This is a genomic window from Mucilaginibacter sp. P2_D11 (assembly GCF_056404435.1).
In genome coordinates this window covers 228,545-286,215 of the sequence record NZ_JBFUEA010000008.1, presented here as the reverse complement: position 1 = coordinate 286,215, position 57,671 = coordinate 228,545, and the positions used below count along the sequence as shown (strand labels likewise).

General features: G+C 46.9%; 41 protein-coding genes (2 of these 41 running past the window's edge). 12 read left to right on the top strand and 29 right to left on the bottom strand.

Features of this window, described 5'->3' with window-relative positions; translation table 11 throughout:
• Window positions 1-664, top strand: the 3' portion of a protein-coding gene (locus AC1DXC_RS14980; protein WP_477459961.1) for a hypothetical protein. 11 nt of this gene lie to the left of the window's left edge; the window shows 664 of its 675 coding nt (coding positions 12-675); its start codon lies off the left edge, out of view; its stop codon occupies window positions 662-664.
• Between the two features lie 62 nt (window positions 665-726).
• Here the strand turns inward: AC1DXC_RS14980 and AC1DXC_RS14975 are convergent, their stop codons facing one another.
• The 5 genes from AC1DXC_RS14975 to AC1DXC_RS14955 all read right to left on the bottom strand — a co-directional run bounded on the left by AC1DXC_RS14975 (window position 727) and on the right by AC1DXC_RS14955 (window position 5,795).
• The gene (locus tag AC1DXC_RS14975; RefSeq protein WP_477459960.1) at window positions 727-1,608 is read right to left on the bottom strand and encodes a universal stress protein; all 882 of its coding nucleotides are present in this window, start codon (window positions 1,606-1,608) and stop codon (window positions 727-729) included.
• Window positions 1,609-1,934: 326 nt separating this feature from the next.
• Window positions 1,935-3,416, bottom strand: a complete 1,482-nt coding sequence (locus tag AC1DXC_RS14970) for a L,D-transpeptidase scaffold domain-containing protein (protein ID WP_477459959.1) — start codon at window positions 3,414-3,416, stop codon at window positions 1,935-1,937.
• A gap of 309 nt (window positions 3,417-3,725) precedes the next feature.
• On the bottom strand, window positions 3,726-4,145 hold the full coding sequence (locus tag AC1DXC_RS14965; RefSeq protein ID WP_477459958.1) for a hypothetical protein: 420 nt from the start codon (window positions 4,143-4,145) through the stop codon (window positions 3,726-3,728).
• 104 nt (window positions 4,146-4,249) lie between these two features.
• Window positions 4,250-4,969, bottom strand: a complete 720-nt coding sequence (locus tag AC1DXC_RS14960) for an LOG family protein (protein ID WP_477459957.1) — start codon at window positions 4,967-4,969, stop codon at window positions 4,250-4,252.
• Between the two features lie 4 nt (window positions 4,970-4,973).
• The gene (locus tag AC1DXC_RS14955; RefSeq protein ID WP_477459956.1) at window positions 4,974-5,795 is read right to left on the bottom strand and encodes a universal stress protein; all 822 of its coding nucleotides are present in this window, start codon (window positions 5,793-5,795) and stop codon (window positions 4,974-4,976) included.
• A 381-nt stretch (window positions 5,796-6,176) separates the two neighbouring features.
• On the opposite strand from AC1DXC_RS14955, the gene AC1DXC_RS14950 reads away from it, so the two are divergent.
• The 4 genes from AC1DXC_RS14950 to hemN all read left to right on the top strand — a co-directional run bounded on the left by AC1DXC_RS14950 (window position 6,177) and on the right by hemN (window position 11,204).
• A complete protein-coding gene (locus AC1DXC_RS14950; protein WP_477459955.1) occupies window positions 6,177-7,367 on the top strand; it encodes a PAS domain-containing sensor histidine kinase in 1,191 nt (396 codons plus the stop codon).
• A complete protein-coding gene (locus AC1DXC_RS14945) occupies window positions 7,360-8,409 on the top strand; it encodes a response regulator (protein WP_477459954.1) in 1,050 nt (349 codons plus the stop codon). The genes AC1DXC_RS14950 and AC1DXC_RS14945 overlap by 8 nt, the downstream gene beginning before the upstream one ends.
• A 79-nt stretch (window positions 8,410-8,488) precedes the next feature.
• A complete protein-coding gene (locus AC1DXC_RS14940) occupies window positions 8,489-9,514 on the top strand; it encodes a 2-hydroxyacid dehydrogenase (RefSeq protein ID WP_477459953.1) in 1,026 nt (341 codons plus the stop codon).
• A gap of 319 nt (window positions 9,515-9,833) precedes the next feature.
• Window positions 9,834-11,204, top strand: a complete 1,371-nt coding sequence (hemN, locus tag AC1DXC_RS14935) for an oxygen-independent coproporphyrinogen III oxidase (RefSeq protein WP_477459952.1) — start codon at window positions 9,834-9,836, stop codon at window positions 11,202-11,204.
• 672 nt (window positions 11,205-11,876) lie between these two features.
• On the opposite strand, the gene adhP is transcribed toward hemN, so the two are convergent.
• The 10 genes from adhP to AC1DXC_RS14885 form a co-directional block, all read right to left on the bottom strand.
• Window positions 11,877-12,911 (bottom strand): alcohol dehydrogenase AdhP, encoded by a 1,035-nt coding sequence (gene adhP, locus AC1DXC_RS14930; protein WP_477459951.1) that lies wholly within the window; start codon window positions 12,909-12,911, stop codon window positions 11,877-11,879.
• A 38-nt stretch (window positions 12,912-12,949) separates the two neighbouring features.
• Window positions 12,950-13,297 carry a hypothetical protein gene (locus tag AC1DXC_RS14925; protein ID WP_477459950.1) on the bottom strand — a complete coding sequence of 116 codons (348 nt, stop codon included), beginning with the start codon at window positions 13,295-13,297 and terminating at the stop codon, window positions 12,950-12,952.
• 101 nt (window positions 13,298-13,398) lie between these two features.
• A complete protein-coding gene (locus AC1DXC_RS14920; RefSeq protein ID WP_477459949.1) occupies window positions 13,399-14,082 on the bottom strand; it encodes a sulfite exporter TauE/SafE family protein in 684 nt (227 codons plus the stop codon).
• Window positions 14,079-14,501, bottom strand: a complete 423-nt coding sequence (locus AC1DXC_RS14915; protein WP_477459948.1) for a FixH family protein — start codon at window positions 14,499-14,501, stop codon at window positions 14,079-14,081. Before AC1DXC_RS14915 ends, AC1DXC_RS14920 begins: the two co-directional genes overlap by 4 nt.
• Window positions 14,502-14,505: 4 nt before the next feature.
• Window positions 14,506-15,882 (bottom strand): cytochrome c oxidase accessory protein CcoG, encoded by a 1,377-nt coding sequence (ccoG, locus tag AC1DXC_RS14910; RefSeq protein WP_477459947.1) that lies wholly within the window; start codon window positions 15,880-15,882, stop codon window positions 14,506-14,508.
• Between the two features lies 1 nt (window position 15,883).
• Window positions 15,884-16,774 carry a cbb3-type cytochrome c oxidase N-terminal domain-containing protein gene (locus AC1DXC_RS14905; RefSeq protein ID WP_477459946.1) on the bottom strand — a complete coding sequence of 297 codons (891 nt, stop codon included), beginning with the start codon at window positions 16,772-16,774 and terminating at the stop codon, window positions 15,884-15,886.
• Between the two features lie 2 nt (window positions 16,775-16,776).
• On the bottom strand, window positions 16,777-16,962 hold the full coding sequence (locus AC1DXC_RS14900; protein WP_477459945.1) for a hypothetical protein: 186 nt from the start codon (window positions 16,960-16,962) through the stop codon (window positions 16,777-16,779).
• 6 nt (window positions 16,963-16,968) lie between these two features.
• A complete protein-coding gene (ccoN, locus tag AC1DXC_RS14895; protein ID WP_477459944.1) occupies window positions 16,969-19,095 on the bottom strand; it encodes a cytochrome-c oxidase, cbb3-type subunit I in 2,127 nt (708 codons plus the stop codon).
• A 291-nt stretch (window positions 19,096-19,386) separates the two neighbouring features.
• Window positions 19,387-19,545, bottom strand: a complete 159-nt coding sequence (gene ccoS, locus AC1DXC_RS14890) for a cbb3-type cytochrome oxidase assembly protein CcoS (RefSeq protein ID WP_477459943.1) — start codon at window positions 19,543-19,545, stop codon at window positions 19,387-19,389.
• Window positions 19,542-21,929: a heavy metal translocating P-type ATPase gene (locus AC1DXC_RS14885; protein WP_477459942.1), complete on the bottom strand. Its 2,388-nt coding sequence runs from the start codon at window positions 21,927-21,929 to the stop codon at window positions 19,542-19,544. Before AC1DXC_RS14885 ends, ccoS begins: the two co-directional genes overlap by 4 nt.
• A gap of 112 nt (window positions 21,930-22,041) precedes the next feature.
• Here AC1DXC_RS14885 and AC1DXC_RS14880 point away from each other — a divergent pair, with 112 nt between their 5' ends.
• Complete coding sequence (locus AC1DXC_RS14880) at window positions 22,042-23,835, top strand: hypothetical protein (RefSeq protein WP_477459941.1); 1,794 nt, start codon at window positions 22,042-22,044, stop codon at window positions 23,833-23,835.
• Window positions 23,836-23,839: 4 nt separating this feature from the next.
• Here the strand turns inward: AC1DXC_RS14880 and AC1DXC_RS14875 are convergent, their stop codons facing one another.
• The 7 genes from AC1DXC_RS14875 to AC1DXC_RS14845 all read right to left on the bottom strand — a co-directional run bounded on the left by AC1DXC_RS14875 (window position 23,840) and on the right by AC1DXC_RS14845 (window position 29,289).
• Window positions 23,840-25,408: a rhamnogalacturonidase gene (locus tag AC1DXC_RS14875; protein ID WP_477459940.1), complete on the bottom strand. Its 1,569-nt coding sequence runs from the start codon at window positions 25,406-25,408 to the stop codon at window positions 23,840-23,842.
• A gap of 222 nt (window positions 25,409-25,630) precedes the next feature.
• Window positions 25,631-26,716, bottom strand: coding sequence for an NAD(P)H-dependent flavin oxidoreductase (locus AC1DXC_RS14870; protein ID WP_477459939.1), 1,086 nt, complete (start codon window positions 26,714-26,716; stop codon window positions 25,631-25,633).
• Window positions 26,717-26,726: 10 nt separating this feature from the next.
• On the bottom strand, window positions 26,727-27,107 hold the full coding sequence (locus AC1DXC_RS14865) for a nuclear transport factor 2 family protein (RefSeq protein WP_477459938.1): 381 nt from the start codon (window positions 27,105-27,107) through the stop codon (window positions 26,727-26,729).
• 18 nt (window positions 27,108-27,125) lie between these two features.
• Complete coding sequence (locus tag AC1DXC_RS14860) at window positions 27,126-27,860, bottom strand: SDR family NAD(P)-dependent oxidoreductase (protein WP_477459937.1); 735 nt, start codon at window positions 27,858-27,860, stop codon at window positions 27,126-27,128.
• Between the two features lie 4 nt (window positions 27,861-27,864).
• Entirely contained in the window at window positions 27,865-28,083 is a 219-nt protein-coding gene (locus tag AC1DXC_RS14855; RefSeq protein WP_477459936.1) for a tautomerase family protein, read from the bottom strand.
• A gap of 4 nt (window positions 28,084-28,087) precedes the next feature.
• Window positions 28,088-28,603, bottom strand: coding sequence for a YceI family protein (locus tag AC1DXC_RS14850; RefSeq protein WP_477459935.1), 516 nt, complete (start codon window positions 28,601-28,603; stop codon window positions 28,088-28,090).
• A 119-nt stretch (window positions 28,604-28,722) separates the two neighbouring features.
• Window positions 28,723-29,289, bottom strand: coding sequence for a Crp/Fnr family transcriptional regulator (locus tag AC1DXC_RS14845; protein WP_477459934.1), 567 nt, complete (start codon window positions 29,287-29,289; stop codon window positions 28,723-28,725).
• Window positions 29,290-29,506: 217 nt separating this feature from the next.
• Between AC1DXC_RS14845 and AC1DXC_RS14840 the strand changes: the two genes are divergently transcribed.
• The 6 genes from AC1DXC_RS14840 (at window position 29,507) to AC1DXC_RS14815 (ending at window position 41,442) form a co-directional block, all read left to right on the top strand.
• On the top strand, window positions 29,507-30,283 hold the full coding sequence (locus AC1DXC_RS14840; RefSeq protein ID WP_477459933.1) for a LytR/AlgR family response regulator transcription factor: 777 nt from the start codon (window positions 29,507-29,509) through the stop codon (window positions 30,281-30,283).
• A gap of 36 nt (window positions 30,284-30,319) precedes the next feature.
• A complete protein-coding gene (locus AC1DXC_RS14835) occupies window positions 30,320-33,283 on the top strand; it encodes a sensor histidine kinase (protein WP_477459932.1) in 2,964 nt (987 codons plus the stop codon).
• Between the two features lie 160 nt (window positions 33,284-33,443).
• On the top strand, window positions 33,444-37,181 hold the full coding sequence (locus AC1DXC_RS14830; protein WP_477459931.1) for a PKD domain-containing protein: 3,738 nt from the start codon (window positions 33,444-33,446) through the stop codon (window positions 37,179-37,181).
• Between the two features lie 42 nt (window positions 37,182-37,223).
• Window positions 37,224-38,963 (top strand): hypothetical protein, encoded by a 1,740-nt coding sequence (locus AC1DXC_RS14825; RefSeq protein WP_477459930.1) that lies wholly within the window; start codon window positions 37,224-37,226, stop codon window positions 38,961-38,963.
• 11 nt (window positions 38,964-38,974) lie between these two features.
• Window positions 38,975-39,874 (top strand): hypothetical protein, encoded by a 900-nt coding sequence (locus AC1DXC_RS14820; RefSeq protein WP_477459929.1) that lies wholly within the window; start codon window positions 38,975-38,977, stop codon window positions 39,872-39,874.
• Window positions 39,871-41,442: an OmpA family protein gene (locus AC1DXC_RS14815; protein WP_477459928.1), complete on the top strand. Its 1,572-nt coding sequence runs from the start codon at window positions 39,871-39,873 to the stop codon at window positions 41,440-41,442. Before AC1DXC_RS14820 ends, AC1DXC_RS14815 begins: the two co-directional genes overlap by 4 nt.
• Window positions 41,443-41,733: 291 nt before the next feature.
• Here the strand turns inward: AC1DXC_RS14815 and AC1DXC_RS14810 are convergent, their stop codons facing one another.
• The 7 genes from AC1DXC_RS14810 to AC1DXC_RS14780 form a co-directional block, all read right to left on the bottom strand.
• Window positions 41,734-47,481 carry a cadherin-like beta sandwich domain-containing protein gene (locus AC1DXC_RS14810; protein ID WP_477459927.1) on the bottom strand — a complete coding sequence of 1,916 codons (5,748 nt, stop codon included), beginning with the start codon at window positions 47,479-47,481 and terminating at the stop codon, window positions 41,734-41,736.
• A gap of 269 nt (window positions 47,482-47,750) precedes the next feature.
• Window positions 47,751-50,810, bottom strand: coding sequence for an efflux RND transporter permease subunit (locus AC1DXC_RS14805; RefSeq protein WP_477459926.1), 3,060 nt, complete (start codon window positions 50,808-50,810; stop codon window positions 47,751-47,753).
• Between the two features lie 4 nt (window positions 50,811-50,814).
• Window positions 50,815-51,867, bottom strand: a complete 1,053-nt coding sequence (locus AC1DXC_RS14800; protein WP_477459925.1) for an efflux RND transporter periplasmic adaptor subunit — start codon at window positions 51,865-51,867, stop codon at window positions 50,815-50,817.
• Window positions 51,868-51,877: 10 nt separating this feature from the next.
• Entirely contained in the window at window positions 51,878-53,239 is a 1,362-nt protein-coding gene (locus tag AC1DXC_RS14795; protein WP_477459924.1) for a TolC family protein, read from the bottom strand.
• 53 nt (window positions 53,240-53,292) lie between these two features.
• Window positions 53,293-53,901 (bottom strand): TetR/AcrR family transcriptional regulator, encoded by a 609-nt coding sequence (locus AC1DXC_RS14790; protein ID WP_477459923.1) that lies wholly within the window; start codon window positions 53,899-53,901, stop codon window positions 53,293-53,295.
• Window positions 53,902-54,696: 795 nt separating this feature from the next.
• Window positions 54,697-56,748 carry a glycoside hydrolase family 3 C-terminal domain-containing protein gene (locus AC1DXC_RS14785; RefSeq protein WP_477459922.1) on the bottom strand — a complete coding sequence of 684 codons (2,052 nt, stop codon included), beginning with the start codon at window positions 56,746-56,748 and terminating at the stop codon, window positions 54,697-54,699.
• Between the two features lie 520 nt (window positions 56,749-57,268).
• On the bottom strand, window positions 57,269-57,671 hold the 3' end of the coding sequence (locus AC1DXC_RS14780; protein ID WP_477459921.1) for a two-component regulator propeller domain-containing protein. Its footprint extends 3,713 nt past the window's final position; 403 of the gene's 4,116 nt are visible here — the last part of the coding sequence; its start codon lies beyond the right edge, outside the window; it ends in the stop codon at window positions 57,269-57,271.

The following is a 57,671-nucleotide window of genomic DNA, read 5'->3' as shown; positions in this document are numbered from 1 at the left end:
CATTTTATGCGGTATATTTTTGGTGTCGTTTTCCAAAGCATTTGCCCAGGCTTCACCCGATTCGCTAATCTCCAGCCTTGTCAACGCTGTTTATTTAGAGCGTGTAAACCCTGCCGCTAAATTTTACTATCTCTATAAAAAAGGTGAGAATCTTGACCTTAATAAAATAGACATCGTTCCTTCTGATTTCTTAAATGAAAAGGAGCTTTTAAAAGATGTCCCCGTTAATGAACTTCTCGTGGCGACTAAGCAAGATACCACATCCATTGATTGGAGTAATTATAATTTAGTTAGTGCAAAATGTGTTCTTAAACCGCCTGTTCGGTATTCGTACAGCGTTAAGATAACCAAAATTGTGCCGTTTAATGCTCCCGATTCTATGGTACAGAGGTTGAGAAATGAAGGAATTATACCTGTTAGATTAAAGAGCTCGATATCGAACAAACAGTACGACAAGCTAACTAAGAAGGCTCTTGAACGCTATGAAAAAGATACCCCAATTGAAAATAAAAACTTTTATTTTTTTTCCAAGCCGGTATTTTCCAAAAACCGGCAATATGCTTTAATCGCCCTCAATGGCAGCGGTCGGGGCTGTCTGTATATATTCAAACTGAGCGAAGGTAAATGGATAAAAGTTTACCAATTTAATTGTTGGGTTGTGTAGTGGCCCTTCCTCCATAAAAGAGGAAGTTGCTATTTAAACTACCGCTGCGATTTATTATTTTGTTAAGCCAGCACGCCTTTAAAACCTTCGGGGAAAACAAGCAAGGGCACATCTACCGCTTTTGCCAGGTGCTGGGTATGGCTGCCGTTTAATAGCCGGGTAAGAAACGGTTGCTGCCGGTGTACCATGGCCAGCATATCCACCTGCCCGTGTTCGGTAAGCCAGGCAAGGCCTTCATTTACCTGGTTATTTTGCACGCCGCGGTAATATATGCGCGGGTAATTTATCTTACAGGTTACATCGCGCAGGAAGCTGTCTACACGGTGCTGCTGTGCTGCCACATCTTCAATCTCGGTATTAACATGGGTTATCAGTATCTCGGCATTGAATACCTGCGCCAAACCCGCCAGCGATTGCAGTATCTCCAAATCCCCCTCGCTCAAATCGGTAGCGAAAGCTATTTTATTGATGCCTTTGAAAGTAGCATGTGCCGGTATAAGCAGTATCGGGAAATTGGCCTTGCTTATCATCTCGCGACTGTTGCTTCCAAAAAAAAGCCGGTTAAAATCTCCCGCGCCAGACATCCCCATGATTACCAAATTGGCCTTATCGGCTGCAACCAACTCTTTCACGTAAGTTACCACCTCGCCTGCATCGCTGCTGTGTTCTATTTTGGGGTAAAAACCGTCCTCCCCGCCTGCGGCTACCTGCTCTTTAGATAAGGTACTGGTCAGGTAATCCAGCTCGGCCTCTGCATCGTTCTTCAGCGTACCGTAATCTTCCAGCGGCCATACCACCTGCCCGGCCATTACGTAATCTGCGGGCACCTTTATCGCATTGCAAAACTTGATGCCTGCTTTTATCTTCTGAGCAACGTGCACGGCGTATTTGGCCGCATTGTACGCGGCGGGCGAGAAATCGGTGGGGATGAGTATTTTTTTCATGATATGCCTGATTTTTTACTGCTACGAATTTTGCCAGAAACCCGCTTTTATAGAATGACTACGGTCATAATTTAATGCTGTTTTTTGTGATGCTCGTCACTAATAGCCATTAAACGCTACGAGCCAAAACCTTAGAAGCTGTCTAAAAATGGTTTATTTTTTCGTAGAGACGCAATATTTTGCGTCTCCCGCCATACAAAACGGATTGGCAGGATGGAATTTGCATAACGGAGACGCAAAATATTGCGTCTCTACAGTCGATTCCGCCCTTGGGAAACAGCCACGGTTAAAACAAGTTATATTTTAGACAGCTTCTTAGATAAACGCTACCGCCTGGTAGCAACTGCTTTATCTGCGCCATAGAGTGCCAGTTCCAGGCTGGCATCCAGACTGTAGATATCTTTGTAGGTAACCACTTCGCCGTTCTTCACTTCGCAGGTAAGGTAGGTTATGGCAATGGGCACCGCCTTTTTCAGGTTGAATATTTTGGTTTGATATGCATTTATTGATTTTTGCATGGCCGCCACTTTATCGGCGCTGCCATCATTCTGCAACAGCGCAGCGGCAAATTTATCGGCAAATTGCACGCGTACGCAACCGAGGCTTAGCGCCCGTTCGGGTTTGCCAAACAGTTTTTGCTCCGGGGTGTCTTGCAGGTATATATCATACACATTGGCAAAACGGAACACCACCACGCCCAGCGCATTATCGCAGCCGGATGATTGCCTGGCGTAATACCTGCCCGGTTTTTGTTTTATTTTAATGAGGTATTCCTTGTTAGGGTGAATGAGCTCGCCATCGTAATTATAAATGGCATAATTATTTGCGGTGAGGTAGTTAATGTCTTTAATAGCCTTTGGGAGCAACTCTTTCGCAAATATTTTTGCGGGCACTTTCAATTCTGGTGCCGTGGTAAAATACTTTATGCGGCTTTGCAGGCTGGGCGTTGGGTTGCCGGCCTTGCCAACAACTACCCTAAAAGTATCAATGGCGCCAGCGCGGTAAAAGTTTAGCTGGTAAGAGGGTATATTTACCTGTACAATATTTAGTGTATCCATATCGGCCCAGCGTAAACGCTCCATATTAATGGCCATTTTGCGTATCAGGGCTTGCGGTGTTTCATAGCAGTCTTCCTGGTACAGTCCGGTCAATAAATGCATTTGGTACTGCAATCGGCTATACCAGGCATTTTTTGGCTGCGCGCTTAATACCACCTCCATCAGGTCGGTGCTTTGCATGGCTTGCTTGAGCAAGGCAACGGCTTTAAAACTGCCTGCTTTATCCAAATCTATTTTTGCTGCGGGATACATGGGGTTCAACTTGCCGTAATGCAGGTGGTTGATAAAGGTTAGTATGGCATCGGTAAGCATAATATCGTAACGGGCCTGGCGGTCGGCCGGCACGGCATTGGGCCGTTCTAAAATATCGTGCAGCGCAGTATATAACAGATCGTTTGGATGGTAAGCTTCGTGCGTAAGCCCAAATTGCAGCACACAATCAATCATAAGCATAGCAGCCCAGGCCTGCTTACCATTGTTGCTGCCGGCAACCCAATTTTCCCTAAAATCCTGCATTTGGTAAAACCTTGCGGTAGAAGCCGGGAAATTCAGGGCCAGTTGGCCACCTGCCAATTGCTTCCTAATCTCTGTAGAAAGGTCTGCATTGCTGTTAATTCTGGTACCGGCCTTGGCACTTATGCCTGTTATCAAAGCAAATAACAGTACTACCCAAAAGAGGCATACTAAAAGGATCGTATTGGCCGTGCTTGCCGGCTTATATTGGGCTGATAAGATTAAATTCTTTTTCATGGTTTTGTGCTTTGTTGTTTTCCATGTCAAAGTTAGGGCTGCCCCCGCTGCGGAATAATGACCTGCGTCATACAATAACATGAGTTGCAGCAAGCCGGGGCGCGGCATCGTCAATGTCATTATTTGAGGAAAAGTGGTAAAGTTAATTTCACGCAAAGGCGCAAAGATTTTTAAGATTTTTACTTTGCGATCTTAGCGGCTTTGCGTGATAAAAAATCTCAAATAATGACTTTGTGGGGCATAGGAAGGGCGCTCATGGGGTGAGACCATGGCGCCCTGCATTATTATTATTTGAGAAAGGGTATTTTTTTAACCGGCCATATAGGCATCTTCCCGCATAACGGTTTCGATGAGGGCAAACAGCTCCTTTTTTACCTGGCGAAATTCCACCAGCAAATTGGCTATTAAACACTCCAGCTCTATTTGCTTGCCTTTAAGCTTATCTATATTCTCCGGCACAAAATCTTCTGCCATCAGTTCCAGTTGCCTGGTTTGCTTCGCGAGCGACTCACCTAACCGGAGTTCATCATCTTGCAGGCATTGTATTTTCTGCATGATTTTGCGGAGGTTTTCAATCCCCGAAAATTCTGCCACTTTTGTAAAATACCTGTCGATCAGTTGCCCGAAAAAGGCCGTTTCTATCTTAAAAAATTCCAGATCGGAGGCCCAATGCTTCGCCACAAGATAATACTGCAACGACCGGGCCGACATAGCGTTTAATGTTTCCATATGCGTTTATAATTGATGTAAATATGCGGCACTGCTAACGATAACAAACTGATGCGGCTCACAAAAAAAGATGATGCAAAGCATATTTGCCCTTGCTAAGCCCCCTACCGCTCAAACAGCCAACGCAAGGGCTTTACCTTCCCTCTCGGCTTCAACTTAAATTGCTTTATGCTTTTTTCCCTTATCAGCGCCACGGCTTCGTCTATATCATCCGTAACTAAAAAGTATTGCATATCGTCATCCCCAATGGTGTGGTTTGCTTTCATTACTTCAATGTGCGCTATCAATTCCTGATGATACTCCCTGCCTAAAACGATGATAGGGAAGTTTTTTATTTTGTGGGTTTGGATAAGCGTAAGGGCTTCAAAGTACTCGTCGAGCGTGCCGTATCCGCCGGGCACTACCACAAAGGCAAAGGAATATTTCACCAGCAACACTTTACGCAAAAAAAAGTGCCGCATATATACCCACCTATCCAGGTAGGGGTTTGGTTTTTGCTCAACCGGCAATTGTATATTGCAGCCCACCGAGTAGCCACCAACATCCCTGGCACCGCGGTTGGCCGCTTCCATTAAGCCAGGGCCACCGCCGGTAATAATGGTAAAACCCAGTTTTGCAAATTCGCCCGCGGCTTTACGCGTTAGTTCATAATACGGGTGGCCCTCACTAAACCTGGCCGAGCCGAACACAGTAATGCAGGGCCCTACAAAGTGCAAAGCCCGCAACCCACGGATAAGGTCTAGCATGGTTTCGATGGTAAATCTTAATTCCTTAAAACGCGACCGCGGCCCTTCCAGGAATTGTATATCGGTGTTCGGGTTCATACGATCAATAAGGAAAAATAATCATGGGGACAGGTATATGCTGTGGCAGGCATTCTTCAATATATTGCCCAAAAATTCCTTCAAAATGGAAACGGTGGTTTACAACCGCCAGCAAATCAGTACGCAGGCCGTTTATCATTATGTCGGTAGCTTTGCCTAAATCCCGTTCATTGGTATTGTTAAAAAGCAGGCGCGGGTAGTGCACACGGTTGTATATTTCGTTGTTAAAAACGCTTAGGGCATAAGCTTCATCCATATGTGGCAGGCCGCGCGCTGATAAGTGATTTACCGAAACAGATGCGTTGAACAATTCTCCCAGCCCGGCCAGGAATTTCACGATCTCAATTCGGCAGTAACGCAGGTCGGCAAGGTAAACCATCCTTTCTAAATCTTTTACCTCCCAGTTTTCGGGCACTAACATTACCGGGCATTTTATCCGGTTCAATAAGTAATTAGTGTTGATAAGATTGCTCCCGGCATCCGCTTGCGTGGCATTACAGCCTTTAATAACCATCCAAATATTGCGGCTATTTATTTCCACGGCTATTTCGCTTTCCTTTTTGCCGGCAACATCCAAATAGCTCAGGTGCGGCAGCTGGTCATCAACCAAATCAAGGGCTATCAAAGGCTGCTCAAAGCTGTCAGCAGCCGTGGCCGAATTACCTGCTACAAGGGCAAATTCCCGCCTTTTTTCGGCTTTCGCCGCCGGCTTACATGTTTGCGCAATAAGTATTTCGCACTTCCTATGGCGCGCTATCAAATTTCCCAGCAGCAGTGCGTTCTCTGCCCCGGCAGCGTTATCGCTTATTACCAAAATTGTTTTCATCGTATTTACAGGCTTTTGATTATTGTAAAGGTGGGGCTTGCACAGGGTGCATAACAATGACCGCCGTCAGTAAAAATTATGGCTATGATCAGTTATTTCGCATCAATGCCATTTACTTAAGCAATCCTGCACTTAAAGCCCCCTCTAAATCTCCCCCGGAAGGGGAGACTTTAGCTTCGTCCTCCTTGATTTTTAAGTCCTCCCTACCGGGGAGGATTTAGGTGGGGCTTAAGTAAACGACATTGTATTTCGCAACCACCCCCCCCTCGCATTTGCAAAAAAATGACGCAGATCACTTTTCAGCAAGGGGTAGCGTTACTTTTTAACCAATATGCAATATTCATATTTGTGACAAGTATCATTTAAGCGTTACTTTACCCTATGGAAAATGCAGCCTTACTAAAAGCTATTATTAACAATGCAATTGACGGCATTATCACCATAGACGAACGGGGCCTGATAGAAACCATAAACCCGGCCGCCTGCAAACTCTTTGGCTACAGCCAGGAAGAGGTGATAGGCAAAAACGTATCCTTCCTGATGCCTCCGCCCGATCGCACCCAGCACGATGATTACTTAAAGCGCTACCAGCATACTAACGTGCCGCACATCATAGGCATAGGCCGCGAGGTAACAGGGCTGCGCAAGGATGGCACGGTGTTCCCATTCCGGCTGGCGGTAAGCGAGGTGAACTACTCGGGCAGGAATAAATACGCCGGCTTCATCCACGACCTGAGCAAGCAAAAGGAAGCGGAGGAGCAGCTGAAAGACTACGCCGCGCACCTGGAAGAACTGGTAGACGAGCGCACGCGCATACTAAAAGATACTGTACTTGCCCTGCAAAACGCCAAGGAAGAGGTGAGCATTTCTCTTGAAAAAGAGAAAGAGTTGGGACAACTAAAGAGCCGTTTCGTATCTATGGCATCACATGAGTTCCGCACACCCCTGAGCGCGGTGCAGCTGTCGGTTTCGCTGATTGCCAAATACGCCGAGCCATACGATAACGAGAATATACGCAAGCATGTGGGCAAAATAAAAAACGCCGTGGGCACGCTAACAACCATCCTCAACGATTTCCTGTCGCTGGAGAAACTGGAGGCCGGTAAGGTAGAGCCCAACTTCAACAGCTTCGACCTGGTGAAGCTGGCCGAAGAGATAACCGAAGAGATGCAAACCGTGGCCAAGCAAAATCAAAACATCATCTATCAGCATACAGGCAAGGCCAGCATGGTAAAACTAGACCAAAACCTGCTGAAGCACTGTGTTATTAACCTCGTTGCCAATGCCATCAAATACTCGGGCGAGAATACTTTTATCGAGTTCAATACAGAAATAAACCGTGAGGCCTGCATCATCACCGTGAAAGACAACGGCATAGGCATCCCCGAGGCCGACCAAAGGCATTTGTTCGAGCCCTTCTTTAGGGCGCATAATACGGGCAACATACCGGGCACCGGGCTGGGGCTCAATATCGTGGCACGCTATTCGAGCTTAATGAACGGTACCGTAGCCTTTAAAAGCGTGGTAAACCAGGGTACAGCTTTCACCATTTCATTTACGCATTATGAGTAAACAGGTTTTAATCATCGAAGACAATAACGATATCCGCGAAAGCATCGTAGAGATATTGCAACTGGCCGATTTTACCGTACACCAGGCCAGCAACGGCAAAACAGGCGTTGAACTGGCCCTTGCCCACAAGCCTGATATTATCTTATGCGATATTATGATGCCCGAGCTGGATGGCTACGGCGTACTGTATATGCTGCATAAAAATCCCGAAACGGCGGCAATCCCCTTTATATTCCTGACAGCCAAAGCCGAGCGGGTAGACCTGCGCAAAGGCATGGAAATGGGTGCCGACGATTACCTCACCAAACCTTTCGACGACATTGAGCTACTGAACGCCATAGATAGCCGGCTGAAAAAAAAAGAATTGCAGCAAAACTTTTACAGCCAATCGTTGGATAGGTTGAACACCCTGATTGCCAAAAACGGCGGCCTTGCCGAACTGCGGAAGGTAATTGCCGAGCGCAAGACCCGCCAGTTGAAAAAGAACCAGGTAATTTATTACGAGGGCGATAAAGGCAATGGCCTGTACATTGTGCTAAGCGGAAAAGTAAAAACCATGAAACTAGCCGAGGATGGCCGCGAACTGATGACCGGCATTTACGCTGCCGACGATTACCTCGGCATAAACGCCATGCTGGCTGGCGAGCCCTACTCTGATACCGCCACCACGCTGGAAGATACGCAGCTGTGCCTCATCCCCAAAGAGCAGCTGGACGAATTGATAAACCAGTACCCCGAGGTTGCCCGCGAGTTTATTACGCTGCTGGCCAACAACGTGCGCGAAAAGGAGGACCAGCTGTTACAACTGGCCTATCAATCGGTACGTAAACGGATGGCAGGAGCCTTACTGCGCTTGCATAAACAACAAAATAATGCGGAGAGCATTAAGATAAGCCGCGAGGATATGGCTGCCATGGCGGGCATGGCTACAGAAACCGTTAGCCGCACGCTTACCGATTTTAAAGACGAGGGCCTGATAGAGAAAAAAGGCAGCGTGATAACTATTATAGATGAAAAACGCCTGCAGAAGATGAAAAACTGATGCAGATCACTTATTAGCCTGACCCCGCTCAGATAAGGACTGCCGCCATTACGATAATTTTGACATCAAATTATTGTGGATGAAAGCGGTAGCATATAGTATAAAGCCATTTGAGAAAGAATATCTGGCCAAGGCAAATCAAAAAAAACATGATATAACCCTTATATCAAACCCATTGAGCTTAGATACGGCCATCTTTGCCGAAGGTAAGGATGCGGTTATCGTTTTCACCAACGATGATGTATCGGCAAACGTGGTGCAGCGGCTGGCCGATATGAGTGTTAAATACATTGCCACACGCTCGGCCGGGACGGACCACATAGACAAAGAAGCTGCCGCGAAGCTCCATATAAAAGTGGCCAATGTGCCTCAATATTCGCCGCAGGCCATTGCCGAGCATTCGGTAGCGCTGGCTTTCGCGCTCAGCCGCAGGCTCATCAAAGCCGATTATAACAGCCACCATTTCAATTTCCTGAGCGATGAGCTCATCGGCTTCAACTTCCACGGCAAAACCGTAGGGCTTATTGGCCTGGGCAACACAGGTATGGCTGCCGCTGCTATATACCATGGCATGGGCTGCAAGGTAATTGGGCACGACCTTAACTTCCCCGCCGATACCACAACCGTTAAGCCGGCATCGCTAGAAGAAATTTGCACCACAGCAGATATCATTTCCCTGCACGTACCCCTAACGCCCGCCACAAAACACATCATCGATAAAGAAAGCATCGCGCTGATGAAGCCCGGTGTAATGCTCATCAATACCTCCCGCGGGGCCCTGATGAATACAGCCGACGTAATTGCTGCCCTGGAGAGCAATAAAATTGGCTACCTGGGCCTTGATGTATATGAATTTGAGAAAGGCCTCTTTTTTGAGGACCATGAAGACGACCTGGTGAAAGATGCCCTGCTAACCCAACTGATGCGGCGCGACAATGTGCTGATAACGCCGCACCAGGCCTACCTCACCAGGGAATCGCTACAGGAGATATGCAACCAAACCATCACTAACCTGGATAGCTGGCAGCAAAACAAATGCGTAGGCAAAGCCTGTGTTTGCGCAAGCAATTGCCGCCCACATACTGATATTGCAATAAGCCATTAACGAAGGTGGCTATTCATAAAATGTTCCTACGGAACATGATCAAATGGGGACTTTTTTTCTACCCATAAGATGTCCCGATGGGACATGGAATAAAAACATCCCGAAGGAATGAAAAAGCCAATTCGTTCCGTTAGGAACGTTTTATGGGTAGAACCCGATCATAGTCAACCCTGAAAAAATCCCGAAGGGAATAAAAAAACAAATCCGTTCCGTTAGGAGCGTTTTATGGGTAGAACGATAATATTTCACGTTCCATCGGCACGTTTTATGAAATCTACCAAATGACAGTCTATTACACTTGATATAATCCTCCACACCAATGCCATTAACGGATAAGCTTTTAACCGGCAAATACAACGTTGCCGCCCCGCGCTACACCAGCTACCCCACCATGCCCTATTGGGATACGGAAGCCTTTACGGCGGACGCATGGGAGGCCAGCGTACAAGCCTCATTTACCCATAGCAACAGGGCTGATGGCATAAGCCTATACGTGCATTTGCCCTTTTGCGAGAGCCTTTGCACCTATTGCGGCTGCAATACCCGTATTACCAAAAACCACGGGGTAGAGCAGCCTTATATCAAAGCTGTATTAAAGGAATGGCAGATGTACAAAGATATTATGGGCGATGTGCCGGTGATACGCGAGCTGCATTTAGGTGGCGGCACGCCGACGTTCTTTAGTCCCGAAAACCTGCAGTTGCTGATACAGGGCCTGCTGGAATGGGTAAATATTCATCCAAAAGCAGAGTTCAGTTTTGAGGCGCACCCGGGCAATACCACAGCGCAGCATTTGCAAGTACTGTACGATTTGGGTTTCCGGCGCCTGAGTTTAGGCATACAGGATTTCGACCCAAGGGTGCAATTCATCATCAACCGGCACCAAACGCTGGAGCAGGTGCGCGATGTTACGTTCGAGGCCCGTCGCATAGGCTACACTTCCATCAATTACGACCTTATCTACGGCCTGCCCTTACAAACTGCCGAGGGGCTTATCAACACCATGCAACTGGTAAGCGAACTGATGCCCGATAGGATCGCCTTTTACAGCTATGCCCACGTACCCTGGATAAAAGCCAGCCAGCGCCGCTTCACCGAAGCCGACCTGCCCGATGGCGCCGCTAAGCAAAAACTGTACAGCATTGGCCGCAGCCTGCTCAAGAACTACGGCTATATAGAAGTTGGGATGGACCACTTCGCCCTTCCCCACGATTCGTTATTGAAAGCGGTGGAGAATGACCAGCTGCACCGTAATTTTATGGGCTATACGCATCAGCACACCCAATTGATGATAGGCCTGGGCGTATCGGCCATAAGCGATTCCTGGTATGGTTTTGCCCAAAACGTAAAACATCTGGAAGAATACCATAGCCTGATAGCTCAGGGCACGCTGCCCGTATTTAAGGGCCATATCCTCACGCACGATGACCTCATTCTGCGCAAGCACATCCTCAACATTATGTGTACCGGCAAAACCGGCTGGAACCATCACACCGAACCCTGCGAGGCCCTATTGTTGGGCATAGAACGCCTGCAGCCGCTTGAAGAGGACGATCTGATAGAACTCAGCTCTTTAGGTCTTAAGGTAACCGAAAAAGGCAAACGCTTTTTACGCAATATATGCATGGCGCTTGATTCCCGCCTTTGGGCCCATAAACCCACCACCCCGTTGTTTAGCATGGCGGTGTAGTAGCTCCTCACCAAACGGGCTGGCAAATCCATAAGACGTTCCTATGGAACGTAGCGGATGCGTCTCGTTTTTCTCTACCCATAAGATATCCCGAAGGGATATTGAAAAGCCCTCTTCGTCCCAGCGGGACGGCTTATGGGTAACAAGGCAAAAAGCATATTTTAACGTTCCATAGGAACGTCTTATGCAAGCTGCCCAATACATAGCCAATTATCGTCTCAGTAGGGAAATAAAATTGAAAAACACCTCCCCTTAACGACCTTCTACAAGGCTGGAAAAAGCTGGAAATCCATAGCAAAAATCCGCGCAAAAGCTGGAAAAAGCTGGAAATTTTTTTCGCCTTAAAAACAGGGTTTTTAACCAAAACGGCCATTCCATGCAAATTGGGCCGTTTTTAATGTTTGCAGGAAAAAGCTGAAAAAAACCACAAAAACCTCCGAAAAACACAGAAAAACACCGATTTTTATCGGGAAAATTGATGAATTTTTGCCTGCCGAAGCAGCAAAAAACCGGCAGGTAAGCCTATCCCCTACATCACAATTTGCTCTCATTTTTTCTGATTTCTATAAAATAAAACCTGGACAAGAATTGCGGGAATATTTGCCTCCTATAAACAAAAAAGCCGGCTGCATCATCACGATGGCCGGCTTGCTGTTTATATGAATTATTGAATTAGGCTGTTGCTATTTCCAGTACGATACGGCCCTCTATCTCACCCTTTTTCATATTATCGAAAACGGTGTTGATATCTTCCAATTTGGCCGTATGCACGGTGGCTTTTACTTTGCCATCAACCGCAAATGCAATGGCTTCCTGCATATCTTTACGGGTACCCACAATAGATCCCCGGATGGTGTAGCGGTTAATAACCGTATCAAATATCGACAAATCGAAGCCGCCTTTTGGTAAACCATTGAGTGCCAGGGTGCCTTTGCGCCTTAACATGCCTATACCCTGCTCAAATGCAATGGGCGATACCGCAGTAACCAGCACACCATGCATGCCGCCGGTTTGTTTCTTTAGGTAGGCACCGGGGTTCTGCTCTTTGGCATTCACCACTAAATCGGCCCCCAGGCGTTTCGCCAGATCGAGCTTGTCGTCGGCGATATCTACTGCTGCCACCAGCATGCCCATGGCTTTGGCGTATTGCACGGCCAAATGCCCCAGTCCGCCTATGCCCGATATGGCTACCCACTCGCCGGGTTTGGTTTCGGTTTCCTTCAGGCCTTTGTACACGGTGACACCGGCACAAATTATCGGTGCCATATCCACAAAATTAATACCCGCCGGGAAATGCGCCACATATCGCGAATCGGCCACCACGTATTCTGCAAAGCTGCCGTTCACGCTATACCCACCGTTCTGTTGTTCCGCACAAAGAGTCTCCCAGCCAGTGATGCAGAACTCGCAGCAACCACAGGCACTGTGCAGCCAGGGTACGCCTACTATATCGCCTTCCTGCACATTGGTTACCCCCTGCCCTTTGGCTACCACATAACCTATGCCCTCGTGCCCGGGTATTAGCGGTAATTGGGGCTTCACGGGCCAATCGCCGTTGCAGGCGTGCAAATCGGTGTGACAAACGCCGCAGGCCATTACTTTTACCAATATCTGGTTATAGCCAGGTTCGGGTACAGGTACTTGTTCAATCAGCAGCGGTGCTCCAAATTCATGGATTACGGCGGCCTTCATTGTTTTTGGGATCATGTATGTTTAACTGGTAAGATGAATGAGATGCGATTGTTTTAAATCAAAAAGATAAGCAGCATCAGCACATGCGCAACAACGCTTACGGCCAGTAAACCCAGCAGCGTTCTGATGCCGGAGCCGCCCATGCCAGCGATAATATTGGCGAAGAACAGCGCCAGCGTAATAGCCAGCACAATTATAGGCGCGTTGAAATAGTACATGAATACGGCAGGCAGCGGCAGAAAAAGCACGCCCTGCGCAGTAAGCGATACCAGGAACCAAAGCGTTTTGTTGGGAGCCTGCCCGTCGGCCCAGAGGCTTAGGCGGGTAAGGAAATTATTAGTGGTGGTTTTAGCAGGAGTGCTATTGGCCCAGTGGGCTGCAGTGTTTGTTAAAGTTGCCATGATGTTTGTGTTAATAATTTATACCACAAAGATGGCGTGTTGGCCGCAGCAAGGCCATGACGGCGGGCCTTTTGAAAAGTGACAGGCGTCACTTTTTTCGGTCAGTAACAAATGCTGCCGTCCGGGTTCCTTGCAGGGCTCAGGTAAGGTATATCGAGGCCTGCCCCGCGCAATATGAACCACAGGCCAAGGCAAACCATCAGGTATGGCAAAAAAACGTTTATTTTGCGGCGCACCGCCGGCCCCGCGAAGCCCGCACTGATGGTTGCCAGCAGCATAAGCGGGAAGGTGCCCGCGCCAAACCAAAACATATATTGCGATGCGGTTACCGGCGAAGGGGTGTTGATAGCCCCCAACAGTGCCAGATATACGAAACCACAGGGCAAAAAACCATTCAATAAGCCAACGGCCAAATGCCCTGCTTGATGTTTTAAAGCATAATTCAGCATACGGTTTACCGGCGAAAAAAAGGCCTTATTTCCTTCGGGCAATAGTCTCCATTTAAATATGCGGCTGATGCCCACCGCAATAATAATAAGCCCGGTTACTATGCTTACCGCCTGCTGCAGGTTGGCCAGCCACAATTGCCTGCCCACCATACCGGCTATAAAACCCAGCAAGGTATAAGTGATAACCCTGCCGCTGTTGTAAAGCAACTTATCTACAACTATACGCCAGCGGCTTTGCCCAAACGAGGGAATGGCAAAAGCAAGCGGCCCGCACATGCCAACGCAGTGCAGGCTGCCAAACAAGCCTATAAAAAAAGCTATCTCGTTACTGCTCATTTCACCAACACTTCTTTTTTATACAGGTATTGCTTGCTGTTGCTTTTCCATTCTATTGTTAATTGCCAGGGGCCGCGAGCCATGTTGGCCAATGGAATAGCCACTAACCGCCCCTTATCTGAGTTGAGTTGGAACACCCTATCCATACTAGTGCTGGAGGGGCGCATGAATTTCACCGTACCAACAACCGGTTTGGCAAAGACAAATTGCAGCTGCCCGTTTGCCTGGGTAATGGTGGGGCGGGCGTTATCTTTAGTTACCTGCTGTTCGCGGTTGTACTCCTGGTTAAAGTTGAGGCCTTTCTCATAGTACTGGTGGTCGAAATCATCCGCCGGTACGTTGAACATATAGATGCACATACAGATGATAAAGAGCATAAATATTACCATACCCCCAATTATTCCTTTTCCCCAATTCATTTGCTTAGTTATTTACAGGACCTATAAAAGAGGTACTTACGGTTTCTACTATTTTATTATTGGCTATCACCTGTAGCTTGATATCCGTTTTTGGCGAGTGGATGGCCGAAGCCTTCACCATCACAAAAAACACCACTTTGGTAGAGCCACCTTTGGCAATTTTATCCGGTGCCTGGATATATTTTATTTTGATAGCCGGGTCGTCTGCTTTAATGGTGATGGTGGTTGGTACGTTGAACTTGTTGATGATTTCGGCGTTATAAATATTGCTGATATAGTCGCCGGGTTGCTCCTGGTACAGCATACCGGCACTGCGCATCACCGTCATATCCAAATCAGTCCGGCTGAAAATAAAATAGCAAAGCACGGTCATCATTACGGCAATAACCGCACTGTAGCCCATCATCCTGCCGGTGAAAACTGGCTTTTGATTATTGGCTATCATATTTTCTGAGTAGTAGCCAATAAGGTTGCGCGGCTTATGTATCTTATCCATCACATAATCGCAGGCATCTATGCAGGCAGTGCAATTAACGCACTCCAGCTGCGTGCCGTTACGGATATCAATACCCGTAGGGCAAACCGCTACGCAGAGGTTGCAATCAACGCAATCGCCCAGCGGTGGTGCGGTTGGCGCGGCTTTCCTGTCGAGTTTACCGCGGGGCTCGCCCCTGGTTGTATTGTAGGCCACAACGATGGTATCGTTATCTAAAAGCACGCCCTGCATACGGCCATAGGGGCATATTACGGTACAAACCAGCTCGCGCACCTGGCTGTAAACCAAGTAAAAAACAGCCGTAAACACCCATATACTGATAAACCCAACCCAATGCAGGCTAACCGTTTCTGTCACAATTTTTATCAGGCCTTCGCTACCGATGACGTACGCCAAAAAAGTATTGGCTATTAAAAACGATACGAGGATAAACAACAGATGCTTCGCGCCTTTCTTGAGTATCTTTTCCCTGTTCCAGGCGGCAGCATCCAAATGCTTGCGTTTGTTGGCGTCGCCCTCTATCCAAATCTCTATCTTACGGAAAACCATCTCCATAAATATGGTTTGGGGACAGATCCAACCGCAAAACACCCGACCAAAAGCCAACGTAAACAGGGCCACGCAAACAATAAACACCAGCGTGGCCAGCACAAACAAAAAGATATCCTGCGGCCAGAAAACCTGCCCGGCTATCACAAAGTGCCGCTCCAGCACGTTCAGCAGCAATAGCGGCTGCCCGTTTATCCTCAGGAACGGCCCAGCGAAAAAGAATACCAGGTACACATAGCTGATGACGCTACGCCACCTGTAAAACCTGCCTTTACGCAACGATGGATATAGCCACCTCCTCTTACCTTCGCTCCCAACCGTTATCGCTGCGTCCATTTTAGTTTGTTGCTATTTTATTTTCTTCTTCTTTGGTTCCTTGCGGTTCTTTTGCGCCCGCCGGATGTGTGTCTTTCAACGATAATATATAGTTAGCCACATCGGATATCTGCTTGGGCGATAGCTGTTTTTCCCAGGTAGGCATTCCTTTGCTAAGCACGCCGTATTTCACGGTTTTGAATATGTCGCCAATTTTGTTGCCGTGCAGCCAATATTCGTCGGTAAGGTTAGGGCCAACTACGCCTTGTCCGTTTTCGCCGTGGCAGGCGGCGCAGCTTTGCTTGAATACTGCCTGCCCCGACCCGATAACCGCCGGATCGCTAACCTGCTTCACGGTACGCTCGTCTACCCGGTTTGCCGCTTTGCTCAGGTAAACCTTCTGCGCGGCATCGGCTACGGCTACTTCATTTTTATACTCTTCATCTTGCAAGGGCGCAAGGTTAAATACATGGTATATGAGCAGGTAACACACGGCAAATGCGATGGTACCATAAAAAAGCACCATAAACCAGCCGGGCGTTGAGTTGTCTAACTCCTGTATGCCATCGTACTCGTGCTCCATAATCATATCCTTTTCTTCGGATAACGGCCTTAGGGACAATAGCTTGTTCCAAACCTGTCCTTTTGGTTTGGCGGCCGTTTTGGGTGGATTCAGCTCGGCGGCAATTTGCTGGTTGGTATAGCCCTGGCTTTTTAGGATAACCTTGGTAAGCACTTTAAAGGTGCGCAGTATCATCAAAAGTGCTATCAGAAAAAGCAGCATCATGGTGATGATGGCACCGTAGCCGATGTAATTTTGTACATCGGGAGAAATGAGGCTGTCATTTTGGGCGCTTGCCGGTTGCAAAAACATTACAAAAACAGCAATCAATATTAAACGTAAGTATTTCATGGCTATAAGGTGTTAAGTACTTCGCCTTCGTTATCGTTAAGGGGGATGGCGCTCATGTGATCTACGTGGCTTTTTTTGAGCCTGAGCAGCAGCACCGTTACGATAATGAAAAACACTAAAAATATCGCGAGTGAGAAAAGCAAGTAAACCTGGTTCCCTTGTATGTTTTCTGTGAATTGCTTAAACATGATATGTTATTTATTGGTGGTTTTGGTTGCTTTAATGTCTACTCCCAAGCGTTGCAAATAGGCTATAACGGCCACAATCTCTTTATCGCTCTGTACTTTTATCTTATCCTTGGCCAGGTTATCGGCAATGCCTTTAGCCTGCTTGCCAAGTTCCTGGTTGGCTATTTTATCGTAACCGGCAGGGTATGGTACGCCCAGGGTTTGCATGCCCCTTATCTTGGCCGGTGTAGAAGTGGTATCCAGCTTCTGGGTTATCAGCCAATCATAATTAGGCATGATACTCCCGGGCGACATCAGCCTGGGGTCCATCATGTGGTTATAATGCCAGGCATTGCCGTATTTCTGTCCTTCGCGTGCCAAATCGGGGCCGGTACGCTTAGATCCCCACAAGAAAGGGTGATCGTACACAAACTCGCCTGCCTTGCTGTACTCGCCATAACGCTCCGTTTCAGAACGGAAAGGCCTTACAGTTTGTGAGTGGCAGTTAGAGCATCCCTCCCTGATATATATATCGCGGCCTTGCAGCTCCAGCGGGGTGTATGGTTTTACGCTGGCAATGGTAGGTACGTTTGATGATATAGTAAGCGTAGGCATCAGCTCGATAACCGTACCGATAAGGATAACTACCAACGCAGCCACCATCAGTTGTATCGGCTTGCGTTCCAGTCGGCGATGCCAGGCTGTTTCGCGCTCCATGGTATGCACGGGCAGCAAAGCCATAGCCTGGGCCGGTTCGTTGGCCACCAATTTGCCTTTCAGCATGGTTTTGGTAAGGTTATAAGCCATTACGATAACCCCTAGTAAATACATGGCCCCACCTACCGAACGCATGATATGCATTGGTATAATCAATACAGTGGTTTGCAAAAAGTTGGGGTATTTCAATATCCCTTCGGGGGTAAACTCCTTCAGCATCAGGCCCTGGGTAAAACCGGCCCAATACATCGGTATCGCATAAAACAATATACCCAGCGTGCCAATCCAAAAGTGGAAGGAGGCCAGTTTTTTGGAGTAAAGTTCGGTTTTGTACATCCTCGGCATCAGCCAGTACAAAATGGCAAAGGTTAAGAAACCGTTCCAGCCGAGGGCACCCACATGCACGTGCGCCACTATCCAATCGGTAAAGTGGGCTATGCCATTTACCTGTTTAAGGGATAACAGGGGCCCTTCGAAGGTGGCCATACCGTAAGCGGTTAAACCCACTACCATAAACTTCAGCACTACATCTTCGCGTACTTTATCCCAGGCACCGCGCAGCGTAAGCAAACCGTTGATCATACCGCCCCAGCTTGGCGCTATCAGCATGATAGAGAATGCCACGCCTAATGATTGCGCCCAGCCCGGCAATGTGGTGTATAGCAAATGGTGCGGACCGGCCCATATGTAAATAAATATCAGCGCCCAAAAGTGCAGTATGCTCAGTTTATAGGAGTAAACCGGGCGATTGGCCATTTTAGGCAGGAAGTAGTACATCATGCCCAAATAAGGTGTGGTAAGGAAGAATGCCACCGCGTTGTGGCCGTACCACCATTGCACCAAGGCATCCTGCACGCCCGCGTAAACCATATAGCTTTTGAAAGGCGATACCGGCAGCTCGAAAGAGTTTACAATATGCAGCACCGCTATGGTAACGAAGGTGGCGATGTAAAACCAGATAGCCACGTACAAATGCCGCTCGCGGCGTTTGAATATGGTACCGAACATGTTGATGCCGAATACAACCCAAATCAAGGTAATGGCAATATCGATGGGCCACTCCAGTTCGGCGTACTCATGCGATGTGGTGAGGCCAAGGGGCAATGTGATTACTGCCGAGAGGATGATAAGCTGCCAGCCCCAGAAGTGTATCTGGCTGAGGGCCGTGCTGAACATGCGCGCCTTAAGCAGCCTTTGCAGCGAATAATAAACGCCCATGAATATAGCGTTACCCACAAACGCAAAGATTACCGCATTGGTATGCAGCGGCCTTATGCGCCCAAATGTGGTGTATTGATTGCCCATATTGGCAGCGGGGTGGAACAGTTGAATGGCTGCGATGAGACCAACTGTCATCCCGATGATGCCCCAAACAATGGTTGCAATACCAAAGTTGCGCACGATCTTGTTATCATAATAAAATTTCTCCGGCTCCATATATTGTGATTTTTATTTCGGTGGTAAAAGTATAAGCGCCAATCCGGCGACAGAATGACGTAAGTTGGCTTAAAAGGTGATGGCGGTCACTTATCCGGTGTCGTTGCTTGTCGCGTGGCTATTTGACTCACCCCGGGTTCGCTATCGCTGCCCGCCCCTCTCTTCGCTACGCGGAAAGAGGGTGAGCTACGGTATGTTGTTTTCTTGCCCTCTTTGCGTAGCAGAGAGGGCCGACGCCCGCGAATGGCGGGCCGTCGGGGTGAGTCAAATAGCGACGCAGGCATGCCAGCATCATTTTTGGACCGGCTCTTCTTCTTCGTCCAGCAGTATGCGTACCGATGGCGTGTACAGGTCATCATTCTGCCCGCTGCGCTGCGCCCAAAAAAAGGCGGTTAAAAACAGAGTGGCCAGCAATACGCTGCAGCCTATTAAAAAGTAGATGATGTTCATTGCAAGCCCCTCCTTCGTGCGGCTATATGCGTGGCTATTGTAGTGAATGATATGATGGTTACGGTGCTTACAGGCATCAGGATGGCCGCAATCAAAGGCGACAGGTTGCCCGTAACCGCATAGCTTAGCCCGATAAGGTTATAAGTTAGCGAGATGAAGAATGAGCAATGGATTATCCTTACCGTGCTTTTTGAGAATTGCAGGAAGGCAGGCAGCTTGCCGAAGGATTTGCCATCCAATATGGCATCGCAGCCCGGCGAAAAGTTGTTTACGTTATCGGTTACGGCAATGCCCAGGTCGCTTTGCTTAAGTGCACCGGCATCGTTAAGGCCATCGCCAACCATCATTACTTTTCCTTTGAGGTGTTGAAGCAACCGTATAAAGCCCAGTTTTTGCTGCGGCGACTGGTCGAAATGCATCTGATCGGGCTTGAATACGCCGAGCAGCTCTTCTTTTTCATGGTTCTGGTCGCCCGATACCAGGAATAGCCGATACGGGGGAGAAAGCCGGGCAACTTTATCCAGCCCACTTCGATAGCTTTGGGCAAAGGTAAAATAGCCCAGGTAAGCCGCGTTGATCATGATATGCACCCGCGTAGAAAGGGCCTCCTCCTCCTGATGCCCGAAGACGAACTTACCACTGCCCAGCCGTATGTTATCCGTGCCGATGGTGGCGCTTATACCCTTACCCGGTATCTCGTTATATTCGTTTACAGGCAGTTTGGCCATGCTGCCCAGATAACGGCATATCATGCGCGATAACGGGTGGTTAGAGTTGGCGCAGGTGCTGTAAATAAGTTGTTTCTCGCGGCCCCGCAACACCGCGTTCAGCGTGATGTTGTTGCCGCCGCTAGTGGTGATGGTACCCGTTTTATCGAATACAATGGTATCTATGCGGGCAAGCTGCTCTACCACGGCCGTATTCTTCAGGTAAAAAAGGTTGCGGTCGAAAATGCTGAGCGCGGCCGACATGGTAAAAGGCGTACTCAATGCCAGCGCGCAAGGGCAGGCTACGATGAGCACCGCAGTAAAAGCGGCCAGCCCTCTTCGGGCATCGGTTGGCAGCCAAAACGCCAGGCAGCCGAATGCAATTACGAGCAGTACTACCGTAAAGTATTTGCTCACCTTCTCGTTGAAGGTTTGCATACGGTTATCCTGCTGGCGGGTAAAGGCCTCGTTGTTCCAAAGCTGGGTTAGGTAGCTTTGCGATACCGGCTTCACCACCTCCAGTTCAATGGCTTCGCTGGTTTGCCTGCCGCCGGCGTAAATAATCTCGCCAAGGGTTTTATTCACCGGTACCGATTCGCCCGTTACGAAACTAAAATCTACCAAAGCCTCGCCTTTCAGCAATATCGCATCGGCAGGTATAATCTCGCTGTGCCTTATCACGATGCGTTGCCCTACCTTTAAATCGGCCAGGGGTACGGGCTTTTCGGCATCGCCTTCCATCACCTGCACGGCAACGGGGAAAAACGAGCGGTAATCTCGCTCGAAGGAAATATGGTTATAAGTTTTGCGCTGCACGAATTTGCCCACCAGCAAAAAGAAAACCAGCCCGCACAGCGTATCGGCAAAACCTGCGCCGCTTTTTGTTAGTATCTCTATTACCGTGCGGCCGAACAGCACCGCAATACCCAGGGCCAGCGGAAAATCGATATGCATCACCTTATTGCGGACATTTTGCCAGGCCGAGGTAAAGTACCCTGTGCCGCTATAAAAAACAACCGGCAGGCAGAACGCGATATTGAGCCAGCCGAAAAAATGCCTGAAAGATTGCTCGTAAGCCGATAGCCCGAAGTACTCGGGGAAACTCAGCAGCATTACGTTACCAAAGCAGAACCCGGCCACCGCAATTTTTCCCACCAGGTTATCGTTATTTATGCCGTTTTGCTTTTTGATGACGTCTTGCAGGCTAATTACCGGCTCGTAACCAATATCATACAGCAACTCAACCAGCCCCTTCAGGCTCAGTTTTTTATTATCGAATTTGATATTGAGCTGCTTCTTCAGGAAATCGATACGGCAGTAATGCACCGCCGGATTAAACTTATTCAGCTTCTCCAGCAGCCAAATACACGAAGAGCAATGTATATGCGGTATGTACAGCGTAACCGTTGTTATCTCGTTATCGGTATAATCTATCAGTTCTTTGATAATGGTGGGTTCATCCAGGTAATCGAAACGCTTATCTATACGCTGGCGGGTGGCGCCGGGATGGTCGTTATAGTTGTAGTAGCTGCATAACTTATTTTCAGCAAGTATGCGGTACACGCTTTCGCAACCCTGGCAGCAAAAGGTTTTCTCTTCGAATTTGTACGTTGTGGATACACAGTCCTCCCCGCAATGATAACAGGTGGTGAGCTGCGCAATTGTGCTCTCGGTCATTATTCAAATGTTTGCTCAAAAATCCCTGCTTTTGGCTGCTTAAATAATGATGCACCGCGCCAAAAAATGTGACCTCCGTCAGGTTCCGCCCCAAGCAGTAAGCATAGTTTTGATGAAAATTATACGCAGCATGAGCCATACATTTCATATACCCGTATTGGGGCTTGGTTACTCCATAGATACGCCGCTGAAAGTTGCCCGCTATGGGGTATCCTCGGTAATGTCGATCGTAGACGATGACCTGATAGAACGCATGCGGGAATACCATTGCCACAAAGCAGGCGAAGCCTACACGCTCATCAAAAAAGGCGATGAAGATAGCCGTGCAAGGCGTATTACTGCCTACCTTAACCTGGTGGATAAGCTGGTGAAAGCGCAGTTTGAAGAACTGAAAACGCAATCGTTCGAGAGCGGGACGGATTTGTACCGGTACTTTGACCTGCTGCCCGATGCCTCGCAATTAAAGCAAGGGTACGATTTGATGGTAGATTATCCCGACAATCAACGGAAAGAGATATTCGGCAACATCCTGCGCAAAAAAATGACGATGGGTTCCATCGACGTAAACATTATGGCCAAGGTAGATAAGATGAACTTTGATGCCGATGGCCAATACACGGGCGATGAGAACACCGACGCGCTGGCAGCCCTACGCGGCTTTGCCGAAAGCAACCTATCCTCATCGGTAATCCTATCAGCAGGGATGAACCCTAAACTATATAGCTATCTGGAGGCCTTCGATGCCTTTTTTCCCGATGAATCGGGCATACTCAAAAAGAAGATAACATTAAAGGTGAGCGATTTCCGCTCGGCTTTCATACAAGCCAAATTCCTGGCCAAAAAGGGGCTATGGGTATCCGAGTTCCGGGTAGAATCGGGCCTTAACTGCGGCGGGCATGCCTTTGCTACCGAGGGCTTTTTACTAGGACCGATATTGCAGGAGTTTAAAGAGCGTAAAGCAGAGATGCTTACAAGTTTATCCGAGTTGTATCAGAACGCTCTGGCTCAAAAAAGCATCACAGCAACAGCGATACCCCAACAGCGTTTCAGCGTGCAGGGCGGCATAGGCACGGCAGCAGAGAACACCTTCCTGATGGAATACTATGAGTTGGATGCCACCGGCTGGGGCAGCCCCTTTTTACTGGTACCCGAAGCAACAAACGTTGACGATGAGACCCTTGCGCAGCTTACAGATGCCCGCGAGGAGGACTACTACCTTAGCGGCGCATCGCCATTGGGCATATTGTTCAACAACTTTAAAGGCAGCAGCAGCGAGCAGCAACGCCTGGAACGCATAGCCCGCAACCGGCCCGGTAGCCCCTGCACCAAAAAATTCCTGTGTAGTAATACCGAATTTACCGAGCAACCCATCTGTACCGCATCACGCGAGTATCAAAACCAAAAAATTATGCAACTGGATGCGATGACACTCCCGAAAGACGAGCATGATGCTCAGTTGGCTACGATAACCGAAAAAATATGCCTGTGCGAAGGCCTCTGCTCATCGGCCTACCTCAAATACGGCATGCTCAAGCCGCGCGAGAATAAGGCGGTGGCTATTTGCCCCGGCCCCAACCTGGCCTATTTCAAAAACATATTCTCGCTGGATGAGATGGTGAAGCATATCTATGGTAAAATAGATATCCTGAACAATCCGCAGCGGCCGCATATTTTCCTGAAGGAACTTGATTTGTACATCAACTACTTGCAAACCGATATCCAAAACCATGTAAAGGAGCTTAGCGATAAAAAGCGCAAGCAGCTTACCAAATTTAAAGACCAACTGCAGGTGGGCATCAATTACTACAAGCAGCTTTTCAACGAGTTACCCGCACAGGCCACCGGGTATGTACAGGAAGCCTTATTACGCTTTGAACTTGACCTGAACGCTACGGCAATAGCCTAAGTGACTAATATTGCAGCCAGGGCGAATTATAAACCTTGAGGTTAGTCACCTCCAGTTTGTAATTCGCCTTTTCTTTTCCATCGGGGATGATGAAATGCTCCACTTCCAGTCCGTCTACATCCTCGGCAATCATTACCGGGCGGGCATCGGGCTTTAGCGTTGTAAAGGTAATATGGTCAAGCTCCACGCCTGTTGCATGCCTTATAAAAATGCCATAGGCCGGATTAACGCCCAGCAAAAAGGGTTCGGGGTAACCGCGTTCCAGCTCGGGGAAAACCTTCGCGCCCTGCTCTTTCGTGCCTCCGCCTTTATATTGCACCGATATGTTTTGCAGCTTAACGTTTTGCACCGGGTAGCCGGGCGTACCGGTTATCTGTATGCCGCTAAGCGAATCGGCCCCCGTAACCGTAATATTGCTGATGAGAATATTTTTCACCACGCCCATTTTCGTGGTAGCCTTTGGCCCGCGGTTGCGCCTGCCCAACGTAACGTAAATAGGGTAATGGGTAATATCTATCATGGTGATGTTGCTTACGATGATGTTATCCATAATGCCGCCATCTACTTCTTCCAAAGCCAGGCCGTTGCAACTGCGGAAGGTGCAATTGGTTACCACGCAATTGCGGAAGCCGCCGTTAGATTCGGTACCAAACTTGATGCGCCCGTTTGACCAGCCCGCTCTTTGTGGCACCATAGTACCATCCAATAAAGTACCCTCCTTAAAGCCCGATACCTGGCAGTTTACGATCGTGAGGTTTTCGGTAATCATCGGTCGCCGAAGCGCAAACGAACTTTTAGGACAAATAGCATCATCGTTTGGCGAGTTAACCCGGCAATTACTCACAGTGGTGTTTGTGCAGCAATCAATATCTATGCCGTCGCGGTTGGTATCGATGGTCAGATTATCCAGCGTAACCAGATTGCAGCCCGTAAGCAAAATGGCAAAATGTCCGCCGTGAAAAATGGTGACATCCCTGATAAGGATATTGCTGGATAATTTGATGGCGATAGCCTTATCGCCCGTACCGATGGAGCCGCCGGTTGGGTCGCCCATGTGCTCACGGTCCTGGGCGGTTAAGTCGCCGCCGTCTATCCTGCCGCGGCCGGTGATGGATACGTTGGTAAGGTGCTCGCCCCAGATAAGGCTGTTGTGGAAGTAGGTATGCCCGCCATCCTGGTAAGGGGTATCCACGAAAGGTTCGGCTTCGTCGTAGGCTTTCATTTCGGGTGGCGCTCCCAGGATGGTGGCGCCTGCATCTATAAATAAATTGATATTGCTTTTGAGGTGTATGCTGCCGCTGAGATAAGTGCCCGCCGGCAGGTAAACCGTGCCACCGCCCGCATTGGCGCAAGCAATTATGGCTTTGTCGATAGCCTTATTGTCGAGCTGTTTGCCATCGCCTTTGGCTCCGTAGTTTTTAACGTTAAAAAACGGGAGGTCGGCCGAAAAGCCGGGAATGTTCTTTGCATTCCTGTTGAAAAGCTTATCGTAAGCCATAACCTCAGACAACGACAGGATATTGCAGGCCGAAACCAGCAGGCAAAACAGGCAGATGCCTAAACTTTTTCTCATAAAACACAGGTTTAAAAGGATGGCCAATGGTGCATTTGGTGCGTGCTGCATAACAGCGCGTAGCATACGCTATATTACGATGTTTTAGGGTATAGATACCTGATGCCGGGAAAAAAACTTGCGCAAACGTTGCCAGCGAAAATCCTTGGCGGCATAGTACCGGGAACAGCTTTCCATCAGTGGCCTGCAGCCGGCCTTCCGGTCCGAAATCCCCGCCGGTGATTAGGCTTTTAAATTATTGAAATATGCTGTTGTTTCTTCAATCAAAGATTCCATCAAAACCTTTGCCTTGGTGTGCTTCAATATCGGCGCAATTTGCCCGCCCCAAAATAAAATCGTATCCCATTTCTCCTGTTCAATGGCGGCTTTCCGCAGGGGTGACATGAATGTGGCTTGCAAGGGGAAGGGTAAAATACCTGCTTCCTTGTACACCAGGTCTTTAGCTACCCGGCTGGTAATGCCTCTGCCCAGGCGCCCCGTAAAGGCACGCGACAAAGTAGTGTACCTTGCCGCATCAGAGAAAAGCATTTGCCGGTGTATGGGTAACGCGTTCGATTCATCGGTAGCCAAAAAAGCGGTGCCTATTTGCGCAGCATCTGCGCCCAGGGTTAGCGCGGCAGCTACGCCCCTCCCATTCGCTATGCCGCCTGCGGCGACAACGGGCGTTTTAACTTTTTCTCTAATCAGTTGCAGCAATACAAACGTGCCGGTGGTTGATGATTCAGCCGGGGCCAGGAACGATGGCCTGTGGCCGCCTGCTTCAAAGCCCGAAGCGATAATCATATCCACGCCTGCATTTTCCAGAAAAATGGCTTCATCTAAGGTAGTTGCCGCGCCAATTGTTGTTATACCCAGCCTGCGGAATTGCTCCAAAACATCGGCTGATGGCACGCCGAACATAAAGCTGAATACTTTGGGTTTTATATCCAATATGACCTGCAACTGGTTCTCGAAACGGGTTTTGAAGGGTGCCGGTTTTGCCGGCAACGGGATTCCCGCCTCGTCGAAATATGGCTTGAATAGGGCCGCTGCTTTGTCGAACTGTGCATCTGTGACGGTGCCGCCTACCGCGTCTGTATCAGATACCCACAGATTTAAGTTATAGGGTTTATCGGTAGCGGCTTTAATTTGCTTATCCACATCTACAATTTCTTGCGGACTCATGGTATAGACGCCGTATCCGCCTAATCCCCCGGCGTTGGAGACTGTTGCCACTAACCCAACTGATGATAAGTTGCCGCCAAAAGGCCCCTGCAAAATAGGGTATTTAATGCCCAGTACTTCTGTTGCTTTTGTATTGTACCACATAGCTGTATTTTTATTGGGCTACGTCGCTGATCATTTTATTAACGATCAACCACTCCCCGTCGATTTTATGAAAAGATAAAAACTCATGATAGTTGAATTCGTACATTTTCACCTTCACTTCGGCAATGGCTATCGATTGCACCACGCTGACAGACAGCACCTCGCCCTTAAACGGCCTGCCCGAATCTTTGGGGCTTTGCCGATGCGCAACTCCGTCTAAATATACCTCCAGCGTTTTGGCATAAGGCTGCCCTTTTACATCGCCGAACAATAAGGTGCCCGGGTGATAAATCTGGCTTAAAATGTTTGTATCGCCATTATAGATGCCTTTGAAATAAACATCCTCCAGCACCTGCGTAATGGCTACCGAATCTACACCCTGAGTTTTCATCTCCTTAAATTTTTTAGTTTAATTTAAATTGTGCCCGGCTCCCATGCCACCGTCCACATTGATAATAGCACCGCTGATAAAATTGCTTTTCGCTACCGTGTAAACCATTTCGGCAACGGCGGCCACCTCTCCAATGCGATTAAGCAAATGTATCCCGGCACTGTCATCAGCTGCTTCGCCGTGCATGGGCGTGCGGATAACGCCCGGGGCTATGGTGTTGATACGTATATTGCTTTTGCCAAACTCGGCTGCAAGTTGCAGGGTGAGTGCATGTATAGCGCCCTTGCTGGATATTGGCGCGGTTGCGGGCGCACCGCCCAAAGCATGGTAAACCAATGGCGTACCGATATTTATGACTACCCCGTCGCGCTGTTTCAGCATCTGGGGGATTACGGCCTGCGTAGTAAAGTAAGTGCCTTTGAGATTGGTGTTCAAAAAGCGATCAAGGTAGGCTTCATCCACCTCCAAAAATGGCCGGGTCTCAAATATGCCGGCATTATTTATCAAGACATCTGCCGAACCGAATTTTTCTATGGCCATGGCCACCAGCCGTTCGCCGGTTTTTTTATCGCTTACATCGCCTGCTACCGTAGCCAGGTTCAGGCCTGCGCCAAGTTCCCGATAGGCTTTTTCCAGCTTATCCTGCGATGCCGAGTTGATGACTACGTTATCGCCTTTCTCCAAAAAATACCGGGCTATTTCTTTGCCTATGCCGGATGATGCACCGGTTACTATAATTGTTTGTTTTTTCATGGCCTTATTTTTTATCGGCGGTTATGCCTTTTTCCCGTAGTACTGATACCTGTTCGCCGGCGTAGCCCCAATTGTCAAGATCTATTTCTTTGATTACAACATGGGTCAAATGCGGGTCCTTATTCAGCGTGTTGCTTACCAAATCGGTTACGCCTTTAATCAGAATTTGTTTTTGCTCCCTGGTAACCCCTTCGCGGGTTACTTCTATTTTAATGTATGGCATGGTTTTAGGCTTTAGCAGTTATGTTTACGTTTAGGTCGAAATCGTTGTAGATAAGGGTGTCGCCAAGGTCTTTAAAAAAGTTGCCAGAGCGGAACCGCATCTCGTATTTGGTACGGTCTACTACCAGTTTGGCCGATGCTGTCAAAGTATCGCCGTCAACATTCACCACAGCATCAAAATCGATTGGGTGGGTAATGCCTTTAATAGTGAGGGCGGCTGCAACATGGTTGCCCGATACAGAATCAATTACTAAAGTCGCTTCCGGGTGTTTTTCGATCGAGAAAAAATCATCCGACGCCAGGTGGCCGGCAAACTGCGCGTTGGTGGCGGGGTCGGTAACATCCAGTATTTTAATGGAAGTGGTATCGATGCTGAATTCGCCGCCGCTAAGTTTACCATCTGTTAGGGTGAGCGTGCCCGCTTTGACGCCTATGGTGCCGTTGTGGGCTCCGGTTACTTTTTTACCTACCCAATTGATATTGCTTTGGGTGCTTACGATTTGGAATTTTTGAGTTTTCATTTTCTTTATGTTTTTAATGACAACACAAAGTTGGGCATGAAAAGCCGCATAGGCGTGTGACCTACATCACATTCAAAACAAGGGGATTATTTATGTGATGTACATCACTTCGGGCGCTGTTAAAGCCTGCTCAGGGTTTCCCGTGATACGCCCAGGTAAGCGGCAATGAGGTTTTTGGGCACCATATTATAAAGTTCGGGGTATTGCTTCAGCAATTCTTCGTACCGGTGCTTAACGTTGTTATTCATAAAAGAGAGCAACCTTTTTTGGCTTGCCACATAGCCTTTATTGGTACGCCAGCGGAAGAAGTGCTCCATTGGGTGCAGTTCGCGGCAAATCTTTTCGCGGTGCTGGTTAGAGAGGCACAGCACTTCGGCATCAGTAATACAATCAACGTTGATGGTAGCTTTAGTATGGCTGTACAGGGCATTAAAATCTGAGGCCCACCAGGTAGGCATTGCAAATTGCAGGATGAACATCTTCAGGTCATCATTGATGTAGAACGACTTGAGGCAGCCCGATAAAACAAAATACTCGTGGTCCACTTTGTCTCCGGCGGCTATGATACTTTGCCCTTTTTTGAATGATTGATATTCGAAATGCGAAAAAACATAATCGAATTGCTCATCGGTTAAGGCAACGGTTTTGGCAATATGCCCTCTCAATATTTCTTTGGCTGTGGTCATCTCGTTGGATAAAGTTAAGCCGAAAAATTCAATTTTAATTACCCGCAGCTATTTCGACTAATATCAAAGCCGTTCTGCCTATTATCGCCCATATCGGCGCTTTGCGTCCGTTCCCTCAATCAAACCTCACCACAAACAATCATTTGCATCACTCACGCAAAGGTGTATTTGTTGGCTTGTAAATGTTTACCTTTAATTGCTAACAAATATCTATGCTATGCTTAAAGCCTTGCTGGTTGACGATGAAATAAATAACCTGGCCAGCCTGGAGTTCCTGCTTCATCATGATTGTGAGGGCGTATTGGTTGCGGGCAAGGCCGATAGCGCCGCCCAAGCCCGCCGGTGGCTGCAAGCCAACCAGGCCGATGTGCTTTTCCTGGATATTGATATGCCGGGCGAAAACGGCTTCGAATTTTTACACAGTATCAAAAATCCTGAATTTAAAGTGGTATTCGTAACCGCTTACAACCAATTTGCTTTACAGGCCATTAAAGCAAGCGCAGTAGATTATATATTAAAACCCGTAAGCATTGATGAACTGCAAAAAGCTGTGGAAAAAGTAAAACGGGCCATCGGCAGCGCCACTGCCGGGATGCAGGACAAGCAGCTTCTACAACATCTGTTAAGCACCATCAGCGAAAAATCTCCACCCAAAAAAATAGCTTTGCCGCAATTGGGCAGCATAAGCTTTATAGAGGTAGACGATATGGTATCGCTGCAGGCCGATAGCAATTATACCATTATCCATCTGAAAGATATGCAGAAGATAGTGATCAGCAAAACGCTTAAAGATTTTGAGGACCTGCTGGATGAACACCAATTTGCCCGGATACATAAATCGTACATCGTAAACCTCAAATACATAAAAGAGTACAGCACAATTGACGGCGGCATCGTAAAAATGACGGATGGCAACCACTGGAGCATCAGCCGCAGGCAGTTGGATATATTCCTCGAAAAAATGAAACGGGCGAGCCTCATGTTCAACAAGTAAAATACCTTATCTTGCTTAACCCTTATTATAAAACCTATGCGCCTGGCGGTTTTTATTTTGTTTATGCTTTGTGTAAGCCTGAATGGCCGGTCGCAGCAGAAAAACTATACCGCTTTTACCGTAAATGATGGCTTACCGAGCAATTATATCCAACCGTGCGTTGAAGATGATAAAGGGTTCTTATGGGTTTGTACCGATTCGGGGATAGCCCGGTTCGATGGCAAGCATTTCCAGCTTTTCACTACAAAAGAGGGTTTGCCTGATAACGAGGTGCTCGCGGTAGTTAAGGAGACCAATGGCCGCATATGGGTCAGTTGTTTTAAGCAAGGTCCCGCATACTTCGATGAAATAAAAAACCGTTTTATTAGTGGTGTTACCGATACCAACTTGCGTAAAGTGAAGCTTGGTACGGCCATGATGTACTTATTTTCGTTGCAGAGCGGCGGCGTAATGTATTATAACGAAACCGGTTATTACTTTTTGAAAGATAAAAAGGTGGTGCGCAACAACCCTTATGCAGACGGAGTGGTTGTAAAGCAATTTAAGAACGGCACAAAAATAGTATGGAACAATTCAAGGATCCGACAAAAACCACCCACGCTAAAAACAACCTTTTATCATGTGGCCGGAGCGATGCGTACCGACAGTATTTCACTTGGTTTCCATCACTCCAAAGACGTGGTTTTACCAGCATTTAACGATGACCGGTTTTATACCCTCTATTTATCAAGGTCTAAAGCGTATATATACTCGGCTATACAAAGCAACCCTATCCGGTTTAAAGTAGATTCGATAACCATCCCCGAACCATCTTTTTACTACGGCATAACGCCAACACTCATCAGTTTTTATGGCAATTCGGGCAAGATATACGTGTTCGATAAAAAAACATTAAAACCACTTTTTACAACCGGTGGCAATTACGCACCCAATTCTTTATTTAACGATAGCAAGGGTAATATATGGGTTAGTACCATTGATAAGGGCTTGCTGCTGTATAAAAAAACGGTTATCAGGCATGTTGCAATACCTCCCGGTTTTGAAAACAGGAACTTCTTTAGCATAGCACGCCTGCCAAACGGCACTGTACTAGCTGGCAATTTTAACGGAGAAGTGCTGGAAAACAAGGGCCAGGGGACTGCGATAAGCAATGTGACCAAGATGCCAACTGTGCTTTACCGGGTCAGAAAAATAATCGCATCGCAAAATAAGGTTTTTACGTTTTCAGAAAAAGGCACCACGGTAAACTTCAACAGGGAGATATTTACAACATCCGGCACTTTATTTTATGCAAAAACAGCTCTTAGTTACAACGATAGCATTATCCTGGTTGGCCAGGTGGGCAGTTTATATAAACTAAACACCATTACCCAAAAAGCAACGCGCTTAAACTTTCTTTCGAAACGGATTACGGCACTGGCCAAAACAACCGATGGCATGGTTTATTATGGCTCTACCGATGGCTTGTATAAATATAACTATACTGAAAATAAAGGCTGGGCACTTACCAAAAACAACCCGCTGTTTGCAGAAAGAATAACCTATTTATGCGCCACACCCGATGGGTTGCTATGGGCCGCTACATCGGGCAAGGGAATATTTGCCATAAAGAACGATAGGCTGCTATATCATTTCACTACCGCCGATGGCATTATCAACAACGCGGTGCGCAGTATTACGGCCGGTGCCGCCGGGCAATTATGGATAGGCACGGGCGATGGTATAAGCATACTTGACTACGCTGTAAAAGGTAAGGGAGGGCGCACAATTCAAAACCTATCTATTAATGACGGGCTTACTAACAATGTTATAAACGAAATGGTTTACCAACACGATACGGTTTACGCCGCAACTGCGGATGGGATATCGGTTATCCCTGCAAAAATATCCATACCCCAATTTAATATACCTGTTTACCTAACCGGCATCAGCATCAATCAGCGCGATACTATCCTTTCGGCATCGTACAAGCTAAAATCCTCGCAGCGCAATATCCAGATGCATTTTGCCGGGGTAGAACTTGGGGGCCATTTTAAAAGCCTGCAATACACGCTTGATAAGTTGCAGAACTGGATAGACCTTGATCAAAACACCTTAATCATACAGCTTAGCAGCGGCAGCCATACCGTACAGGTGCGCGCGGTAGATGTAAATGGCAGCCTCAGTAATAAAATACTCACGCTGAAATTTGATGTAGAAACGCCATTTTGGAAGTCCGTTTGGTTTTGGGTAACACTGGCAGCGCTTACGCAGATAGCGATTATATACGTGGTGAACCGCCGCCTTAGAAAGCGAAAAGAGGCCCGTTTAGCCAAAGAGATCTTAAATGTGCAAACAGCATCGCTGGAGCAGCAGGCCTTTACATCGCTCATGAACCCGCATTTTATGTTCAATGCGCTAAATAGTGTACAGCATTATATTAACCTGCAGGACAGGCAAAACGCCAACCGTTACCTTAGCGATTTCGCTTCGCTTATCCGTAAAAATTTCGAGGCCGCCCAGCAATCTTTCATCCCGCTTGAGCAGGAGATGGAGAATATTAAAATTTACCTGCGGCTTGAACAAATGCGCTTTAACGACAGGTTTGCTTACGAGGTAGATGTGGCCGATAATTTAGATACGGAGGATTGGATGGTCCCTACGATGATCGTTCAGCCTTTGTTGGAGAATGCCCTGCTGCATGGCCTGATGCCATCTTCTATTGACGGTAAATTAACCATTGGGCTAACAGAACAAAACGGCGATCTGCTGATAACCATAACAGATAACGGCATAGGCATGGCCAATAGCGTAGCTCTTAAAACGTTGGGCAACCATAAAAGCCGCGGCATGGAGCTGATAAGAAAACGCGTTGGTGCTTTAAGCCGGTTTGGCGCGCATGCCATAACAATCAGCATGGTACCGGCCTTCGCCAGCGAAAAAAACCCGGGCAACCGGGTAACACTTTTCATCCCGCGTAATCTCCATGCAGCCTGGCAACAGGCCCAGCGACCCGCTTAGCTCAACCGCACACTCATTCATACTACTCTCACAATCAGCAAGGTGTACCCGTTGCGCAAGGCGGGTTGTGCCATCCGTTTATAGCCCCTACCTTAATCTGACCTTACAGTTATTTAATCACAATTACCCTTCCTAAAACAAGGGATTCATCTACGCAATTATGAAGAAGTTCCTTTCTATTTTGCTGTTAGCTTTTGCCCTGCAGGCAAATGCGCAAACCAATCCCATTACCGCTATCAACATCAGTTTGCCGGCCAACCCAGATGCCAATGTAGCCAATTGGGGCACCGGTACATCGCTGCTCACCATAACAGCAAGTTCGCAACTTGTAAATGGTAAGGTGAACGGTTTAGTTGTAGAGAGCAAAATACTGGTGATCATTAAAAAAAACGGAGCCAAAATATGTGGCGCTTATACCTCATCATCTGCGCCGGCAGCTGGTTTTAATACAGCTACCAAAGTTTGGAGCGGCGGCAACGCAGCATCGCTGATTGGGCAGGATTGTGTGCTGAAACCCGGGGATTACGAATTAAGTGTGCAGTTCTTTGGCAACCGGGGCGCAGCAGTTATGCCCTTAAGCGACGAAAGAACAAAGCCCTTCACCATCCGTGGTAACGAGCAGCAAACTTACCAGCAGCCACAAAATATCGTGCCCGCCAACGGCACTGTTTTTACCGAAAACGATATTAAGAAACCGATCACTTTCCGCTGGACACCGATAGTACCCCGGCCGCAGGAACCAACCACTTACCGCTTAAGCGTATGGCAATTAATGCAGGGACAAAATACGGCGCAGGCCCGCACGGTAAACCAACCCATTTTCACCAAAGACGTTGACAATATTACGCAGGCCGTTGCAACCAATTTAATAACCGGCCCATGCAAACCACCATACCTCTGTAGTTTTATTTGGAATGTACAGGCGCTTAACCGCGATGGCAAGCCCATAGGCGGCAATAACGGCACCAGTGAATTATTCAGCTTTAAATATGATATCGGTACCACAAGTACAAACGATACAAAAACATCCACCAGCCTTGTATCACCCGCTAGCGGCAGCATAGTTGATGCGGGCAATTTGCCGGTATTTAAGTGGGAAACCGACGGCGCGAAGGCATCGACATACAAAATTAAGATTATAGAACTAACAGGCGACCAATCGCCGGAGGTTGCATTCCGCACTAACAAGCCGCACTTTGAGAAAGACAGCCTAGATGATTTATCATTTAAGTATCCGCCAAACGGCCCGCAACTAATTGATGATAAAAAATATGGATGGGCAATATGGGCCAACGGTATTTGGAGCAAACCATGGATATTTATAATAAAACCAAATCCATCACCGTGTAAGGGTTTAAATGTAAAGTTTTCACAAAACAACCGCGATGGAAAGGGCGATGCCTGCTGTTATGATGTAAGCATAAATAATAGCTACCCGGGTACCGGGGCAAACGCAGTTTATATGTTAAGGATAAGGAGCAGCGCACCCATTATTTCTGCTACCAATGCAGCCGGCTTTACCCGCTTGCCCGCTGCAATACCACCCGCCACTAACACCATCACCTGGATTAAGACCGGCGGCCCCATACCCAATGGCAGTATCGCGCTGGGTAATATTTGTTTCAGGAACCGGGGGAGCGCGCCTTTTTACGTGGTATATGAATGGCTGAACAAAGAAAAACGGGTGATATGCAAAGATTCGGTAAAACTGGTTTGCCGCGAAGAACCGCCGGCATCTGCCTGTTGCCAATTGGGATTAAGGTTGTTTAATAACGTTGCCGATACTTTTAAGAAGATAAGGGTTACACCTGTTGTTGCAAGTGATGTAACCGGGGTATATATGGACCCGGTAAGCGATGGCGACAACTGGACCCTGACCAACGGGGGTGCCTATTACGACTACACTTACATAAACGGCTTTATACCTGCCAACGCTACCGATTTGATTGAGAACGACTTTTATGTACAGGTAAACCCGCTGGCTGCTAACCCCAAACTAAAAGTGGAATGGATAGATGGTAACGGAGCGGTGAAGAAAACCGAAGAAATTAAGCTGGTGTGCAAGCCCGATGCACAATTAGAGCAGGACGACTTTGAATACGCCTGGAAAGACAACACCCAACTTATAAGCGGGTCTTACACCGATGAGCAGGTATTTGCAGGTGCCGAAGCCGAATTATGCGACGAGTCCGAAGTAATGACCGAGAGGGACGGCGAATGCGCAAGCATAACCGGCGCAATATCCTGCAGCGGCAGCCAATTATCTATTACCTTAAGTACTACAGCCGTACCGGGCGCTACCGCCTATAATTGGGTGGTGGATGGTACCGCTATCTCCGGCGGCACAAGCTTCTCGGCACCACTGACGGGGATTGGGCAAACAACCGCCAATATCTTATTAGAAGTACATGGTGTTTCGCCATCTGGTGGCGATACCGTTTTATGCACGCAAGCCTTAAGCGTGCCATACTGTAAGCCTACTGCCGAGTTTGTAACATCAACGCCTAAAGTGGTTTGTGACAATTCCGGGGGATTACAAGGTTGGAAAGTGACGTTAAGCCCGGCCACCACCTGCACCAATATAACCAGCTTTACATGGGACTTTGGCGATGGCGCAACCAGTAATACAGGCACTTTTGGCGAAATAGAACATCAATATGCAAATGCAGGAGATTATACTGCTAAACTTAATATTACCGATGCAAATGGCTGCACAAGCACCTACAGCTATACCATAAAAATATCGTCGGAATGCGACCCCAAGTTTCACGCTAACTACGAGTGGTGCGATCAGGATATCAACAAAACTAAAAAATATCCCATCACGGTTACTTTCACAAACCAATCGGTGGCATTTTGTGCAAGTACGTACGTATGGGACTTTGGCGACGGATCGCCGGTGTTAACCAGCACCGATGCCACAGTGAGCCATACCTACCAGTCGTTACCGGGGCAGGAATTCACGGTTAAGTTAACCATGAAAGACCCCAAAGCATGCCCTACCGGTAAAACCGTAGCGCATACATTCGCTATTAAACCGGTCCATGCAAACTTAAGCGTAGTGGCCTGCCCTGATGGCATCGTCAAGTTTTCTACCACCTCAAACAAAACCAAGTGGCACCTTCCAAACTGGCAGGCCTTGGTGAATGATCCTACTTATTATTGCCTGCCTATACCATTTGCGCCGCTCCCCAATATCGCGCTGAACGCCCTGCTGGGGCTTGGCGGCACCAGTGTTCCGCAAAGTTTTGCAAACCTATTTAATATCAAACATTTCGAGTTGAAATTTAAAGACAATACAAATGTAAAAGTATCCATTACTTGTGTGGAAGACCAGGAATTTGCCACCGCCACCTGCACCATTACAAAAAGCGTAACGGTGCACATTACCACTTGCCAGGACTTTACTTATCATGATAAAGTTTACCAATCAAACAATGGCAAAAGCTATATGATGAAACGCAAGTTTAAGGTTCACTACCGCGAAAAACATGGCGACCCGGCATTAGGCGTATGTTTTGACCTGTATGTACACCTGATTCCCGGTGTAACCGAAAAAACACACCTGATGGCCAGGACCGTCCTGAAGGTAAATAAACGGATAAACGGCACGCCGTGGTCTTATTACCGCAGGACAAAGGCCGATGCGATTGAAGCCGTTGTTGTAGGTACCTTCCGCAAATCGGGCGGGCCGGATGGATGTAACGGCATCGATCCCGTAACATGGAACCATGGCAAATCAACAAGCAACTCAAGCCATATAAAATATAAGGCAAATACCCCATCGCTGTATAAAATCGACCGGAATGACCTGCTGCAATCGAGGCATTACATACAAAAGGGCAGCTTTATTTGGGAAACTTTTATATCGAAAACGCCGGGGAATTGCCAGCCTTAACTAATCAATACCGAGCAATAAATATTACCAGGAAGAATATATATGTCGAAACCTGCACGGATAATTTTATTGATGCTGTTGTTGATGTGCGCTACCCGTGCCAGCGCCCAAACAGCATTTTCGCTTGGCGGCGATATGGGCATTTGGTACGAGGGTTATGGGCTAAATAAATGGCCGGGGCAATCTGTGCCCGATATTTACCAGCAGCGCAAACCCTGGAATTTGGTACGTTATAGTTTTAACCCGGTGTTTAACTTCGGCAAGCTCAGCATCCCGTTCAATTTCAACTTCAGCCCTATGCAAAACAACTTTACCGTGCCATCGGTGGGCGGCAAGCAAAGCTTTTGGCAATTTTTAACTAACCCGGCCAATAATTTTGGCATAGCACCCAAATTTGGCTTTACCGAAATTTTGTTGGGCACCCAAACGCTCAAGTACAGCGACCTCAGCACAGGCGACCTGGGCGTTTTTGGTTATGGGGTTAATTTATCACCAGGCAAGTTCCGCATCCGGCTGTTTAATGGCGTATCTCAACGGCCGGTAAACTATATCGCGCCTACACTTGCACCGGCATCGCCCGGAGTTATTGGCTCGTATCAACGCAATCAATGGATGGCGCAGTTCGGGTTGGAAAACGAGGGGAAATACTCCGCAGGTTTCAATTTTGTTCACTCCAGCGATCAGCGCAATTCGGTTACCTCACCGCCGCTCTCCCCTATCGATCCGCAGGAAAACATGGTAGTAACCTTTTTGGCGAACGCTGTTACCGTCAATGGCTGGAAATTCAACGCCGAATTTGGGCAGAGTTTTTTCACCCGCAATTTAAATACGCCGCTCTCAACCGCCCTGTCTAAAGATTTCAGGCCGTTTTTGGATGCGCATACATCTACCGGGCGCGACAATGCAATTATGCTGGGTATCGCCAAAAAAGGCAGCGATTGGGAAATCGGCACAAAATTCAACTATTACGGTGCAGGCTACTACACTGCCGGCTACCCCTACATGAGTAACGACCGGATGGAATACCTGGGCAACACCCGCTTCAACGCCTGGAAAAAGAAGGTGAACGTGGTAGCCAGCATAGGGCAGCGTTTTGGCAACATCAGCCGCACAGCCGGTCCATCGTTAAACAAACAGCTCATTGCCAATGCCAACATCTTTACGCAGTTTACCGAAAGATTTAGCATGAACGCCAGTTTCAACAATTTCGGGTTCAATTCGTCGGATCTTTCGGGATACAAAAGCGTAAGCAATGAGCTTAGCATCAACCCCACTTATACCTGGAGCAACACCAGCATGAGCCACCTTATCAGTGGCACTTATACCTGGAGCAAGTACGATGAAACTACCATTATACCGGCTTTGGTTACCAATAATAACACGCAAACGGCATTGCTGTTGTACGTACCTACTTATTTCAACCGTTCCATAAGCCCCGATTTTAGCCTGATGTGGTTCCATAATTCGGCTCCATCGATAAAACTCACCTTGCTTACGGCCACCACCGGCATTACCTGGAAAGCAGGTAAAACCATTAGCCTGAAGGGGCAGCTGCAGTACACCGCCAGCAGGACCGACCCGTTCACGGCCAATCAAAATATACTGGCTACCAGTGGCTTTGATTGGGCGCTTTATAAGAAACTAAGCTGGCAGCTAAGTGTGACGGCCAACCTGTACCGCTTCGGCAGCGAACTGCCGGGCAATACATTGATCCCATTATACACGGGCAACCCGCATTATTTAGAGAGCAGCTTGCGCACAGGCTTAAATTATAAATTTTAAACCGCTAAGAGATGAGGCATTATAAAACAGGGTTAACCGTAATGATGATACTGCTTTGCTTAACGGCACAGGCGCAGATCCGCCTGAACCTGGCCTTGAATGCCCGCCCCCAACCCTGGCTGGCCGATTGGGCAAACCCGGTAAACGGGCTGATGATAATTACCTATATGGATGGGCCGGTATTAAACGACCCGCTGATAAAAATAAAAACCACCTTGCTGGATCAAAACGAAAACATTATCGGCATATCAAATATCAATGCTTCGCGCATAATTACCTTGCGCCCGGGCGTAAACCAGTTTAGCATTGCCGATGCTTTGCAACTGCAAAATTTAACGCTAAGCGGCGGTGCACGTGGGTTGTTACAGCGTACCGGCCGTTTAGCCGCCGGCCAGTACCAGCTTAAAGTAGAATTGTTTAATACCACAGGCGAGATCATCCGCGACAGGCAAACAAAACCATTTTTTGTAACCGCTTACCAACTGCCCGTTTTAATAAGCCCTGCAAAGGATGCCCAACTGGATGCAAATACCGCACAGTCGGTTATTGTTTTCAGGTGGACCTCTGTGGTACCGCTGCTTCAGGAATTACCACAGTACCGCGTACAGGTATTTGAAATACTGCCGGGGCAAACCGATATGCAGGCCTTCAAGGGTAACAGGCCACTGCTGGATGAGCCGGCTATAAAAGGCACCACCCAATACATCTGGCGGCCAAACTTACCTATGCTGGATAGCACCGCCAACCATCGGTTCGTATGGACGATACAGACACTGGATGCTAACGGGCAACCGCTACCAACAGTAGATAATAATGTACAGGGCCGCAGCGAACCTTCGGAATTCAGCATCAGCAACCGCTCTATCATGGCGGATAAAGACAGACAGACCATACCAGTAATAAAACCATGAAAAAACTGACGCTGCTAGCTGTGTTCATTAGCCTGGTTACCGGATTGCAAGGGCAATCTGTGCCCAATAAAAAACCACCCACAATCGTTTTCCACATGTTCTATAACGATTTTAACACCGCACAGGCCATCCGCACAACATCGTTAGGCAACGTGTTGCGCAATAATTATTGGAGCAGCATCGGCGATATGCAGGCGGGTTTCGGCTTTAATTATTTAAATGGCATTACACCTAACATCGATTTCAGTTCTAACTTAGAGGGCAGCTATACCGACTACCTGTATAAAAGCGGTATAAGCAATGGCAGTAGTGAGTTTTTGCTGGATGCAAACGCAGGGCTCAACTTAAAACTACTTACCGATAAGCATGCCGTTGCGCCTTATCTTTTTGCCGGTGCCGGGCTTTCATTATATAAAGGCAAAGCGGGTGCATACATCCCGATAGGCTTAGGGTTGCAGTTTAATTTATTTAGCGAAGTCTTTATTTTTACCAATATACAATACCGAACAGCACTCACGCCACAGGTGAACAATCATTTTCAATATAGTGCCGGTGTGGGTTTAAGTATTGGGAAAAAGAAAAAAGAACCGGCCATTATTATTGAGCCGCCGCTGGCTCCTGCCCCAGTTGTGGTACCAACCCAAGTAAAATTAATTACCAAAAACCTGGTGATTACGGTAACCGACACCGAAACCGGGCTGCCTTTGGCTAACGCCGAGGTGACGTTAAACGGCCCCAACGGCAAAACAACAAGCACTACCAATGTGAACGGGCATGTCAGTTTTAATAACCTGCCGGCCGGCAATTATAGCGTAAATGGTGTACTGCATAATATTAATACCAATACCAAAACGCTTAATGCAACCAGCTTTGATGCCCCGGGCAAGGATATCGACATCGCATTATCACATAACGATCCCCGGTTTTCGCTTACGGGTACCGTAGTAAACAAAGCCACCGGCATATCCGAAGGAGGCGTAATCATTACCACTACAAACATAAGCCAAAATACGGCGATAAATACCTCAAGTGCCGACACCAATGGCAGCTTCAGCATACAGTTGGATGCGGGGAGCGACTTTAGTATTTCGGGTAAAAAGGCAGGGTTTATCTCCAATATCGAGCGCATCAGCACAAAAGGGCTAAACCGCAGCGCTACACTATATGTGAACCTGCAGTTAACTGTGGACGAAGTAAAGCCCGAAAAAACCATCACCCTGGCCAACATCTATTATGACACCGGCAGCAGCGCTATCAAACCCTCAGCATCTACCGATCTTGAAAAACTGGCATTATTCCTTACAGATAACCCCGGCGCTAAAATTGAAATAGCATCTTATACAGATAGCCGCGGTAGTGCCGTCAAAAACCTGAGACTAAGCCAGGCAAGGGCCCAGGCTGTTGTAAGTTATTTGCTGAAAAAGGGGGTTGCTAAAGCCAGGCTAATTGCCAAAGGCTACGGCGAAAGCAGGTTGGTGAACGGCTGCGATGTTACAAAAAAATGTACCGATCTGCAAAACGAGCAAAACCGGAGGACAGAATTTAAAATTTTATCGTACGCAAAATAGTTGCGTACGATAAATATAAATAGGTCAATATCAATATCGCTTCAACCAATTTGCTTTACAGGCCATTAAAGCAAGCGCATTAGATACAGTAGATTATATATTAAAACCCGTAAGCATTGATGAACTGCAAAAAGCCGTGGGTACAATAAAACGCGCCAATCCTATCGCATTTTATTGTACCCACTAAACCATTGATAGCGCAGCAAGCCATCGTGCCTTTAATAGTGCAAAAGACAACAAAAAAGTAGCGATTTTATTTTCTTGTCTCAAATCTAACATCTCATATCCAACTCAATACTTCACTACAATGTAGCCCGTCTTCCTTTTGGTTTCCGTACCTTTCTTATATTCTATGGAATAGAAGTAAGTGCCGGGCAACTGCATGGTACCTTTACTGTTGTGCCCGTCGAAGGCATTGCTTTGGTTATCGTAGCCTTTCGCTTCGTATATAATATCGCCATTCTGGTTCATGATGCGTACCATATTTTGCGGGAAGGCATTGATGCCTGCAATAGTAAACCTGTCGTTTATACCGTCACCATTAGGCGATACCGCTTGTTTAACCAGCAGGTCTTCCTGCTGCGCCTCACTTGTTGGCTCAGGTTTCTGCACAACGCTTATAGATGGTTTCCTGGCAGGCAACGCGGCAAGCAGCGACAGCGGTTCACGTTTAATTGTTATTACATAGCTTTTTGTAGTAAGGCCGTCCTGTGCTGTTACCACCGTGTTAATTATATTGTCACCTGTGCTAAGTGCCAGGTTTTGCGATACCTGGCCGCTGGCTACCACCAGTCCATCAACACGTACAGTAGCCGCAACATCACTCACTGTTGGAATTAACCGGATGCTGCTGATAGCGTTTTCTACCGAAACAGTGTAATTATAATCGCCGGTACCTGTAACAACTTCTGTCAATTTATAATAAGGATCTAGCTGCAGCGCTTCCAGCCAGGCGTTGCTCGACCCGGTTTTGTTTATTTTAAGCGTTATCCTACGGGTAGTTACCTGGTTCTCAGCAACTACTATCACTTCTACAGTTGTGGTACTGCCGGTAAGCGATATAGGGCGTGGAAGCCCGTCGGCTATTGGCGTGGAGGTATTGGTAATATAAAGCGATGCGTTAGGGTCGGCCAGCCTTGGTGTAAGTACAATGCTTGTTGCCGAAGCGCTTACCGATACAGCATAATTTTCATCGCCCGTACCTGTTACACTTACCAGGTTAGCTCCTTCCACCTTCAACGTGGCGTTGGCATCGTTAGACGGGCGCATTACTGTTACAGTGTATGTTTTTGTAGTTACGCCGTCCTCTGCCGTTACTACCGTAGTGATCACATTATCCATTCCGGTGCTTAACGGAATAACTGATGAGTTGGCACCACTGACTACCACCACCCCATTTACGCGGATAGTAGCACTCGCATCGCTTGCAGTGGGCACAAGCCTTGTAATGGTTGTTGAGGAGCCTACCGTAGCCGTATAATTGTAATCTCCGCTACCGGTGCTCACCTGTGTAATACTTGCATTAGTAAGCGTAATAGCCGACAGCCAGGCGTTGCTCGATCCGGTTTTATTTACTTTAAGCGATACCGTGCGGGTGGTTACGCCGTCTTCTGCCGTTGCCAAAATATTTATTGTTGTTGTTGCGCCGCTTAACGCTACCGATACCGGGCTGCCGCTCGGTTTTACGGTGCCGTTTACGCGGATCACCGCATTGGGTTCTGCTGCTGTCGGCGTAAAAATAACGCTGGTTGCCGAAGTGCTTACAGATGTGGCGTAGTTTAAATTACTAGTACCCGCTACTGTTACGAGGGTTCCTCCCGCTACCGCAATGGACACGCCCGCGTTATTTGAAAGCCCGCGCGTTACGGTTAGTTTGTAGGTTTTGGTAGTTGTACCATCCTGGGCGGTAACAACCGTATTAATAACGTTCGCACCGGTAGCCAGTGTTATAGCTTGCGACTGTACCCCGCTGGCTACAACTACACTATTTACACGTATAGTAGCTGTTGCATCGGCTGCTGTAGGGATAAGCTTAATGCTGCCGATAGTTGAGCCCACTGAGGCGGTGTAATTATAGTTGGCAGTACCGCTTGAAGGCGTTAAGGCCACGTTCGGGTTTAACGTCAGGGTGCTCAACCAGGCGTTGCTCGACCCATTTTTGTTTACCCTGATGGATATGGTGCGTGTAGTTGCCCGGTCTTCTGCCACAACCTGGAGGGTTATAACGGTGCTGGCACCCGTAAGTGGTATAGAACGCTCCACGCCGCTGGCCACAATAGTATTATTAGGGAGATAAAGGCTCGAATACGGGTCTGCTGCCGTTGCCGTTAGTGTAACACTCGTTGCCGAAGCACTTACCGACGTTACATAATTTTCGGTACTGCTTCCTGTTGTTTTAACCAGGTTGGCACCTGTTATTTTAACTGTTGCATTTGCATTGGTAGAAAAGTGCCGTACCGATAGCCTATAGGTTTTTGTAGTAACACCATCCTGAGCTGTTACCACCGTATTAATTATAGTTGGGGTTGTACCTGCATTAAGTACAACGGCCGGCGAGGCAGCGCCACTGGCCACTACATTGCCGTTTACACGTATGGTTGCGCCCGGGCCGGCAGCTGTTGCTACTGCCTGCAAGGCTGTGGTGTATGGGTTTACAGCTATCCTGTAGTTATAGTCGGCAGGGCCGCTATCCTCTGCAACAGCCATATGCGGGCTAAGTTCTAAACTGGACAGCCAGGCATTACTTGACCCGTTCTTATTTACGGTGATGATAATATGGCGGGTGGCTGTCCGGTCTTCGGCTATTACATAAAGGTGCACAACCGTGCTGGCGCCCGTAAGCGTTACGGTGTACGGCGCACCATTAGCCATTGGTATAAGGCTGGAAGAGAAATAAACAGAGGCCTTAGGGTCTGCCAAGGTTGGTGTTATTGCTATACTTGTTGCCGAAGTAATTACCGAGGTTTGGTAATTTTCGTTTCCGCTGCCCGATGCACTTGCCAGGTTAGCGCCCGCCACTTTAAGGGATACCGCGGTATTGGCAGAAATATGCCTTACTTTTATGGAGTAGGTTTTTGTAGCCGTGCCGCCTGCTGCCGTAACCGCTACGTTGATAAAATTATCGCCCGGGTTTAAGGTAATAAGCTGCGATAAACCGCCGCTGGTAACCGCCGAGCCATTAACCTTTATGGTTGCAGAGCCATCGCTTGCAGTTGGCCTAACGCGTATAAACGATACAGAACTGCTTACGCTATCGGTATAATTGGTTAACGCTGCGGAAAATGCCGGGTTTAACTGGCCACTGCTAATAGTTAAGTTGCTTAAGTTAACGCTGGCAGCAGGTACCTTAATAACCAGTATACGGTAGGTTTGCGTAGTATAATTATCGGCCCCAATTGCTTTGATGTCAACAATTGTTGTATCGCCTGTTAAGTTTACCGTGCCCCCTGTAGGCGGGGATATATAGTCAGCGCTATTGATAGATATAAAGGCTGATGGCTCCCTTGCAATTGCCGTTATGCCTACCAATGTAATATCATCCGGCACAAATGTTTTGTAATTATAATCAGCGTTGCCGCTGATTGGGGTAAGCTGCACATTTGGCGTTAATGTAATGCTTGTTAAAATGTCGGGAGATGTGGGTGCGGGTACTACCTCCACCACGGTGCTTGCATAAACGGGGTTGGCAGATGCGCAAGGCGAGCTGCTAACCATCTGCAGGTCTATCCTGGTTTCTGTTACAATATTCGAAGTAGTATATGAAGCATCGGTACTCACAACCACTCCGTTTATTGACCACGAATAATGTGGTGTGGGCCCTCCGTCTACCGGAACAGCTGTAAAGGTTTTGGTAGAGCCTGCATACATTGTTGAATTTTCAGGAAACTTTTTTATGGTTACAGATGGCGAAACCTCTGCGCCCTGCACCATGGTTATAGCATTGCTGGTTGCCATAGGCGTTGTAACGCATCCGGAATTACTGGTCATTACAACGCTGATCACATCGCCTACCACCAGGCCCGATGGCGAATAGTTTGGCGAATTGATGTGAACATTTGCGCCATTCTTTTTCCACTGGTACACAGGCGCGGTGCCGCCGTTTGTTGGCGTTGCCGTAAAGATGGCTGTTTTTGAGCTGCAGATACTGCTGCCAACATTAGATGTAAGCGTAACGGAAGGTGCAACCGGGGTACCCGCTACCATAGTTATGGTATTACTGGTTGCTGTACTGCTTGTTACACAGTTCACACTGCTGGTCATTACAACCTTTATCTGGTCGCCGCCTGCCAATGTAGTGCTGGTATAAGTGGCGCTGTTAGTGCCAACATTGGCCCCATTTTTTTTCCATTGGTAAGCGGGTGTGCCGCCGTTGGTTGGTACTGCTGTAAAAGTAACCGAGGTGCCGGAACAAGCAGTAGTACCATTGGATGTAATTGTAACAGAAGGTGTAACCGGTGTACTGATACTTATATTAATAATATTACTTGTTACAGTTGCAGTAGTAATACAATTAGCATTGCTGGTTAATACAAGTTTTACAGCATCGCTGTTTGTTAAGGTACTGTCTACATATACCGGGTTGTTGGTACCAACATTTACTCCATTTTTTTTCCATTGGTATATTGGCGCAGTTCCTCCGTTGTCAATCGCCGCTGTAAAAGTAACTTTGCTGCCTGCACAAATGCTATTGCCCAAGTTAGATGTAATAACAGCAACCGGGAGCGAAGAAGTGGTAATTTCAGTCAGCCATGCATCCTGCCCGCCGTTGTTTCCGGTAACCTGCCCATCGGTAGACCTGGTAGAGCCACCAACTAAAAAGCTGCAATCATTAAGCTGATCAAGGCCGTAACCGCTGTCGTCTAAAGTCCCGCCCATAGAGTTTTGCCATTGTTTTGCTCCACTCGCGTTTAACTTTACAAGCCAAATATCACTTTGGCCCCTCGCGGACGTAATGTCGCCATCAGTTGAAGATACCAATCCCATTACGAGGTAACCGCCATCGGTTGTGTATATAGCATTGCCACAATAATCGGCAGAGGTTCCGCCCAAAGTTTTTTGCCAGGTAATCGCGCCTGTTACAGTAACTTTCAAAACCCATATATCTCCCCCCGCTCCTTTCACTTCGGCTATGTCTCCGCTGATCCCCACACCATTGGATAGAATTGTTGTTCCGGAAATAAAATATCCACCATCAGATGTTTGCATAGCTGCTGCTGCATAGCTTGCTGATTTGCTTCCGCCGTAGGTTTTTTGCCACTCTAAATTGCCGCTGGCATCTGTTTTTACAAGCCAGTAATCCCCGACCCCATGAAAACCAGTAACCTGACCATCACTTGAACTGGTTTGGCCACCAGCAATAAACCCGCCATCAGATGTTTGGCTAATAGATGCAAATGATTCGGATCCAGACCCGCCAAAACATTTTTGCCAAAGTAGTGTACCTGTAGCACTTATTTTTATGAGCCAGGCGTCCCCTCCCCCATGGTTTCCACTTACATCCCCACTGGTAGATGTTGCCGCCCCTGCTAGTACAAAACTTCCATCGCTTAAAGCTATAATGCTGTTTGCGTTTTCGCCGCCTGTCCCTCCGAAGCACTTTTGCCATTGCAAAACACCGCTGCTGTTTAATTTTATCACCCAAAAGTCTATCTGTGCACCGTGGATACCACTTACGTCTCCATCATTTGAATTAGTGTAGCCGGTTGCAATATATCCACCATCGGTTGCCTGTACTACCGAGCTAAAGACCTCATTGCCCGTCCCGCCAAATACTTTAGCCCATTCCTTCACACCTGTACTGCTGAATTTTACCACAAGCCCATCCTGGCCGCCATGTGCACCACTGATATCGCCATTACTGGAGACTGACATGCCTACTGCTATCGAGCCGCCATCTGTGGTTTTTTTTACTGCATTAAACCCGTCAAGCCCCGCGCCTCCCGCTGTTTTCTGCCAGTTTAATGAGACTGTGGTTTGTGCATAAACAGTTGATAAGATGCCCTGAAACAGGAACATGGCTAAGAGGAAAATTCTTTTCATAAGCTGAAGTATGAAGTATAAGATATGGTTAAGTTACGGGGGTAAACAAAAATAAGAATATTACCAAGTAACTCCCTTGTTATCAGGCATTTTTTTTTAAAAATAGCATGTATCAAATACGTTACATTCCCTTTAACCGGCATTAGGATAATATTTTGCTGACGGCGAGGGAGATCTTAAACAACTTATTGGCCAACGCAGGGTTATTTATGCAGGTATTTTTACGGTTCCTGAAAACAGCTCTTTCATTTCCATTTATGAGTTCTATTTCATTGTTCTAAGTCATTTTCGAGGCTTGGCGGTATCAGTTTATACATAACCGGTGTCACGATCCTCGATAGGATAGTAGAACTGATCAAGCCGCCTATCAAAACAATGGCTAAAGGCGCGATAAGCGGGTTTGGGTTCAGCGCGATCGGGAGCAAACCGCAAATCGCAGTTATAGAAGTGAGCACAACCGGCAGAAAGCGTGTTTCGCCTGCCATACTAATCGCCTCATCTATGCTATGACCTTCTGCTCTCAACTGGTTGGTAAAATCAACCAACAGCAGTGAATTCTTGACCTGGATACCCGAGAGCCCGATGAAACCGATAATCGATACCAGGGACATCGGGTTACCGGTTATTAACAGCAACACCACCCCGCCAAGGATACCTAAAGGGATGATCGACAAGACGATGATGATCCCTTTGAAGGTTTTAAACTGCAGCAGCAGTACCCCGATAAAAAGAAAGGTGCTCAATATAATTACGGAAAGGAAGTTGCCGCCCAGTGTATCACCTTCTGACTCGGCCTCGCCGGAAAGCTTGTAATAATAGCCCTGCGGCATCTTTAATTTATTCAATTGCGGAACAACGTCTTTCAAAATGTCATTGGCCAATACGTGCTCTTTCGTAAGCGACGTAACCTTGGCGAAGCGTGATTTATTAAAATGGTTGATCGCGGTGGGTGAAGTTTCAAAAGAGATCGTAGCGATCTGGTCTACCAGCACCGGGGTGCCCTGAACATTATTGACATAAAGTTTTTTGAGCGCATTTAAATTGGAAAACTTTTCCCTGGGCATGGTGATCACTACGTTGCGTGAATCGCCCCGGTCATCAATATAATCCCCTACGGTTAACCCGGCGACTGCCAGGCGGACCACTTTGTCCACATCACTGGTCAGGACACCCAAGGTACGGGCCTTTTCTTTATCGATCTTTATCTTAACGTCCGACTTATAGGTATTGAGTTCGTTGTTGACGAAGAAAGTGCCCGGATGTTTCCTCAGGATCTCTTCCACTTTAAATGAAAGAGACCGTAAGGTATCCTGATTCTCACCAAATACTCTTACTACAATATTCGCTTCTATAGGTGTTCCCTGTTCAAAATCTTTGATTTCGATCCTGGCATAAGGGAAGTCGCTGAACTTCTTTCGCAGTCGTTTGATCAGTTCCGTTTTTTCACCGGGACTTGCCCCTTCGCCCAATTGAACGAATACCTGGGCAAAGTCGGGCTTTACATCCTGCTGGTGCACGTTGTAATAGATCTGGGGGTTACCCTTACCTACGTTGGACGTATAAAAAACGATCTCCTTATACTGTTTCAGTTCACCTTCTACAAGTTTGGTCACCCGGTTACTTTCCGGAATATCTGCCTGCAGGGGCAGTTTGATATTGATCAGAAACATCGGTTTTTCCGATGTTGGAAAAAGCTTAAATCCGGTTAATGTAAACAGGAAGAAGGCAAGTCCACTCAGGGCTAATGATATACCGATTGTGATTTTGGGCCATTTTAAAGCGACGGGCATAATGCCAGCATACGAACGTGTCAGGAATCCTTGCAGGTGTTTTAAAAAGAAATTGCCACCGCCATGTGTATGCGTTTTTAACATCCGGCTACCCAGGAAAGGTACTAGTGTCAAAGCTACGATCATGGATGCCAGCACGCTGGTCATGACGGCCATGGGCAGGCTACGGATAAATTCACCGGCTATATCGGGTAAGAATGCCAGCGGCAAAAACGCGATAACCAGCGTTGCGGTACAACCAACGACCGCAACACCGATCTGTTGTGTTCCTTTGAATATGGCATCCGTTCGCGAATGACCTTCCCTGAGCCAGCGTTCAATATTCTCCACCACCACAATACTGTCGTCCACCAGTAATCCTAACGCCACCACCAGGCCAACAATACTCAACTGGTTTAAAGAATAGCCTAACATGTTTAAGGCAATGAGTCCCAGGGCCAGGGAAAGCGGGATGGAGATCATCACGATCAGCGATGCCCGGAAGCCTAAAGGAAGAAGGGTTACTACCACCAGCACAATAGCCAGTCCAAAGTCAAAGCCAAGATGACCCAAACGTTCGGATACCATATTGGCCTGGTCGAAGTTCTTGACCATGCGAATGTTCTCCGGCAGGGTTTTGCCAAATTCCTCCAATACCGGTAAATATTCTTTCTGAACGCTGGCTATATTCACCTTATCCTTCATGGCTGCCGTAACCAGGATACAACGGTGCCCGTTCACACGGGTAATATGGTCAACGATGCCATCCTTGTAGCTCACTTCTGCCACATCTTTCAGATAGATGATCTTGCCATTGGCATTGTAGATCACCGTATTGGCCACATCTTCAACGTTTTTAAATTTGCCGCTGGTTTTCACGTTAAACACCTTGCTGTCCAGGTTGATACTTCCACCGGGGATATCTGCCGCTTCGCTTTGCAAACTGCCGATGACCACATTAAGCGGTATTTTCAATTGAGCCAACTTATCCAGTTGCATATCGATGCGGATCTCCTGCTCGGGCATACCGAAGTATTTCACCTCTTTCAGATTGGTGATCTTTTCTAATTGCATTTTAAGGATGTCTGCTTTATCCCGCAGCAATTTACCGGAAGCGTTATCTGACACGAGCGCAACCTGTAAAACTTTTACGTCTGATGAGGATATTTTTTCTGTTTTGATCAGGTAGATATCTTTAGGAAGTTCGCTGTTTTTCAAAGCATTGATCTCGGTGGATATTTCCTGGTATTTGTTGTCCACGTCAACACCATATTTAAATTTTGGCTGGATAACCGCCACACCGTCCTCTACGGTTGTCAGGATCTTTTCGATGTTTTCCAGTCCATAGATTTTATTTTCGATTGGTTTTACTACCTGTTCTTCCATATCCTTAGGACTGGTGCCCGGGTAAATAACCGTAATGATATATTGCGGTGCATGTGTGGTCGGGTCTTCCGAACGGGGCATGGTAAACAGCGTAAGCACGCCTACAACTGCTACCAAAAGGAATATGATCAGTGTGAACTGATAGTTCTTGACTGCAAAATTGGTGATCTTCATGGCCTTACTTAATAATTTTTATGGTGGACTGTTCGTTGAGGTAGGCGCTGTTGGAGATTACGATCTGGTCTATCCCTTCAAGTTTATCCTTCAGATAAACATTTTCATTATCGAACTTCAAAATGTTTACCGGCACCCGTTTCACCCGGTTTAACCCTACGGTCGTAAATACAAATCCTTTGTTGCCGTCGGCCTCTACCAGCGATGCAAAGGGAATGACTATTACACTTTCATCCTGATGAGTGGCTATCTCCGCTTTACCAAACATGCCCACGGCGGGTTTTACGCCGTTTAATTGCAGCTTGAGTTCGATTTGGAAAGTGCCCAGTTCACGGTCTGCCGCCTGCGACTTACGAAACACAGTGGCGTCAAAGGTTTGACCAGCATAGCCGTCGAGCGTTACTTTGGCTGTTTGTTCGGGCTTGATGATGGCCCATTCGCGGTCAGTCACGCCCACTTTAAGTGAATAGCTGTTGTGTTGTTCGGTAGAGTTGGTTAGCAGTACCGGCATCCCTCCGGCAATAACCTCGCCTTCGTTTGCTATTTTCTGGCTAACAAAGCCGTCTGAAGCCGCGTATATTTTAGAATAGCGCTCATTAAAAGCGGTTGCTTCTCTTGCCTTTTTCGCAACATCCAAAGCGGTTTTGGTATTCTGCAATTGCTCTAAGGTGTAAACACTGTCCTTGTAAAGATTGAGCGCCCGGTTATAGTCGCGCTGTGCTTTATCGACAGCCAGGCTAGACTGGGCTAAACCTGCCGAAATTTCCCTGGAGTTGAGCGTAGCAAGTAATTGCCCCTGCTTAAAGAACTGGCCTTCCTGTACCAGGATGCGGCTGATCACGCCGCCTATCTTAAATGCATATTTGGCTTCGTCCTCGGTACTGACCAGGCCTGTGGCGGTGATCTGATCGGGTACGCCCAACGTAGACACCGGAGCGATTTTAACCGGTATGATATCCGGCTCTCCAATTGGATTCCCTTCCTTATGTTTTTCTTTACAGGAAGCCATTAAGGTTAAGCCTACTATGATAATGCTGAATAATTGTAAGTTTTTCATCGTTTTAATTTTATTGAATGGTGAAACTGGCATTGGCGCGTTCGATCGCGGCATCTGCGATCCAGGTGTCGTAAAGTGCAATATTGGCGTGCAGCTGGGCATCGATCCATTGGTTCTGGGCATCCAGCAGTTCAATGTAAATGGCCGTTCCCTGTTTGTATAACTTCAGCATATCCCCGTAATAAGTCTGGCTGGTTTTTAATTGGGATTGGGCTGCCTCATATTGCGCGATAGCGCTTTGCATACCGGCCTGGCGTACTTTTAATTCCGTTAGCAGTTGCTGCTGTACATAATCGGTCTGTGAGGCCAGGGCATTCTGATCGGCAATCGCCTGCTTTACCCGGTAGTTGTTTTTACCGGAAGAGAAAAGGTTCCATTGGAGAGAGACACCAAACAAGTAGTAGCGGCTGTTATTGTTAAACTTCCAGTCAAAAGCCTGCGAACCCAGGTCGATAAAGGTTCCCAACTTAGGGACGATATAAGATCTGGCCAGCCCGGTCAGGTTGCCGTTAATATCTTTAGCAATCCGTAGCTTGGATAGTTCTTCCCTGCCGCTGACGCTGTTCCCTAATAGCTGTTCGTCGGCAGGTAAGGCCTTGATATCATCCAAAAGGATGCTGTCAGTAAGCGGCCTGTTCAACAGGAAGTTAAAATAGTAACGGGCTGATTCTGCTGTTTTCTGTACCTCAATAAGCGACGCATTGATCCGACTTACTTCATTCTGGCTCCTGAGCACAACGGTCCGGTTTACTTTACTATTTTCATACAACTTCGTATTGATCCTTTGTCCTTCTTCAACCAGCCGGAGGGAAGATTCATAGATACCGGTAGCATATACCGCTTTCTGGTAGTTGTAATACGCCGTTTTGATCTCTTTAACCAGTTCGCGCTTGTAAAGCAATACTTCGGCCTTTTGCAGGTCAATCTGCTGTTTTTTGATTCGCTTGTTATAAATCAGTTCTGCATTCAGGATGGGAAGTGTCGTGCGGAATTTAGCATCGTAGAAATTGTCCGGGTTGAGCAGGATCTTTTGGTTTTGCAACTGCGGAAAGGCGCTGCTGCCCGTCAACCGGTTTAGTGTGGAGTAAACTCCGTTAAACAGATCGCCGGTTGGGAAATCTATCGTACGCCCACCGTCAGCTTTCGTGTAGGTGGTGGAAAAGGTAACCTCAGGCAAAAACATGCTTTTGGCTTCCTTGAGTGCGTAGACATTCTTTTCAAGCACAAAATTCTGTTGCTTGATGCTTTCGTTAGAGGCAAGGCCCTGCCGGATATACTCATCCAGTTTGCCCTGGGCTTTTGCAATAGGTGCAGCCAGTAAGGCCGATGATAAAAGCAAAAGTTGGTAGAATGTTTGATTTTTAAATTTCATTTTTAATCATTGTTATAATTTTAAACAGCGTTCAGTGTTATTAGAAAAAAAAGCTAGCTTTTTTCGAGCAGCGCCACAAAAGACTCATATCCATTTTGCATCAGCTCTTCATTCGTTTTACCCACAAAGCTTGAATTGCGATTTTTGCAAAAAAGCGCGCAGATGCCATGAACAACCGAGATAATTAGGAAAGTAAAGTATTCCGTGTCCATATCCTTGAACTTCCCTTTTTGCTGGCATTCCTTTACCATTTCCTGCATATAACGAATCGCCTCTTCTGCGATCTGAAATCCCTCGGACAGTGAACCTTTAACCGGTTCGTCAACAATAAACATCAGGTTATAATAATCTTTGTTCTCCTGGGCAAATTGAATAAAAACACGCCCGGAAGCTTTTAACCGCTCGAAGGGGTCCCCAACCTTGTCCAGTACTCTTAACTGGTTCAACAGCAGGCGGAAACCTTCTTTATGCAATTCGTGGAAAATTTCACTTTTATCCTTAAAATAGAAATATAGCGAGCCAGGACTATAACGGATCTCCTGGGCAATACTGCGCATGCTGGCCTGTTCATAGCCCTTCTCCAGGAATATTTTGCGCGCACCGTCAAGGATGCGTTTATGCATTTCTTGCTTCTCTTCCAGTTTTCGTTCTGCTATGCCCATTCTAAATTACTAACTTACAAATATTAAGGTTGCTGATCATGTGATCAATGCTTTTTTCGTAATAACTTGATTTAATGTTAAACCGATACAAATCTATTAAACAGTGTTCAACAAAACAAAAAATATTCATCCGTCATTTCAAAACCTGACATTAAAAACAGAAAACATTAGCCCTGAAGTTCCCGCACAGCAGGCGTCAACTCGGGCAAATCAGCTCCATGTGAGGAATAGATAGGAACAAAAAAAACGAATTTCAGTAGCAAAATATGTAAATATACCAATCAGTCTTATTTGTAATTGCCTGAATACTGATGCTTAAGGAAAATAAAATGAGATTTTTACTTTCCGAATAAACTCATAAATACTTTATCATCAAGTATTTACGATATCTACTTGCCGATACAGAAAGTACTTACCCAATGATTATCAGATAGTTATGGAGTTTGAGCAACAAATGAGTAACAAGAAAGAATATATACATTATTTCATTGAAGATCAATATGTTAGTAACTTTTTTCAAGCACTTTCTACCAGATAATATCATAGTGCTGAATATCAATTAGTTAAATCACTTTAAGTAACAATAGAGTAACAAAACTCGTATATCCAGCTTTTCAAATCAGATAACATTTGAAAAGCATTCAAACTTAATGACCTTTAGTGCCTCAATGATCCAATCTTATTTGAGTAAGGTCGAAAAAGATTGTATTTATCCCAACAAAGCCCCTGACCATTATCTGGCAGAGGCTTTGGCATTTTAAAGATGACGTTACGTCAATGAAGTATTGATGTGCTTTATAAGTCCATGTTTTTACTAATACGAATATCTCTGGATGAACTGCCTACCAAAATATTATATTGACCGGCATCAGCAACCCATATATTCTTTTTTTCATCATAGTAAGAAAACGAATCCTGATTAAGGGTAATGCTAATCTCTTTGCTTTCGCCAGGTTGCAAAAACACTTTCTTAAATGCTTTTAATTCTTTATCAGGGCGATCAACAGATGGGTTTGTTTGTTTTACATATATCTGCACAACCTCTGCGCCCGCAACCTTACCTGTATTCTTTACTGTAAGTTTAACTACAGCTTTTTTACCGGCACCCTTTTGCACGGTAAGCTTACTATAATCAAATGTTGTATATGATAAACCATGACCAAAAGCAAACTGGGGTTCAATTTTATAGGTATCAAAATAACGGTAGCCTACAAATATGCCTTCGTTATAATGTACCGTGCCATTTACTCCTGGAAATTCACCCAGCTTGTGTGCCGGAGAGTCTTCTAGTTTTTTAGGGAATGTCATTGGCAACTTGCCTGATGGGTTAACTTCACCAAAAAGAATCTTAGCTAAAGCATTCCCACCTTCCATACCAGGGTACCAGCCTTCAATAATGGCTTTGCTTTGGCCTACCCACTGGCTAATATCTATTGGGCCACCACCCATTAATACCACCACAGTGTTAGGGTTGGCTTTCAATACAGCTTTGATCAGTTCGTCCTGCCCAAAAGGCATATTCATGTTGGGTTTGTCAACACCCTCTGCATCAAAAGCGTTATCACCCCATGCATTGTAATCGTAGCCATGCGTCCATCCGCAAAATATGATGGCTGCATCGGCTTTTGCGGCCGCGTCAACGGCTTGCTGTATTAACTGCGGATCGGCAACAGCGTCTTTTGCTATTTTATAACCCTGGGTGTACTGTATATTTACTGAATTACCCAATAGGTTTCGCAGCCCTTGCAATGGGGTGATCTCGTATTTAGCTTTAACCTGCGAACTTCCTCCGCCGAGAGCATTTTCCCGGTCAGCATTATTGCCTATGACGGCTATACTTTTTACCGCCGATTTTTTTAGCGGCAGTACCTGGCCTTCATTTTTCAATAATACAATACCTTCTTCGGCTATTTTTAAAGCCGTTTGCTGGTGCCTCGATGTATTGTAAGCTCCGGGTGTGCGCGTTGTGCCACCAAGCATGTGAGTTTTGTACATTATCCGCAATATGCGTCGCACTTTATCGTCAATAAGGGCTACCGGTGCTTTGCCGCTTTTAACAAGGCTGATTACGGTATCGCCCATAAAAAACTTATGATAATTGGGGTTGGGCAACATATTCAGATCCGTGCCCATTTCCAGGTCGGTACCATTTTGCAGGGCTTCCATCGTATTGTGCACGGCGCCCCAATCACTCATCAAAACACCTTTAAATCCCCATTCTCCTTTCAGTATCTTGTTTATCAGATACTCATTCTCTGTAGCATACTGTCCCCGAAACTTATTATAAGAACCCATGGCAGTATTCACACCGCCAAGCGTGATGGCTGCTTTAAAACCCGGGAGGTAAATTTCGCGCAAGGCTCGTTCACTCATGTGAACGTCAACGGTTCCCCGGTCAACCTCTTCGTTATTAGCGGCGAAGTGTTTTATACAGGCGGATATACCCTGATCCTGTACGCCTTTAATATAACCGACTGCCATCTGCGACACCAGGTATGGGTCTTCGCTCAGGTACTCAAAATTACGCCCGTTTAGCGGTGATCGTATAATGTTGATACCAGGGCCCAGTATTACATCCTTGCCCCTGTATTTCGCTTCGCTGCCCAATACCGCGCCGAAAGCGTACCCTAATGCAGGGTTCCAGGTAGCAGCTAACGTATTACCTGTAGGCAAATAGGTGCCTGCATCGTTAACATTGGCGATTGCATCGTAGCCCCGGCCATGCTCTGACCGCACGCCATGTGGCCCATCAGACATAACCAGTTCGGGGATTCCTAAACGTTTTATCCCGCCGGATGTGAATGATGAACTTGCATGTATCATGCTCACTTTTTCCTCTAAAGTCATTTTTTTGATCAGCTTGTTGATCTTGACTTCTGTTGCAGTATTTACAAGGCTTTGCGCTTTGGCTGAGCCTGCAGTTAGCAGTGCTAATGCACAGCCTAAAAGACAACTTTTATGGGTATTGGCCATTCGTTATATGTATTTGTTTATAATATGTGAATTACACTGACTTATTTGTTCAATTGCGTTTTTAAATCCGGTCTGAAAAGTACCACTGTACTATGATCGTATTGGTAGGATTTTTTAGGCATAATCTAAGTTGTTGGTTTATAAATCAGGGCTTTACATATAATAAATTGGCTGTATTATATTGGGGTAAAGTTACCGGCGAGCTTAGATCACGGAGAGCTATAATTTGGATGATTAGTATGAAAAATATGCAGCTACTTAAAAGGCAACGCATTGATAATCAATAGATTAAAATAAATGCAGCGGTAAAAAATGGTTATGGCTGCCCTTTGCAAAAGCAGCTTTTTTCACAACTATAAACTATTGAATGGGTCGGGATCGAGGCAGAAAAAAATCAATCGATACTGTCGAGGTACTGGGACGGTGTCACCAAAAATTCTGCTTTAAATACTTTAGAAAAATATTTCGCATCGTTATAGCCTACCTCATAGGAGATCTCCGTTATGGTAAATTGTTTTGTGAGCAGGAGTTGTACGGCTCTTTTTAATCTTACCGACTTGATAAACTCAACCGGCGTTTTGCCGGAAAGCTTAAATACCTTATTATATAAAGCCCCATGGCTCATATTCATTTGACTACTTAGCAATTCAACTGAAAAGCTGGCATTTGAAATATTTTCTTCAATGACCGTCAATAACTTTTTCATGAATTTTGTATCGGGTGTTTCGATCTCCAGATCGCCCGGTTTAGCTTCAATTTGCCTTCGGTAGGTTTCTTTTACTAACTGATGGTTTTTA

What these genes read in the sequence shown, in the direction of transcription:
- AC1DXC_RS14950 (WP_477459955.1), top strand. Translation starts at nt 6,177, where the DNA reads ATGGAAAATGCAGCCTTACTAAAAGCTATTATTAACAATGCAATTGAC.
- AC1DXC_RS14790 (WP_477459923.1), bottom strand. Translation starts at nt 53,901, where the DNA reads ATGGGCATAGCAGAACGAAAACTGGAAGAGAAGCAAGAAATGCATAAA.
- AC1DXC_RS14825 (WP_477459930.1), top strand. Translation starts at nt 37,224, where the DNA reads ATGTCGAAACCTGCACGGATAATTTTATTGATGCTGTTGTTGATGTGC.
- AC1DXC_RS14960 (WP_477459957.1), bottom strand. Translation starts at nt 4,969, where the DNA reads ATGAACCCGAACACCGATATACAATTCCTGGAAGGGCCGCGGTCGCGT.
- AC1DXC_RS14805 (WP_477459926.1), bottom strand. Translation starts at nt 50,810, where the DNA reads ATGAAGATCACCAATTTTGCAGTCAAGAACTATCAGTTCACACTGATC.
- AC1DXC_RS14885 (WP_477459942.1), bottom strand. Translation starts at nt 21,929, where the DNA reads ATGACCGAGAGCACAATTGCGCAGCTCACCACCTGTTATCATTGCGGG.
- AC1DXC_RS14845 (WP_477459934.1), bottom strand. Translation starts at nt 29,289, where the DNA reads ATGACCACAGCCAAAGAAATATTGAGAGGGCATATTGCCAAAACCGTT.
- ccoN (WP_477459944.1), bottom strand. Translation starts at nt 19,095, where the DNA reads ATGGAGCCGGAGAAATTTTATTATGATAACAAGATCGTGCGCAACTTT.
- AC1DXC_RS14795 (WP_477459924.1), bottom strand. Translation starts at nt 53,239, where the DNA reads ATGAAATTTAAAAATCAAACATTCTACCAACTTTTGCTTTTATCATCG.
- AC1DXC_RS14920 (WP_477459949.1), bottom strand. Translation starts at nt 14,082, where the DNA reads ATGAGCAGTAACGAGATAGCTTTTTTTATAGGCTTGTTTGGCAGCCTG.
- AC1DXC_RS14785 (WP_477459922.1), bottom strand. Translation starts at nt 56,748, where the DNA reads ATGACTTTAGAGGAAAAAGTGAGCATGATACATGCAAGTTCATCATTC.
- AC1DXC_RS14815 (WP_477459928.1), top strand. Translation starts at nt 39,871, where the DNA reads ATGAAAAAACTGACGCTGCTAGCTGTGTTCATTAGCCTGGTTACCGGA.
- AC1DXC_RS14975 (WP_477459960.1), bottom strand. Translation starts at nt 1,608, where the DNA reads ATGAAAAAAATACTCATCCCCACCGATTTCTCGCCCGCCGCGTACAAT.
- AC1DXC_RS14835 (WP_477459932.1), top strand. Translation starts at nt 30,320, where the DNA reads ATGCGCCTGGCGGTTTTTATTTTGTTTATGCTTTGTGTAAGCCTGAAT.
- AC1DXC_RS14880 (WP_477459941.1), top strand. Translation starts at nt 22,042, where the DNA reads ATGAAAATTATACGCAGCATGAGCCATACATTTCATATACCCGTATTG.
- AC1DXC_RS14820 (WP_477459929.1), top strand. Translation starts at nt 38,975, where the DNA reads ATGAGGCATTATAAAACAGGGTTAACCGTAATGATGATACTGCTTTGC.
- AC1DXC_RS14860 (WP_477459937.1), bottom strand. Translation starts at nt 27,860, where the DNA reads ATGAAAAAACAAACAATTATAGTAACCGGTGCATCATCCGGCATAGGC.
- hemN (WP_477459952.1), top strand. Translation starts at nt 9,834, where the DNA reads ATGCCATTAACGGATAAGCTTTTAACCGGCAAATACAACGTTGCCGCC.
- AC1DXC_RS14915 (WP_477459948.1), bottom strand. Translation starts at nt 14,501, where the DNA reads ATGAATTGGGGAAAAGGAATAATTGGGGGTATGGTAATATTTATGCTC.
- AC1DXC_RS14970 (WP_477459959.1), bottom strand. Translation starts at nt 3,416, where the DNA reads ATGAAAAAGAATTTAATCTTATCAGCCCAATATAAGCCGGCAAGCACG.
- ccoG (WP_477459947.1), bottom strand. Translation starts at nt 15,882, where the DNA reads ATGGACGCAGCGATAACGGTTGGGAGCGAAGGTAAGAGGAGGTGGCTA.
- AC1DXC_RS14945 (WP_477459954.1), top strand. Translation starts at nt 7,360, where the DNA reads ATGAGTAAACAGGTTTTAATCATCGAAGACAATAACGATATCCGCGAA.
- AC1DXC_RS14865 (WP_477459938.1), bottom strand. Translation starts at nt 27,107, where the DNA reads ATGAAAACTCAGGGTGTAGATTCGGTAGCCATTACGCAGGTGCTGGAG.
- AC1DXC_RS14830 (WP_477459931.1), top strand. Translation starts at nt 33,444, where the DNA reads ATGAAGAAGTTCCTTTCTATTTTGCTGTTAGCTTTTGCCCTGCAGGCA.
- AC1DXC_RS14810 (WP_477459927.1), bottom strand. Translation starts at nt 47,481, where the DNA reads ATGAAAAGAATTTTCCTCTTAGCCATGTTCCTGTTTCAGGGCATCTTA.
- AC1DXC_RS14940 (WP_477459953.1), top strand. Translation starts at nt 8,489, where the DNA reads ATGAAAGCGGTAGCATATAGTATAAAGCCATTTGAGAAAGAATATCTG.
- AC1DXC_RS14870 (WP_477459939.1), bottom strand. Translation starts at nt 26,716, where the DNA reads ATGTGGTACAATACAAAAGCAACAGAAGTACTGGGCATTAAATACCCT.
- AC1DXC_RS14955 (WP_477459956.1), bottom strand. Translation starts at nt 5,795, where the DNA reads ATGAAAACAATTTTGGTAATAAGCGATAACGCTGCCGGGGCAGAGAAC.
- AC1DXC_RS14875 (WP_477459940.1), bottom strand. Translation starts at nt 25,408, where the DNA reads ATGAGAAAAAGTTTAGGCATCTGCCTGTTTTGCCTGCTGGTTTCGGCC.
- AC1DXC_RS14850 (WP_477459935.1), bottom strand. Translation starts at nt 28,603, where the DNA reads ATGAAAACTCAAAAATTCCAAATCGTAAGCACCCAAAGCAATATCAAT.
- AC1DXC_RS14855 (WP_477459936.1), bottom strand. Translation starts at nt 28,083, where the DNA reads ATGCCATACATTAAAATAGAAGTAACCCGCGAAGGGGTTACCAGGGAG.
- AC1DXC_RS14965 (WP_477459958.1), bottom strand. Translation starts at nt 4,145, where the DNA reads ATGGAAACATTAAACGCTATGTCGGCCCGGTCGTTGCAGTATTATCTT.
- AC1DXC_RS14900 (WP_477459945.1), bottom strand. Translation starts at nt 16,962, where the DNA reads ATGTTTAAGCAATTCACAGAAAACATACAAGGGAACCAGGTTTACTTG.
- adhP (WP_477459951.1), bottom strand. Translation starts at nt 12,911, where the DNA reads ATGATCCCAAAAACAATGAAGGCCGCCGTAATCCATGAATTTGGAGCA.
- AC1DXC_RS14840 (WP_477459933.1), top strand. Translation starts at nt 29,507, where the DNA reads ATGCTTAAAGCCTTGCTGGTTGACGATGAAATAAATAACCTGGCCAGC.
- ccoS (WP_477459943.1), bottom strand. Translation starts at nt 19,545, where the DNA reads ATGAACATCATCTACTTTTTAATAGGCTGCAGCGTATTGCTGGCCACT.
- AC1DXC_RS14925 (WP_477459950.1), bottom strand. Translation starts at nt 13,297, where the DNA reads ATGGCAACTTTAACAAACACTGCAGCCCACTGGGCCAATAGCACTCCT.
- AC1DXC_RS14800 (WP_477459925.1), bottom strand. Translation starts at nt 51,867, where the DNA reads ATGAAAAACTTACAATTATTCAGCATTATCATAGTAGGCTTAACCTTA.
- AC1DXC_RS14905 (WP_477459946.1), bottom strand. Translation starts at nt 16,774, where the DNA reads ATGAAATACTTACGTTTAATATTGATTGCTGTTTTTGTAATGTTTTTG.